General features: G+C 42.3%; 63 protein-coding genes and 3 riboswitches (2 of these 66 only partly in view). Of the genes, 22 read left to right on the forward strand and 41 right to left on the reverse strand.

Going from position 1 to position 57,319, the window contains the following annotated elements; genetic code table 11:
• From J7E32_RS17805 to J7E32_RS17840, 8 genes are all read right to left on the reverse strand, one after another.
• Positions 1-471, reverse strand: partial view of a methionine ABC transporter ATP-binding protein gene (locus J7E32_RS17805; protein WP_214910102.1) — the beginning only. 543 nt of this gene lie to the left of the window's left edge; 471 of the gene's 1,014 nt are visible here — the first part of the coding sequence; it begins with the start codon at positions 469-471; the stop codon falls past the left edge of the window.
• A 74-nt stretch (positions 472-545) separates the two neighbouring features.
• Positions 546-651: riboswitch (SAM riboswitch) on the reverse strand.
• Positions 652-835: 184 nt separating this feature from the next.
• The gene (locus J7E32_RS17810; protein WP_041964878.1) at positions 836-1,366 is read right to left on the reverse strand and encodes a chromate transporter; all 531 of its coding nucleotides are present in this window, start codon (positions 1,364-1,366) and stop codon (positions 836-838) included.
• A complete protein-coding gene (locus J7E32_RS17815) occupies positions 1,363-1,938 on the reverse strand; it encodes a chromate transporter (protein WP_214910104.1) in 576 nt (191 codons plus the stop codon). Before J7E32_RS17815 ends, J7E32_RS17810 begins: the two co-directional genes overlap by 4 nt.
• 168 nt (positions 1,939-2,106) lie before the next feature.
• Entirely contained in the window at positions 2,107-2,292 is a 186-nt protein-coding gene (locus tag J7E32_RS17820) for a hypothetical protein (protein ID WP_214910106.1), read from the reverse strand.
• A gap of 27 nt (positions 2,293-2,319) precedes the next feature.
• Entirely contained in the window at positions 2,320-3,975 is a 1,656-nt protein-coding gene (locus J7E32_RS17825) for a methyl-accepting chemotaxis protein (protein WP_214910108.1), read from the reverse strand.
• Positions 3,976-3,999: 24 nt separating this feature from the next.
• Positions 4,000-4,980: a BMP family lipoprotein gene (locus tag J7E32_RS17830; protein WP_214910110.1), complete on the reverse strand. Its 981-nt coding sequence runs from the start codon at positions 4,978-4,980 to the stop codon at positions 4,000-4,002.
• 153 nt (positions 4,981-5,133) lie between these two features.
• Positions 5,134-5,790, reverse strand: coding sequence for a potassium channel family protein (locus J7E32_RS17835; protein ID WP_214910111.1), 657 nt, complete (start codon positions 5,788-5,790; stop codon positions 5,134-5,136).
• A gap of 13 nt (positions 5,791-5,803) precedes the next feature.
• Positions 5,804-7,144 carry a TrkH family potassium uptake protein gene (locus J7E32_RS17840; protein ID WP_214910113.1) on the reverse strand — a complete coding sequence of 447 codons (1,341 nt, stop codon included), beginning with the start codon at positions 7,142-7,144 and terminating at the stop codon, positions 5,804-5,806.
• Positions 7,145-7,321: 177 nt separating this feature from the next.
• Positions 7,322-7,463: riboswitch (cyclic di-AMP (ydaO/yuaA leader) on the reverse strand.
• Positions 7,464-7,763: 300 nt separating this feature from the next.
• Between J7E32_RS17840 and J7E32_RS17845 the strand changes: the two genes are divergently transcribed.
• Positions 7,764-8,657 (forward strand): diacylglycerol/lipid kinase family protein, encoded by an 894-nt coding sequence (locus J7E32_RS17845; RefSeq protein ID WP_214910115.1) that lies wholly within the window; start codon positions 7,764-7,766, stop codon positions 8,655-8,657.
• Between the two features lie 33 nt (positions 8,658-8,690).
• Here the strand turns inward: J7E32_RS17845 and J7E32_RS17850 are convergent, their stop codons facing one another.
• The 7 genes from J7E32_RS17850 to J7E32_RS22990 all read right to left on the reverse strand — a co-directional run bounded on the left by J7E32_RS17850 (position 8,691) and on the right by J7E32_RS22990 (position 15,497).
• On the reverse strand, positions 8,691-10,526 hold the full coding sequence (locus tag J7E32_RS17850) for a M6 family metalloprotease domain-containing protein (RefSeq protein ID WP_353654067.1): 1,836 nt from the start codon (positions 10,524-10,526) through the stop codon (positions 8,691-8,693).
• 714 nt (positions 10,527-11,240) lie between these two features.
• Positions 11,241-12,017 carry a sulfite exporter TauE/SafE family protein gene (locus J7E32_RS17855; RefSeq protein WP_214910116.1) on the reverse strand — a complete coding sequence of 259 codons (777 nt, stop codon included), beginning with the start codon at positions 12,015-12,017 and terminating at the stop codon, positions 11,241-11,243.
• 297 nt (positions 12,018-12,314) lie between these two features.
• Complete coding sequence (locus J7E32_RS17860) at positions 12,315-12,542, reverse strand: sulfurtransferase TusA family protein (protein ID WP_023626705.1); 228 nt, start codon at positions 12,540-12,542, stop codon at positions 12,315-12,317.
• Positions 12,543-12,618: 76 nt separating this feature from the next.
• Complete coding sequence (locus J7E32_RS17865) at positions 12,619-13,740, reverse strand: MBL fold metallo-hydrolase (protein ID WP_214910118.1); 1,122 nt, start codon at positions 13,738-13,740, stop codon at positions 12,619-12,621.
• Positions 13,741-13,784: 44 nt separating this feature from the next.
• Positions 13,785-14,363, reverse strand: a complete 579-nt coding sequence (locus J7E32_RS17870; protein WP_214910120.1) for a sulfurtransferase TusA family protein — start codon at positions 14,361-14,363, stop codon at positions 13,785-13,787.
• 27 nt (positions 14,364-14,390) lie between these two features.
• Complete coding sequence (locus J7E32_RS17875; RefSeq protein ID WP_214910122.1) at positions 14,391-14,870, reverse strand: DsrE/DsrF/DrsH-like family protein; 480 nt, start codon at positions 14,868-14,870, stop codon at positions 14,391-14,393.
• Between the two features lie 492 nt (positions 14,871-15,362).
• The gene (locus tag J7E32_RS22990) at positions 15,363-15,497 is read right to left on the reverse strand and encodes a hypothetical protein (RefSeq protein ID WP_023626701.1); all 135 of its coding nucleotides are present in this window, start codon (positions 15,495-15,497) and stop codon (positions 15,363-15,365) included.
• Positions 15,498-15,641: 144 nt separating this feature from the next.
• Between J7E32_RS22990 and J7E32_RS22995 the strand changes: the two genes are divergently transcribed.
• The 6 genes from J7E32_RS22995 to J7E32_RS17900 all read left to right on the forward strand — a co-directional run bounded on the left by J7E32_RS22995 (position 15,642) and on the right by J7E32_RS17900 (position 20,639).
• Complete coding sequence (locus J7E32_RS22995; protein WP_269745711.1) at positions 15,642-15,764, forward strand: hypothetical protein; 123 nt, start codon at positions 15,642-15,644, stop codon at positions 15,762-15,764.
• A gap of 223 nt (positions 15,765-15,987) precedes the next feature.
• Positions 15,988-17,361: a cbb3-type cytochrome c oxidase subunit I gene (locus tag J7E32_RS17880; protein WP_214910129.1), complete on the forward strand. Its 1,374-nt coding sequence runs from the start codon at positions 15,988-15,990 to the stop codon at positions 17,359-17,361.
• A 15-nt stretch (positions 17,362-17,376) separates the two neighbouring features.
• Positions 17,377-17,916 (forward strand): cbb3-type cytochrome c oxidase subunit II, encoded by a 540-nt coding sequence (locus tag J7E32_RS17885; protein WP_214910131.1) that lies wholly within the window; start codon positions 17,377-17,379, stop codon positions 17,914-17,916.
• Between the two features lie 85 nt (positions 17,917-18,001).
• The gene (locus tag J7E32_RS17890; RefSeq protein WP_214910133.1) at positions 18,002-18,397 is read left to right on the forward strand and encodes a c-type cytochrome; all 396 of its coding nucleotides are present in this window, start codon (positions 18,002-18,004) and stop codon (positions 18,395-18,397) included.
• 15 nt (positions 18,398-18,412) lie between these two features.
• Positions 18,413-19,024 carry a 4Fe-4S binding protein gene (locus tag J7E32_RS17895; protein ID WP_214910135.1) on the forward strand — a complete coding sequence of 204 codons (612 nt, stop codon included), beginning with the start codon at positions 18,413-18,415 and terminating at the stop codon, positions 19,022-19,024.
• Positions 19,025-19,052: 28 nt separating this feature from the next.
• Entirely contained in the window at positions 19,053-20,639 is a 1,587-nt protein-coding gene (locus J7E32_RS17900) for a YVTN family beta-propeller repeat protein (protein WP_214910144.1), read from the forward strand.
• 68 nt (positions 20,640-20,707) lie between these two features.
• Here the strand turns inward: J7E32_RS17900 and J7E32_RS17905 are convergent, their stop codons facing one another.
• Positions 20,708-21,610 carry a LysR family transcriptional regulator gene (locus J7E32_RS17905; protein ID WP_214910146.1) on the reverse strand — a complete coding sequence of 301 codons (903 nt, stop codon included), beginning with the start codon at positions 21,608-21,610 and terminating at the stop codon, positions 20,708-20,710.
• A 42-nt stretch (positions 21,611-21,652) separates the two neighbouring features.
• Between J7E32_RS17905 and J7E32_RS17910 the strand changes: the two genes are divergently transcribed.
• From J7E32_RS17910 to J7E32_RS17940, 7 genes are all read left to right on the forward strand, one after another.
• Positions 21,653-21,838, forward strand: coding sequence for a hypothetical protein (locus J7E32_RS17910; RefSeq protein WP_214910148.1), 186 nt, complete (start codon positions 21,653-21,655; stop codon positions 21,836-21,838).
• Positions 21,839-22,114: 276 nt separating this feature from the next.
• Positions 22,115-22,828: a cytochrome c biogenesis CcdA family protein gene (locus J7E32_RS17915; RefSeq protein ID WP_214910150.1), complete on the forward strand. Its 714-nt coding sequence runs from the start codon at positions 22,115-22,117 to the stop codon at positions 22,826-22,828.
• Between the two features lie 53 nt (positions 22,829-22,881).
• Positions 22,882-23,577 carry a response regulator transcription factor gene (locus J7E32_RS17920; protein WP_353654068.1) on the forward strand — a complete coding sequence of 232 codons (696 nt, stop codon included), beginning with the start codon at positions 22,882-22,884 and terminating at the stop codon, positions 23,575-23,577.
• Between the two features lie 4 nt (positions 23,578-23,581).
• The gene (locus J7E32_RS17925; RefSeq protein WP_214910152.1) at positions 23,582-24,631 is read left to right on the forward strand and encodes a sensor histidine kinase; all 1,050 of its coding nucleotides are present in this window, start codon (positions 23,582-23,584) and stop codon (positions 24,629-24,631) included.
• 68 nt (positions 24,632-24,699) lie between these two features.
• Positions 24,700-25,113, forward strand: coding sequence for an OsmC family protein (locus J7E32_RS17930; protein WP_214910154.1), 414 nt, complete (start codon positions 24,700-24,702; stop codon positions 25,111-25,113).
• A complete protein-coding gene (locus J7E32_RS17935; protein WP_214910157.1) occupies positions 25,110-25,721 on the forward strand; it encodes a hypothetical protein in 612 nt (203 codons plus the stop codon). The genes J7E32_RS17930 and J7E32_RS17935 overlap by 4 nt, the downstream gene beginning before the upstream one ends.
• The gene (locus tag J7E32_RS17940) at positions 25,718-26,308 is read left to right on the forward strand and encodes a redoxin domain-containing protein (protein WP_214910163.1); all 591 of its coding nucleotides are present in this window, start codon (positions 25,718-25,720) and stop codon (positions 26,306-26,308) included. Before J7E32_RS17935 ends, J7E32_RS17940 begins: the two co-directional genes overlap by 4 nt.
• A gap of 661 nt (positions 26,309-26,969) precedes the next feature.
• Here the strand turns inward: J7E32_RS17940 and J7E32_RS17945 are convergent.
• The 7 genes from J7E32_RS17945 to J7E32_RS17975 form a co-directional block, all read right to left on the reverse strand.
• Positions 26,970-28,400: a bifunctional metallophosphatase/5'-nucleotidase gene (locus J7E32_RS17945; protein ID WP_214910165.1), complete on the reverse strand. Its 1,431-nt coding sequence runs from the start codon at positions 28,398-28,400 to the stop codon at positions 26,970-26,972.
• Positions 28,401-28,642: 242 nt separating this feature from the next.
• Positions 28,643-29,764, reverse strand: a complete 1,122-nt coding sequence (locus J7E32_RS17950; RefSeq protein WP_214910167.1) for an MBL fold metallo-hydrolase — start codon at positions 29,762-29,764, stop codon at positions 28,643-28,645.
• A gap of 26 nt (positions 29,765-29,790) precedes the next feature.
• A complete protein-coding gene (locus tag J7E32_RS17955; RefSeq protein WP_041964856.1) occupies positions 29,791-30,180 on the reverse strand; it encodes a DsrE/DsrF/DrsH-like family protein in 390 nt (129 codons plus the stop codon).
• Positions 30,181-30,194: 14 nt separating this feature from the next.
• On the reverse strand, positions 30,195-30,773 hold the full coding sequence (locus tag J7E32_RS17960) for a sulfurtransferase TusA family protein (RefSeq protein ID WP_214910169.1): 579 nt from the start codon (positions 30,771-30,773) through the stop codon (positions 30,195-30,197).
• A 160-nt stretch (positions 30,774-30,933) separates the two neighbouring features.
• Complete coding sequence (locus J7E32_RS17965; protein ID WP_214910171.1) at positions 30,934-31,296, reverse strand: hypothetical protein; 363 nt, start codon at positions 31,294-31,296, stop codon at positions 30,934-30,936.
• Positions 31,297-31,418: 122 nt separating this feature from the next.
• Positions 31,419-32,417 (reverse strand): F510_1955 family glycosylhydrolase, encoded by a 999-nt coding sequence (locus J7E32_RS17970; RefSeq protein ID WP_214910173.1) that lies wholly within the window; start codon positions 32,415-32,417, stop codon positions 31,419-31,421.
• 2 nt (positions 32,418-32,419) lie between these two features.
• Positions 32,420-32,986 (reverse strand): TVP38/TMEM64 family protein, encoded by a 567-nt coding sequence (locus J7E32_RS17975; RefSeq protein WP_214910182.1) that lies wholly within the window; start codon positions 32,984-32,986, stop codon positions 32,420-32,422.
• A 105-nt stretch (positions 32,987-33,091) separates the two neighbouring features.
• Between J7E32_RS17975 and J7E32_RS17980 the strand changes: the two genes are divergently transcribed.
• Positions 33,092-33,346, forward strand: coding sequence for a hypothetical protein (locus J7E32_RS17980; RefSeq protein WP_214910184.1), 255 nt, complete (start codon positions 33,092-33,094; stop codon positions 33,344-33,346).
• Between the two features lie 277 nt (positions 33,347-33,623).
• The gene (locus tag J7E32_RS17985; protein WP_214910186.1) at positions 33,624-33,869 is read left to right on the forward strand and encodes a hypothetical protein; all 246 of its coding nucleotides are present in this window, start codon (positions 33,624-33,626) and stop codon (positions 33,867-33,869) included.
• Between the two features lie 103 nt (positions 33,870-33,972).
• Here J7E32_RS17985 and J7E32_RS17990 read toward each other — a convergent pair whose 3' ends face one another.
• The 6 genes from J7E32_RS17990 to J7E32_RS18015 form a co-directional block, all read right to left on the reverse strand.
• Positions 33,973-34,860 (reverse strand): helix-turn-helix domain-containing protein, encoded by an 888-nt coding sequence (locus J7E32_RS17990; RefSeq protein ID WP_214910188.1) that lies wholly within the window; start codon positions 34,858-34,860, stop codon positions 33,973-33,975.
• Between the two features lie 261 nt (positions 34,861-35,121).
• Positions 35,122-36,378, reverse strand: coding sequence for a Ger(x)C family spore germination protein (locus J7E32_RS17995; protein WP_214910190.1), 1,257 nt, complete (start codon positions 36,376-36,378; stop codon positions 35,122-35,124).
• Entirely contained in the window at positions 36,362-37,462 is a 1,101-nt protein-coding gene (locus J7E32_RS18000) for a GerAB/ArcD/ProY family transporter (RefSeq protein ID WP_214910192.1), read from the reverse strand. Before J7E32_RS18000 ends, J7E32_RS17995 begins: the two co-directional genes overlap by 17 nt.
• 3 nt (positions 37,463-37,465) lie before the next feature.
• Positions 37,466-39,010: a spore germination protein gene (locus J7E32_RS18005; RefSeq protein ID WP_214910194.1), complete on the reverse strand. Its 1,545-nt coding sequence runs from the start codon at positions 39,008-39,010 to the stop codon at positions 37,466-37,468.
• A gap of 121 nt (positions 39,011-39,131) precedes the next feature.
• Positions 39,132-39,716 carry an undecaprenyl phosphate transporter UptA gene (gene uptA / locus J7E32_RS18010; RefSeq protein ID WP_214910196.1) on the reverse strand — a complete coding sequence of 195 codons (585 nt, stop codon included), beginning with the start codon at positions 39,714-39,716 and terminating at the stop codon, positions 39,132-39,134.
• Between the two features lie 239 nt (positions 39,717-39,955).
• Positions 39,956-40,159: a hypothetical protein gene (locus tag J7E32_RS18015; RefSeq protein ID WP_214910198.1), complete on the reverse strand. Its 204-nt coding sequence runs from the start codon at positions 40,157-40,159 to the stop codon at positions 39,956-39,958.
• A gap of 231 nt (positions 40,160-40,390) precedes the next feature.
• On the opposite strand from J7E32_RS18015, the gene J7E32_RS18020 reads away from it, so the two are divergent.
• Complete coding sequence (locus tag J7E32_RS18020) at positions 40,391-41,365, forward strand: potassium channel family protein (RefSeq protein ID WP_286183422.1); 975 nt, start codon at positions 40,391-40,393, stop codon at positions 41,363-41,365.
• Here J7E32_RS18020 and J7E32_RS18025 read toward each other — a convergent pair.
• From J7E32_RS18025 to J7E32_RS18045, 5 genes are all read right to left on the reverse strand, one after another.
• Entirely contained in the window at positions 41,362-41,766 is a 405-nt protein-coding gene (locus J7E32_RS18025; RefSeq protein ID WP_214910200.1) for a YugN-like family protein, read from the reverse strand. The two genes, J7E32_RS18020 and J7E32_RS18025, sit on opposite strands and share 4 nt — an antisense overlap.
• A 329-nt stretch (positions 41,767-42,095) precedes the next feature.
• A complete protein-coding gene (locus tag J7E32_RS18030; protein ID WP_214910202.1) occupies positions 42,096-43,445 on the reverse strand; it encodes a glucose-6-phosphate isomerase in 1,350 nt (449 codons plus the stop codon).
• Positions 43,446-43,697: 252 nt separating this feature from the next.
• A complete protein-coding gene (locus J7E32_RS18035; RefSeq protein ID WP_214910204.1) occupies positions 43,698-44,381 on the reverse strand; it encodes a class D sortase in 684 nt (227 codons plus the stop codon).
• 55 nt (positions 44,382-44,436) lie between these two features.
• Positions 44,437-45,870, reverse strand: coding sequence for an LPXTG cell wall anchor domain-containing protein (locus J7E32_RS18040; protein ID WP_214910212.1), 1,434 nt, complete (start codon positions 45,868-45,870; stop codon positions 44,437-44,439).
• 137 nt (positions 45,871-46,007) lie between these two features.
• Positions 46,008-46,098: riboswitch (cyclic di-GMP riboswitch) on the reverse strand.
• Positions 46,099-46,356: 258 nt separating this feature from the next.
• Positions 46,357-47,520, reverse strand: a complete 1,164-nt coding sequence (locus J7E32_RS18045) for an iron-containing alcohol dehydrogenase (RefSeq protein ID WP_214910214.1) — start codon at positions 47,518-47,520, stop codon at positions 46,357-46,359.
• Between the two features lie 200 nt (positions 47,521-47,720).
• On the opposite strand from J7E32_RS18045, the gene J7E32_RS18050 reads away from it, so the two are divergent.
• Positions 47,721-47,954, forward strand: a complete 234-nt coding sequence (locus J7E32_RS18050) for a DUF378 domain-containing protein (protein ID WP_023626663.1) — start codon at positions 47,721-47,723, stop codon at positions 47,952-47,954.
• Between the two features lie 47 nt (positions 47,955-48,001).
• Here J7E32_RS18050 and J7E32_RS18055 read toward each other — a convergent pair whose 3' ends face one another.
• From J7E32_RS18055 to J7E32_RS18080, 6 genes are all read right to left on the reverse strand, one after another.
• Positions 48,002-49,198: an ornithine--oxo-acid transaminase gene (locus J7E32_RS18055; RefSeq protein ID WP_214910216.1), complete on the reverse strand. Its 1,197-nt coding sequence runs from the start codon at positions 49,196-49,198 to the stop codon at positions 48,002-48,004.
• Between the two features lie 211 nt (positions 49,199-49,409).
• Positions 49,410-49,562: a hypothetical protein gene (locus J7E32_RS18060; protein ID WP_214910218.1), complete on the reverse strand. Its 153-nt coding sequence runs from the start codon at positions 49,560-49,562 to the stop codon at positions 49,410-49,412.
• Between the two features lie 2 nt (positions 49,563-49,564).
• A complete protein-coding gene (locus J7E32_RS18065) occupies positions 49,565-49,822 on the reverse strand; it encodes a hypothetical protein (protein WP_214910220.1) in 258 nt (85 codons plus the stop codon).
• A 354-nt stretch (positions 49,823-50,176) separates the two neighbouring features.
• A complete protein-coding gene (gene yugI / locus J7E32_RS18070) occupies positions 50,177-50,572 on the reverse strand; it encodes a S1 domain-containing post-transcriptional regulator GSP13 (protein ID WP_102264158.1) in 396 nt (131 codons plus the stop codon).
• 115 nt (positions 50,573-50,687) lie between these two features.
• Positions 50,688-52,388 carry a hypothetical protein gene (locus J7E32_RS18075; protein ID WP_214910222.1) on the reverse strand — a complete coding sequence of 567 codons (1,701 nt, stop codon included), beginning with the start codon at positions 52,386-52,388 and terminating at the stop codon, positions 50,688-50,690.
• A complete protein-coding gene (locus tag J7E32_RS18080) occupies positions 52,381-52,938 on the reverse strand; it encodes an RNA polymerase sigma factor (protein ID WP_214910224.1) in 558 nt (185 codons plus the stop codon). The genes J7E32_RS18075 and J7E32_RS18080 overlap by 8 nt, the downstream gene beginning before the upstream one ends.
• A 274-nt stretch (positions 52,939-53,212) precedes the next feature.
• On the opposite strand from J7E32_RS18080, the gene J7E32_RS18085 reads away from it, so the two are divergent.
• From J7E32_RS18085 to J7E32_RS18095, 3 genes are all read left to right on the forward strand, one after another.
• Positions 53,213-54,556 (forward strand): sodium-dependent transporter, encoded by a 1,344-nt coding sequence (locus J7E32_RS18085; protein WP_214910226.1) that lies wholly within the window; start codon positions 53,213-53,215, stop codon positions 54,554-54,556.
• A 93-nt stretch (positions 54,557-54,649) separates the two neighbouring features.
• Positions 54,650-54,895: a helix-turn-helix domain-containing protein gene (locus J7E32_RS18090; RefSeq protein ID WP_214910228.1), complete on the forward strand. Its 246-nt coding sequence runs from the start codon at positions 54,650-54,652 to the stop codon at positions 54,893-54,895.
• A 273-nt stretch (positions 54,896-55,168) separates the two neighbouring features.
• Positions 55,169-56,023, forward strand: coding sequence for an alpha/beta fold hydrolase (locus J7E32_RS18095; RefSeq protein WP_214910230.1), 855 nt, complete (start codon positions 55,169-55,171; stop codon positions 56,021-56,023).
• A 35-nt stretch (positions 56,024-56,058) separates the two neighbouring features.
• On the opposite strand, the gene J7E32_RS18100 is transcribed toward J7E32_RS18095, so the two are convergent.
• On the reverse strand, positions 56,059-56,319 hold the full coding sequence (locus J7E32_RS18100) for a DUF1871 family protein (protein ID WP_214910232.1): 261 nt from the start codon (positions 56,317-56,319) through the stop codon (positions 56,059-56,061).
• An 86-nt stretch (positions 56,320-56,405) separates the two neighbouring features.
• On the opposite strand from J7E32_RS18100, the gene J7E32_RS18105 reads away from it, so the two are divergent.
• Positions 56,406-57,319 carry the 5' portion of a MalY/PatB family protein gene (locus J7E32_RS18105; RefSeq protein WP_286183427.1) on the forward strand. 256 nt of this gene lie beyond the right edge of the window, so the window shows 914 of its 1,170 coding nt (coding positions 1-914); the start codon lies at positions 56,406-56,408; its stop codon lies beyond the right edge, outside the window.

Genomic DNA, 57,319 nt, shown 5'->3' on the forward strand with positions numbered 1-57,319 from the left:
ATTCGCGAGTGCCCTGGCGATGCCGACACGCTGTTTCTGTCCGCCCGACAATTGTGCCGGATAGACATCTTTTTTATCTGAAAGACCGACCATATCGAGAAGTTCCGTAACTCTAGCACTGATTTCCGCTTTTGGAAGGCCAGCACCTTTCAACGCAAAGGCAATGTTTTCACTCACCGTCTTTGCGCTGACAAGATGGAAATGCTGAAAAATCATCCCGATTTTCAGGCGCGCTTTCCTCAGTTCAGTCTTGCTCAAAGAAGTGAGCTCTACACCGTCAATATGTATCTCTCCTGATGTCGGCTTTTCAAGGAGGTTCAAGCAACGGATCAAAGAACTTTTCCCGGCACCGCTGTAGCCGACAATTCCGTATATCTCTCCCTTTTCTACTTTTAATGAAACATGGTCAACACCAGTAACTGACCCCTTTTTCGTTTCGTATATCTTGACCAGGTCTTTCACTTCAATCATTCTTCGCACCCCCGTTTTTTAAAAATAAAAAAGCCTCTTTCATTCATAGAAAGAGGCATCGTAAACATCTATACGACTTATCTTTCAGAATGAAATCATTCTGTAGGAAGTGGCACCTTTCCCAAAAAGGAGGTTGCCGGACGTCATTGGGCCTAATCCCTCAGTCTCTCTTGATAAGTTTCTTATTAAATTAATTTCGATAATTGAAATATTAAGACTATCTGATTTATTTGTCAATAAAGTTTTTTCGGAGATTCTAAAGTGATACCGCTTACACGATTGAGGGAGTAAGGAAATATTTTTTTAAAAAAAATCCCCAAGCTCAATTGATTTTTTTCAAAAAAAAAAAAGAAAAAACCCTTGTTTACGATAAAACAAGGGCACCGTAAACAAGGGAACCTGCGATGACATAGGCAGGGTGAACTTTTAATTTTTCCATCAGGATGAAGCTGATTCCGCCTATCAGAATCGTCTGCATCAGGCCGACTCCCTCATAGGAAGAGAAAAAGAAATCATAGGTCATGACTCCTAAAAGGACGGCAATGACAGGGCGGACGACGATTGTCAGCCTTTTGACACGCGGGGAATCTTTGAATTTCATCAACAGTCCAAGCAAGCTGATCATTAGGATTAAGGATGGTGCCACCGTGGCAAATACCCCAACGATCGCACCGAGAATACCGCCTTCTGCATATCCAATATAGCCTGCCATCTTGGTGGCAATCGGCCCCGGCAATGCGTTGCCCATCGCCAGCACTTCACTGAATTCATTGACTGTCATCCATTCATAACGGTCAACAACTTCATTTTCGATTAACGGAATGGAGGCAGGTCCACCGCCATATCCTAAAATTCCCGGAATGAAAAAGGCCAAAAATATATGGAAATAAATCATTGCTGCTCCCCTCCTCTTTGTTTATTTTCAGCAGGAGCAGGGTCTTTTTTCAGCAAGGCACCCAGCAGCAATACAAAAATTAAAATAGCGGGATGCAGATTCAAGAATTGAAGAAGTACCAGGCTGCCGATAAGCGCTACAGCTGTCCAGGCCCATCCAAGCTTTGACTTGCCTGACTTCTTGATGAAATCCCAGGTCAGGACAGCGAGCATGACTGCAACAACTGGAACAACAGCCTCAGCCATTCCGTTCACCCATGGCTCATCTTTATATGAGTTCAGCCCGGTCAGCAGCAGGATCATCAGGATGATCGCCGGAATCATCGTTGCTGCGAGGGCATTGAACATACCCAGGTATCCGCCTACACGATAGCCAATGTATCCAGCCATTTTTGTGGCAATAGGTCCTGGCAGCGCATTTCCCAAAGCAAGGACATCCCCGAACTCATCAGAATCCATCCATTTATATTTTTCTACCACTTCCTTATGTACAAGCGGAATCGAAGACGGGCCTCCCCCATAGCCAAGGATTCCGACGCGAAAAAACGCTAAGAATAAATCTCTTTGTTTCAATACTTCACCTTCTCTTCTGTTATTAGTGCCTAAAGCAGTCTCTTTCTATGAATCTTATTGCTTTTATTTTATTATAGACTCATATATTCGATACTGCATGTCAAATACAAGTTAATTTACCGTCGGGGGGCTTATTTTTGTAATTTTAATCTTGTAAATGGTTCATGTTCACCTGGCGATACACTTTATTGGCGAATTTTTAATTTTATCGACCACTTTTTGAATTATTTCGACCACAATCACAATTATTTCGACCACTTTTTCAATTATTTCGACCACATTCACGAATATTTCAATCAAGTCGCATTTCTGCAGCAATCCGTATAACAATTCTTCGTTTAAAAAAAGTACCACAACCCTAAGGCTATGATACTCATAAAATTATCTATTAAACTTAAAAATCGAAACTGAATCATTTAACTCACTCGTCAGCTTTCTCAAATCAGTAACCTTTTTCGATAGGTTACCGAATGCCGATAATTGTTCTGTGGTGGAGGCCGAAATTTCCTCACTGCCTGCTGCTGTTTCCTCGACGACTGCACTGATGGATTCGACATTATGGAGGACCTTGGCTCCCAGTTCTTTTGAAGCTTCCATCCCTTTGACAAGTTGAGTTACTTTTTCCGAAATGCCGGTTACCTTTGCTTCGATATTCCCAAATGCACTCATTGTTACATTCATCGACTTCATCTGTTCTTCGGCTATGATACCGCCTTTGTTCACTGCTTCTCCTATTTCATCGAGACCGCTTTTCAGCAAATTGACCATATCAAAGATTTGCGTAGTAGCAGTGTTTGATTCTTCGGCAAGCTTTCTGACCTCTGCGGCGACAACCGCGAAACCTTTTCCGGCTTCACCTGCCCTTGCTGCTTCGATGGCAGCGTTTAAAGCGAGCAAATTCGTTTGGGCTGCTATAGCTGAAACGGATGCTGCCATATCTTCAATTTTCGCTGCATAGCCAACGAAATGGTCAGTTGCTGTCTGGATGGACTGTGAAGCCAATTTGTTTTCCGAAATTAAGGCCTTTTGACCTTCGATTGCCTTTCTTCCTTCGCCAATTGCTTCCACTGCTTCCTTGCTGTAAGAAGACGATTCCTGGGTGTGGTCCAGGTTAAGCATAATTTCTTTATCCATATCATCGATTAACTCAACTGATTGCTGTAAATCCTCTGAAACGGTTTGTGCTCCTGCAGAAAGCTCATCTGTTGATACTGCTACTTGATTCGAGATTTCCGTAAGCGCGATATTTTCCTGCTCAATTTCCGCTGCGAAATCCTCCACTTCCCTGCTCGCCATATTCACCTTTTGCAGCAAGGATGTCAATTGTGCAGCCATCACATCAAACGACTCATTCAAGGTTCCCAGCTCGTCTTTGTGTTTATAAGGAACTTTTTCAATCATCAAGTTCCCTTTGGAGATTTCTTGTGCATTAATAGCAATCTGCTTCAATGGCTTGGTGATCGAGCTAGTCAGCCTGACCCCGATTCCCCCGGCAACGACAACGAGCAGGATGCTGCCTATGATCGCCGCAAATATTATGAATTGAATCTGATTTTTCAAGTCCTTCTGCAGAAAATCGTAATATTCATTGACCTGTATATTCAGCAGGTGAAGGTCATTCAGGACACCTTCACTGCGCAATGACTGACGCTTCACCTCTGCACTATTTTTCTGTTCAAGCGCTTTGTTAGCTTCACTTTCAAGGGCAGTGAACTTTTCAAGAGCCTTATCCAAAACTTTTTTGCTGTCTTCCTGCTGGATCAAGCCTTTTGCCTGTGCGAAAATTTGAGAGGTTTTCTCCATTTTCGTCAGAGCATCCTGCCGGTTTCCTTCGGTTGGGTTGAATGAAAAATTGCTAAGCGATTGCTTCGTCGCAGTTGTCTCAGACTGAAGGTTCTGCACTGTCAGCAATACCTGTACGTAATCTTGGTTCGATGCCTGGACCATTAGCATTCTGTAAATAATAAATGAGATCATCACAATCGATAATCCAATCGCGAGTAATAAGTTAAGCAGTAACTTCTTTTTTATAGTCATGTTGGCTCCCCCAGTTGCAACTTGTTAATCTAGCTGTATTGAAAGTTCGTTATTTGATAGTTTGGCTTCCAGGTCTTCTAGGCTTTTTTCCTGTTCCGAAGTCAGCTTGATCACCCTTATTGGCGCAAGTCCTACACCACTTTCGTTTATGCCAAGCTCAATCTGCTTTGCTTTTAGCTTATTTTCACCCTGGAACTCTTTGACTGTTTCATACAGCGCAACATCGACGTTTTTCAGCATCGAGGTAATGATCGCTTTTTCGGCAAAAAAGTATTGATCACTATCCACACCAATAGCAAACTTTTTCTTGGATTGTGCTTCCTTCAATACACCGACACCTGTAAAACCAGCTGCTGTATAAAGTACATCGGCACCATCATCAATCATTCCAGAAGCAATCTTTCCTCCAAGTTCTGCATTGCCAAAATCATTCGCGTATGCAACTTTAACCTCTGCTGCCGGATTCACAGCTTTTACTCCCTGTTCAAACCCAGCTTTAAACTTGTGAATCAGCGGCACATCGGCTCCGCCAACAAATCCAACAATATTAGACTTTGAAGCCATTCCTGCCACCGCACCCGCCAAGAAGCTTCCCTGTTCTTCTTTAAAAGTAATGGAAGTAATATTATCCAATTTTGATACTGAATCAACCAGGATAAATTGCTGTTCCGGATACTTTTTTGCCACCTTCTCAAGATCCTCAAGGACCATGAAACCCAAACCAATGACAAGGTCATTACCTTCTTCGACAAGCTCAGTGAACCCTTTTTCATAGCTGCCTACAGTCTGAAGCTCTCTGTAATCAAAAAGAATATCAAGCTCATCTCTCGCTTTTACCAGACCGGCAAAAGCCGCATCACTGAAAGATTGGTCCCCAAGTCCGACGTCAGACAACATAATACCGATTTTGACCCTTTCTTTCGCCTTCAGCTCCGAGTTTGCACACCCAGCAAGGGTTCCTATCAGTAAAAATAAGATTACAAGCATATTCATAATTCGTTTCATCTAGATGTCCTGCTCCCTTTTAAAAATTTATATGTATTTCATCGACCATAGCGAATTTTTGTTTACGAATATGCAGAAAGTCTATCTTTTGTTAATTTTCTAACTTCTGATATAGAAAAAGCAGACTGTGCAATACAGCCTGCTTCGATTTCATTATTTTATTTTCGTGAACCTGTTCAAATCCCCATTTTCGCCAAGGACAATCAGGATATCCTCTGCTCTCAGCGTCTTCTCTGGATCTGGAGAGATGTCGACCTTGTTGGCAGTTTTCACACCGATTACTGTGATATTGTATTTGGCACGCAGGTTGATTTCAATCAAGTTTTTGCCAGCCATGCTCATGGGAAGCTTGATTTCCTCGATACTGTAATCATCGGAAAGCTCGATAAAGTTCAGTACATTTGGTGATGCCATCAGCTGGTGGGCAACTCTCTCCCCCATATCCCTTTCCGGGAAAATGACTTTGTCAGCGCCAACCTTGAACAACACTTGTGCATGGTGCTTGTTAAGGGCCTTGGCAACGACATTTGAAACTCCCATTTCTTTCAGTATCAGAACGGTGAGTATACTTGCCTGGATGTCGTCTCCAATCGCCACAATGACAGTGTCAAAGTTCCTGATCCCTACTGCCTTCAATGTTTGCTCGTCCGTTGAGTCACCAATTACCGCATGGGTTACAAACTCCTTATAGTCCTCGATATGTTGTTCACTTTTATCAATCGCCAGCACTTCGACCCCTTCATTGTATAAAGTCGTCGCTACACTTGATCCGAAACGGCCCATGCCGATTACTGCATATTGTTTTGCCATAAAAAACATCCTCCTACCCAATCATCACTTTTCCAGCTGGATATCGATAATGATCCTCTTTTCTCTTTTTCGCTACTGCAAATGCCAGTGTCAGCGGACCAACCCTGCCCGCGAACATTGTAATGGTAATCAATATTTTTCCGTATGATGACAGCTCAGGGGTCAAGCCCATTGAAAGTCCTACAGTTGAAAAAGCTGATACTGCCTCAAAGAATATCATTAAAAAATCTTTTCCTTGTTCGGTGATGGTCAACACCATTGTAATCAATACTACTAAAAAAAGCGAAATCAATGTAACCGTCAGCGACTTGGAGATAATGCCGGGATCCATTCTTCTGCCAAAAAATGTGACATCCTCCCTGCCGCGAATTTGTGACTTGACTGTACCAATCAGGACTGCAAAGGTGGTTGTCTTGATTCCTCCTCCTGTAGAGCCTGGCGAAGCGCCAATGAACATCAGGAAGATGATCAAAAACAAAGTTGACTGCTGCAAGTCCCGAATATTTAACGTATTGGATCCTGCTGTCCTCGGTGTGACAGCCTGGTAAAGTGCCCCGAATATTTTACCAGTCATAGTCATCGGCTTCAAGGTGTTTGGATTGTTAAATTCCAGGATGAAAATCAGGAGGGCTCCTCCAAACACCAAAAAAGCTGATATTGTTAAAACAATTTTTGAATGCAGGGAAATTCTCCTTGTATTGCGATAGTCAAATAGCTCATTCATGACAATGAATCCAATTCCGCCTAAACTAATCAGCGACATCATGGTGATATTAACAATCGGGTCTTCAGCATATTCCGTAAGGCCTTTAAAACTGCCCATCAGGTCGAATCCCGCATTGTTAAAGTTAGAAACAGCATGAAAGAAGCCAAAATAAATCGCTTTACCTGCAGCCATTTCCTGTGAAAACCTCAGAGATAGAATGATTCCACCAGTGATTTCAACAACCGCTGTAAAAAGGAAGATTCGTTTGACCAGCCTGACAATCCCTTCTACAGTCGAGTTATTCAATGATTCCTGGATAATCAGTCTTTCCTTAAATGAAATTCTTTTGCCCAAAATAAATGCAAGCAATGTGGCGAAACTCATGAAACCAAGCCCACCAACCTGAATCATCGACAGAATGACCATTTCCCCAAACCGTGTAAAGGTATCGCCTGTGTCTACAACCACAAGACCTGTCACACAGGTGGCCGAAGTTGCCGTAAACAATGCATCCAAAAATGAAAGTCCTTTAGCATCAACTGTAGAAACTGGCAGTGACAGCAACACTGTCCCTAAAAGAATAATTGCTCCAAACCCATAGACAAGAACTTTCGGTGGGTCGAGACTTAAAAATATTTTCCTGCGCATGATCCTTCCTTCTTTCCTTAGTATGAGGAATTATGCGTCTAATATTTCTTTGCAGGGACCTATGGTTACTGAATTTTAAATAGTCGACATATCTAAAATACAGCAAAACAAAAAAGCCCCCAGAGGCTAAAAGATAACAGCCTTGTGGACTTTTGAATTCTCGTCACACAAGCTTCATCTTCCTCTTCTGCAACGCTTACGGAGTTAGCTGTCGGATTAGGGCTCAGAATAGCCCCGCCTATTATTAGGCCTCACCCCAAGTGGATTGCATCCACGAAGTTGGTTCCCCCGCTCCTATCGGATTCAGCGATTTAGAAATATGAAACTCATTTAATTTTTGTTCGGAAATCTGAAACTGTTGTAATCATACTCCTCCCACATTCTACTTGTAAACATGAAAAGGAAGTCAAAAATGACTCTTTTTATTCAATTTCATTCAATATTAATACCAAATCTCAGTCTTTCTTACTGAATCGCTTTTTTTCTTCGTTTTTTACTTTTTAAAAATCGGGCGATTCCTACTCCAAATGACGCGGTTTATAGTGATTCATTTAAAGGTAAATAATAGGGTTGATAAAATAGTTATTTTTGTGAATAGATTTTTTGGGAGGTATCGTGGATGAAAGCCATGATTATATTGAATCCATCGTCAGGAAAAGAAAAAGCGACTGACTACGCTGAAAAAATAGAGGAAACCTTACGGGAGAAATACGATGAAATAGATATTCGAAGAACCGAGAAAGAAGGCGATGCTGCAACATTTGCTACCGAAGCCTGCATTGCATTATATGATGCGGTCATTGCCATGGGCGGTGACGGGACAATTAACGAGGCCATAAATGGAATGGCTGAACAAGCTCATAGGCCTGCTCTCGGTATCATCCCGCTCGGAACGGTCAATGATTTTGCCAGGGCACTCAATATTCCCCTGGATCCCTATGAAGCTATTTCGATTCTGGATCAGCACTACCTCCAGCCAGTTGATATAGGTAAAATAAATAAGCATTATTTTGCCAATGTTATAGCAGCAGGAGCGATTGCAGAAGCTTCTTACAGCGTGAGCCCTGAACTAAAAACAAGACTTGGTTCACTGGCCTATTTTATGGAGGGAGCAAAATCGTTCCTAAATGGAGAGGCAATTGATATAAGTGTTGAGCACGATATCGGTAAATGGGAAGGGCAAACTTTCCTGCTGATTGCTGCTCTTACGAATTCTGTTGGCGGGTTCGAGGCCCTTGCTCCGGAAGCAAGCGTAAATGACGGTAAATTTCATGCTTTCATTATTAAAAAGATGTCTATCCCGAAAATTGCATCACTTATCCCCTCGCTTATGAAGGGTGAATTGGAGGAAAGTGAAGAAGTGGAATATATTCGGACCTCCTTCCTTAAAGTAACTTCTGACAAAAAGCATGTGGTCAATATCGACGGGGAAGAAGGCGAGCCATTACCATTCGATGCAAAAGTCCTGCCAAGCCACCTAGACGTATTTGTTCCGAAAAGAGAAAAAAACTGAGCTGGAATTGAATCCTGCTCAGTTTTTTCGTATTTACTTCACACTAGAATTAAAGTTATAGAAGAATTTAGCTGTGATTGAGCCATCTTCATTTTCCTGGATATCCGTAACATGAATCCCAGAGTCAGCAGGCGTAGCACCGTAGCCCTTCCAGAAGTAGTAAGAACCTGTGTGTACATTTCCGCTTACTGGAGTCAGCTTGTCTCCTGTCTTGAAGAAGTCAGCAGCATCACCGCGGTTAAGGTTTCTTTCCAGGTCATACTTGCCGTCTGCCTGAAGGACAGATAGACCATAATGTGTTACTACTTCGCCATTGCTTGCAGTCTGTGACTGGTTGAACTGGAATCGCTTGTTCATCCAGTTTTCAACGTTGTTCGGACGGAAGCCAGCAGTTTGGTAAAGGTTGATGACATTTTCATCGACATGCCATGCAACTAAACCATGAGCGTCTTCACCTTGACGGACCATTCCTTTATTAAAACCATCTTGCTGCATGTTTTCGAATAGGAAGTATTCAGTTCCGTTAGATCCCGGAACTTCCATTTTAACGATGCCGTTATCAGCATCTGCTTTGCTTGCAGCTGGTAACGTGATAGTTTGTACTCCACTTTCTGGTGTTACTTCAATTGGCTCTGCCCATCCCAAGAAAACCTTAGAGAACGGATCGAAGTGTGTTGGAGAGTTTCCTGAATATGCCGCTGTATTAGGATAGCGCATCCAAGAACCGCCAGCCATCATGGAGTAGTTACCGACACCTTCTGATGAGTAAAGAGTGTCATAGAAATCTGGAAGACCTAGAGCATGTCCAAACTCGTGTGCGTAAACACCTGTTTGAGCAGGGAAAGGACCTGTTTTTAACTCTTCTTTATACGAGTTAGTTGCTGTATCAAAACCAGATACGTTACCACCGATACCAGGCTGGATGTTGTAGTTGTTTACAACTACTTCATCATAAGTCATGTCTTCTGCAACTGTTTTGTTAATCCATTCACCCTGGGACATACCTGCATGAGCATCAGCTGGTTTGCCAGTTTCATAGTATTTTCCGTAGTAAAGCGCGCTTAGCAAGCTCCACTTGTGTGACCAGAACTGAGCTGGGTCACGGCTGAATTCAGCGCCTGTTCCTTCATGGATAACGAAGATATTTGGAACTTCACCGTCTACAGCGTATTCAGAAAAATCAACTTCCGCATCCGCTGCTTTTAACAGGTCACGAATGAACTCGCCTGTATGAGCATCTCCATTTACGTTTCCAAGCTTATATACTCCACCTTCAGCATGCGTGCCTTCCTGGTCAAGATAGTATGAAGCACCTTTAGGCATCTCTACCCAAGCAAAGTCGGTATTTTCTTTACGGACGAGGTTGACTTTTCCATAACTTGATTCCTTGTATGCATTTTGCATGGTACGATTCTTCGGTACATCTGGACCATCAAATTGATCGAATTGCTCCAGCTCATAAGGGTTGTACTCTTTTCCGAAAATCAGATCCTCATAATACTTGGCAGGTACTTGTCCTGGCATGTCACCAACCGGCTCATCACCATCAGGGTATTTAGCCAACAATACGAGCACTGGAACATCGCCTGTTGCTTCATTGTAAGCAACATGGTTATCTCCCGGCTGCTGGAATTTCGCACCTGTATTTGCTAGCTTTTCAGCTGGATCGACCTTTGAAAGATCAATCCCTAATTCCTTTGCTCTATCAACTAGCTCTGGAGCCGCACCTACATGGTGAGCAAGGCTTAGTTCATATTTACTTTGTGGTTTGACAGCAGAATCAGTTGAGCTGACTCCCGCAAATACCGCGCTCCCTGCTAAAGCAAGAGACAGCGCTGAAGTTGAAAGGACTTTTAACACTTTATCCACTCCCTATTAGAATATTTCTATTTCCTAAATAATATAAAATATTCAGTATATTCTAAATAGGGATAAAGTATTGTTTGATAGTATTTATAGTGAGTCGAAAGGCTTAACTTTTAATAATCGTTATAAAATTTAACTATATTGCCATAATAATCCATATAGTAAATTTTATTAACAAACTTGATAGGAAGTTGTTCTGACGACCTTTGTTGTCCGACTCTTAACCTGAGTTAAAGTTGCATCAAGTTAAGACAACTTTTCTTGTTTTTCTTTAAAAGCTGTCTCAAGCTGGATCAACTTCTGACAGCTTTTCATGCTTTTCCTTGAAAGCTGTCTTAAGTTCGAGCATCTTCTGACAGCTTTTCATGTTTTTTCTTAAAACCTGTCTTAATAACAATGCTTTCATGACAGCTTTTACCCTATTCGCTTGAAACCTGTCAAGATTACGAGGTTTTCTTGACAGCTTTTACCCTCTCCACCTGAAACCTGTCACAATAACCGCGTTTTCTTGACAGCTTTTACCCCATTCGCTTGAAACCTGTCACAATAACCAGGTTTTCTTGACAGCTTTGACCCTCTCCACCTGAAACCTGTCACAATAACCAGGTTTTCTTGACAGCTTTTACCCTCTCCACCTGAAACCTGTCACAATAACCGAGGTTTCTTCCACCAAAAAAAGCCCCGCCGAAGCGAAGCTTTTGTCCAAACAAATTGCTATTACAGAATATCCATCCAAATCTTAATCGCAGTTCCCAAAATCAATACTGCAAGGATGTATTGAAGAATCTTCGTGTTTACTTTCTTACCTGCGTTTGCACCGAGTGGAGATGCGATTAGACTCGCTACGACCATGATCAATGCTGGTAAGAATTCTACCTGGCCGGTGGCAAGCTTACCTACTGTGGATCCAATTGATGAAATGAAAGTAATGGCAAGTGAAGTTGCGATTGTCATTCGAGTAGGAATCTTCAGCACGACTAGCATGATCGGCACCAGCAAGAATGCACCAGCAGCACCTACGATACCTGCTCCAATCCCTACGATGAAGGCAAAAAATGCTGCCAGCCATTTATTGAAGGTTACCTGGTCTAGCGGGATATCATCTACTCCCTTTTTCGGAACAAACATCATAACAGCTGCAATCAAGGCGAGGATACCGTACACCAGGTTGATTCCGCCTTCAGACATGATGCGGGAACCATAGCTTCCGATCAAGGAACCAACCAGGATAGCGGAACCCATATAAATGATCAAGGTCTTGTTAAGATATCCGCCCTTACGATAAGCCCAGACACCGCCGATAGTGGCGAAGAATACCTGAACCGCACTGATCCCTGAAACCTCATGGGCACTGAATGCGGCAATGCCGAACAATGGCGGTATATATAATAACATAGGGTATTTAATGATTGAGCCGCCAATGCCAACCATCCCGGAAATATAAGAACCGATAAAACCAATTAGAAAGATGACAATAAGAAACGTAAAATCCATCGGGCTTCCTCCTTTTTTTACAAAGCTGTTTTCGTAAAGATTGTTGTTAAAATCCTAAAGCCGATTTTAACGTAATAAAAAGCCATTTTGCTGGTCGGTACTAAGTTTGCATGCTCTTTTCTCATAAAAAGAGTCAACTTTACGAAAAAAATAGATTTTGAGATCCTATTTTGTATTCATTAGCAACAAAGTTTGAGAAAAGAGCCCTTACAAAGCTACTTTCTTAGAAATGCTGTAACGCCTATTCCATTTCAAAAAACGCAAAAGAAAAAGGAGACGAGCTCCCCTTTCGTTCAATTACGCCTTCTTCATCCAGAACTTGAACACACCGTTTTCTTCTTCATGCTTCAGAAGTTCGTTCCCAGTGGATTGTGCCCAAGCTGCTAGATCTTTTACAGCGCCTTTATCAGTTGTGTGGATTTCTAGTACTTCTCCAGATTGAAGGTCAGTGATTGCCTTCTTTGTTTTTACGATTGGCATTGGACATGCTAGTCCTTTTGCGTCTAATACTTTTGCTACGTTCATGTTAAAATCCTCCTTGGTTGTTTAAAAAGTTGTATGATCCGAACCTGGTCAGGGAGCAAAGCCCCCCTTATCAGATTTATCTTACCGCACAGCGGTTTGGTCCGATTTCCATTTCTCTTTGCTTTTCGTCGTCTGGGCTGATTTTACCCATGTTTGTTTCACGAATCTCCTGGTATGCATTAGGCTGCGGTGGCAGGTTCTCTGTTACAAGTCTGCGGAACTCAGCTTCGTCTTCGATGTTCAATCCATGGTTTTTCGCGAATAGTGTACCTAATTTTTCAGATACGCTGCCATCTTCGTTCAGCTCATCAATGATCATGAAGTGTGCAGGCAGAACGACAAGCTCATCAGAAAGCTGCTTGTAGCGAGTGTATAGTGAGTTTCTTAGATCTGCTACCCAGTCTTCTGCTTTACCAGCAAGGTCAGGACGTCCAATTGAGTCAATGAATAGTATATCCCCAGAAAGAAGATATTTTTCATCTACTACAAATGAAGTGGAACCGATTGTGTGTCCTGGTGTGTAAAGCGCGTTGATGTCGATGTTTGTTTCACCGATTTTTACAAGGTTGCCATCTTCAAGAGGCTGGTAGTTGAATGTAACTTCATCAGCGTCTTTTGGAGGCAGCCAGTACGATGCACCAGTTGCTTCAGCAATTTTTCTGCCGCCAGAAATATGGTCTGCGTGCAGGTGAGTATCGAATACATGCTTGATTTCAACGCCAAGCTCTTTAGCAAAATCAAGATATACATCCGTCATTCTTGTTGCGTCGATCAATGCAGCTTCACCGTTAGATACAACCGCGTAAGACAGGCAGCCTTTGCCGATGCGGACGAACTGGTACATTGCTCCGCCATCTTTAAGATCGCCAACCTTGACTGGCTCGAGGTGTTCGCTCCATGCTTTCATTCCGCCTTGAAGATAAGATACTTCACGGCCTGCTTCTTCAAGCATTTCAGCAACCATTACTGATGAACCTTCTTTTGCACATACAACAAGAACTTCTTTATCAGTTGGTACTTTATCAAGGATTTCTTCTACTCCATCAAGAAGATCGAAGTAAGGAATGTTAAGGTATTCGAAGTTTTCGCCTTCGATTTTCCAGTCGTTGAAGTCGCTCTCGTTACGGACATCAAGGATGAAAAATGGTTCTTTATTGAATACTTTTTTAGTCACTTCTTTAGACGGCATTGCTTTCATAATCTATTGTACCTCCCTGGGTATAATTTTTTCTAAAAAAATAATTACTGTACTTTCGTTTCAGTTGGGCCATTCCATTCAGACATGCCTGGAACCACATTCCAAACGTTTTCGAAGCCTTTGCCTGCAAGTGCCTGGGAAGCCATATCGCTTCTGTTGCCTGTACGGCAAACAACCAGGATTGTTTTGGCCTTATCAAGTTCTGCCACACGATTTTCCAGATCTCCGAAAGGAATTGAAATCGCATTTGGAATATGTCCGAAAGCATATTCAGCTGGTTCCCTTACATCAAGGACAACAACATCCTCGTTTGCTTCAAGCTTTTTGAAAACATCGTCGTTTGAAACAATGTTCGGATATTTTGTTTCTTCTTGTTCTTCACCTGAACCGCCTTTGCGGATATAGTGTTTAAGAACATCGCCTTCTTCAATCGTTCCAAGGTATTGGTTGCCAGAGCTTTTAGACCAAGCCTGGATATCTGCTCTAGAACCTTTATCCGTTGCGAGCACCTCTAAAACCTCGCCAGGATTTAAATTGTTAATTGCTTTTTTAGTTCTGACAATCGGCATTGGGCAAGCAAGCCCTTTTGCGTCGACTGTTGCATTTGTCTTAACAGTTTCCATTTGTCGACCTCCAATTAATAGTATCTTTTAGATAAACAGGTTGACGTTTCCGTTCTCTGCATCAGCAAGGTAAGCTGCTACACCGGCAAATTCAACGCCATCCATGATTTCTTCATGAGTAAGACCAAATAAGTCTACTGTCATCTGGCAGGCAACAAGCTTAACATCCTGTTCTTTTGCCATGTCAATCAAGTCTGGAAGCGGCATTGCATTGTGCTTCTTCATTACATCCTTGATCATCTTAGGCCCGAAGCCTGCATAGTTCATTTTTGATAATCCTAATTTGTTCGCGCCTCTTGGCATCATCTTGGCAAACATCTTTTCAATGAAGCCTTTGTCAGCCTGGATCGGCTCATCTTTTCTAAGTGCGTTCAATCCCCAAAATGTGTGGAAAATTGTCACTTCATGATCATAGGCAGCAGCACCATTTGCAATGATATAAGCAGCCATGACTTTATCATAATCCCCACTGAATAAAATGATCGTGGTTTTTTTCTGTTCTCCCATTATCTTCTTCCCCCTCTTTAATTACGGTAACGGGTATTTACGAGTGCAAAAAAAATATTATATCTTTTCTAACGTGATTACGTTGTTAAATACCTTACAGGGTATATATTACGAGAGATTATTGTCTTTGTCAACCGTAATTATGAATTTTTCATGACTTTTTTAGTGACGAGGTATTTTTACCATAGAAAAGTGATTTTCGCGGATATTATCATCATATGTGCTATTAGGGAAATGTTGATTCTAATTTGACGTCGAAGTTAAAAGCAATATATTGAAAAAGAAAAAAGAGGAGTACTGCAACAGGTGATATTATTAATAGAAGAAAAACGTTTTCCAGGATAAATAAGGTGAGAAGAGATAGTGGCCAAATAAGAGATAAAGCAGTGAATTTATTAGAAGAAGTAATAGTGGAATAATAAAAAGAAATAAAAGCCTGGATTCATATATCTTTATAATTAGCAGATTGTAAAGATTGTGAGCCAGGCTTGATCAGTCTTCATCAAGCATCCTATATTTTACACTTTCATCGTAAAGCCCATTTTTCTTGCTCCAAGCCCAAATGATCCCTGCTGAGGCAGTGAATGCGATCATGACCAATAGTAAGATCCAAGCTCCTGGTGCCATTTTTACACCTCCTGTCGTTATAAATCCTATACTATCGAATTACTCTAACAGAAATCTCCTAAACCGTCCAGAGTATATTTTAGGGGTTGTAAAAAAAAGGCTTTGGGATTACAATGTGGTCAAAATTATTTGGGAGGTAAACAAATGGAACATGAATCCCTGGGTTTTTATTTCGATTTTCTTTATTATATCGGAGTCCCTATCCTGATTATCTTCGTCCTTGATACACTGCGCAAAAAGAATAATAAAAAAGAAGAACAAAATTAAATAATTCCTGACAGAGCGAAATCATTTCGCTCTGTTTTTTTTTTGCCATAAATGTAAATAAACGAAGTTTTTTTCCATTTAGTCAGCTAGTATAAAACAATTGGATAACACTATAGAAAACTTGAATAACTTTATTTCTTTATGGGTTGTATCATGAAACATAGCAGATTGTGAAGAAATTGTGAAATTTATGTGTTTATTTTATGAACAAGGGTGTGTCAAAATGTTTACAGACGAAAAATGGAGTTCTTCAAAGAACTGGTTCATCGCTGCTGTCTTTTGGATTATCATCGGCATGAGCATGGGACTTCTTACTGCAACAAAACAAATTTGGCCAGAATTGTTGAACAATCGCTGGACAACTTATGGGCATGTTCGCTCGGCACACGTGATGCTCGTCATCTACGCGTGGTTATCAATGGCTTATGTAGGATCAATGTTCTACATGATTCCAAAGCTTGCTAAAACGAAGGTTTATAGCGAAAAGCTTGGGAATTTCGCTCTAGTATTTTATAACATTGTCATTTTGGAAGGATTCTTCGCATTACTATTTGGCCAGACCGAGGTTATTGAGTATGGCGAATTCCCATTATGGGTTGACGTCCAGCTCCTTGTCGCAATCGGGCTTGTTGCTTATAACCTTTTCAAGACGGTTGGGCAAAGAACCGAGAAAATGCTTTATGTCAGCCTTTGGTACTTCCTCGGCTCATTGCTGTGGCTGCCATTGACATGGATTGTCGGTAACTTCCCGGCACAATGGATTCCAAGTGGAGTGCAGCAAGGTTTGATGGGCTGGTTCCTTGGACATAACGCGATCGGCCTTTGGATGACTACAGTCGGTGTTGGACAGATTTACTACCTGCTTCCTAAACTGACAGGACGTCCTCTATACAGCCACCAGCTTTCCATGATTGGATTCTGGGCAATTGCTACATTCTATGTTTGGAATGGTCCTCACCATTTGATGAATGGACCAATTCCTAGCTGGATTTCAAAAGCAGGCGTCATTCCTTCCATCGTTCTATTGATCCCGGTTTGGGCCGTATTGGCTAACTTCTGGGGTACGATGAAAGGTTCTTGGTCACAGACAAGGACGAGCGTACCGCTTCGCTTCACAATGGCTGGTACAATTTTCTACCTTTTCGCATGTCTTCAGGGGCCACTGCAGGCTCTTCCTTCAGTAAGTTCAGTTATTAAGTTCACTCACTGGACTGTCGGGCATGCACATATGGGACCATTCGGTGCGTTCTCTTTCACATCGTTCGCAGCAATCTACTACATCCTGCCTAAAATCGTTGGTCGCGAAATGTTCAGCAAGAGAGCAATGGAAGCACACTTCTGGTTCTCTACAGTCGGTTTCCTAGTATTTGCATTCTCATTGTGGATCGCAGGTGTTGTCCAGGGATTCGCATGGATCGAGGGTGTTCCATTCCTGCAGACTGTATTGATGATGGAACCTTACGTACAAGGCCGCGCAATCGGTGGAACAATGATGTATGTAGCTCAATTCTTCCTTGCATGGAATATGTATAAAACTATTAAACTTGCAAAACTTGAGAAAAAACAGCAAGCACAGCAGCAAGCTGCTTCTGCTTAATGAGGAGGGAAAACGTTGGAACGTAAACCATCAGCTGTATTAATCGTTGCTTTAATTCTATGGACTTTCGGTGTAGCCGGAACGGTCATCCTTCCCCTCTTCGATCAGGAAATCAACTCTGCGACTGCGAGCGGTGAGCTTCGCAATTACCCAGAGGATTCCGCTGAAGCAAGAGGAAGAGAAATATATGTACAAAATGGCTGCCAGACTTGCCACACACAATTTGTAAGAGCCTTGCCTGCTGATACGAACCAAAACCTTGGACCCGTATCTAAAGGCGGCGACTATAAATATGATTTACCACATCTATTGGGATCCAACCGTACAGGCCCGGATTTAATGTGGGTCGGCTTGAAATATAACGAAGACTGGCAGCGCCAGCACTTGATTGATCCTCAATCTACAAGCCCTGGAACAATCATGCCTTCTTTCGATTATCTATCCAACCAGGAGCTTGATGATCTTGTCGCATACTTGATGAGTCTCAAGCCAACAGAAGAACGATTGGAAGAATATAAGAAAGAATTGAACGACGCAAAATCAAACTCTAACTAAGCCTCATTTTCATAATCATTACCTTAAACTCCGCGGTTTAAGGTAATGAGTTTCTAAAACAGCATTTTAAAGGCAGGTGTAAAAAATGAAAAAAGAATATCAGCAACATGATAGCAAAGAGGCGGATATTGTCTCTGATATTAAAATTGAGCACAATAAAGTGCCTAAGCTCCTGGTAGCTGTATTTTATATTGTGGCTATCTGGGCGATTGGATATGCGATTTTCATGCCTGGAAAGCTTGCAGTCGAACCTGCTGCTTCTCCACAGGATAATAAAGGAGAGCTGATTTTTGAGGGTACTTGCCTGAGCTGCCATGCTACAGGTGCAGCACCGGACTTAAGCGGCGTAACCGACAGGATGACCGAAGAGGATATCAAGAACGTCATCAAGAAAGGCCGTAACACGATGCCTGCAATCGGACACCTTTATACTGAAAAAGAAATCGACAAAGTTTATGAATACTTAAAGGACTACAGATAAGAAAGGAGGATTCTCGTGGGTAAAACTATAACTAGATGGGCATTTTTCATCATTATTTTCACACTGCCATTCTGGAACGGTTTCCGGATGGACATCGACAACGAAAAACTATTCTTGTTCGGCTTCCAATTATCCTATGAAGCTGGCTATCTATTTTTCGTTTTCTTATTCTTGTTCCTGATGGCTTTCCTGGCCCTGTCAATGATTGTGTACAGGGCGTTTTGCCAGTATGCATGCCCGCATAATACCTTCAGCATGCTTTTGAACAAAATCGAAGCAAAATTAGGTGATAAAGGGAAAGCCGTAACATTCCTGCTGGCTTTGGTTGTCAGCTTCTTCATGGCTTACGCGACAGTGAGCTATTTCTACGACCCAATGACAATCTGGGAATCGCTCGTTAATTTTAAAATGAACAAATATTTCTTCCTTGTCACTTCAACTGCTGTGTTATTTACAGCTTTATCGTACAAGGCAAGGAACTCATTCTGTAAGGTTTGCCCATACGGACTTGCCCAGGGCATTTCCCGTGTGGATGACAAAACTCAGTGGCTTACACATCCAGGTGTATGGATTACTTGGGGCACAACGACTGCCCTAGTACTAGTCCTGCTTATTGGATGGTTCTAAAGAAAACCGAAGCGAGGTGAGAACTCCCATGAAAAAAATCTTGAAACTGTCAGCATTTGCACTCCTATCAATATCTCTTACTGCCTGCTCTGAAGCAGCAGTAAAAGAGACATCACTTGATAATAAAAACGAGAAAGAACTTCCACCAATCCATGAGGACTATTCTTCAAACTGGTGGAAAGACCAGCCGAACGGCAACGCAGATACCAATACAGATTGGAACGGCGAAGGCTGGATCCTGTCGGCAAACGAAGTTAGTAACGGTATTGCCATCGCTGATATCAAAACAGGCAATCCCGTAAAGTACATTCAAAGCTCAGGTACACCCCACCATGTACACCTGAACAAAGACCAGACATGGGCTTTTGCGACACAGCGTTATGGAACAAGCGTGCTGGCTATCAATATGGAAACTCTCGAATCACATGACATCGATTTCCCGGGGTTTGATACCCCTCCTGCGCCACAGCACATGACGTTTTCAAGGGATGGCAAATATGCATTTACCTCACTTAACGGCGTTGGAGCGGTTGGAATGATTGATGCTGAAAAAGCCGAACTTGTAAAAGTCTTTAAAGATGTTGGTAAAAAGCCAAGGGATTTGAATGTCACTCCTGACGGCAAAAAGCTTTTTGTCAGCCTGCAGGCAGAATCCTTCATTACAGTCATCGATATTGAATCTGGTGAGATGAGATACCTGGAAAGAACAGAGACTGACTACGGAAAAGGAACAGGTTCCGGTCTGGATATGTCAAACGATGGCAAACTTGTAGCAGTATCCAATACCGCCGACAATGAAGTGGCTATCTATGATGCCGAGTCTGAGGAGCTTCTTAAGAAAATCGGAGATATCCCTAAGCCCGTCAACGTAAGCTTCATGGGCGATACTTATGACTTGGTTACAGGGAATCGTAATGATGGATCCATTTCCATCATTGATGCAAAAAAATTAAAGTTCATCAAAACGGTTAAGACTGGTGCCGGAACGAACATCCCTTATCTTGGACCCGACGGTTACTGGTATACTTCCCAGAATGGTGCAGGCTTCTTGACTGTCCTCGATCCTGAAGACAACTATAAGATCGTAAGAAAAATCTGGGGCGTTCAGAATATCCACTGGCTCGCGTGGAGCCCAGATGGCAGTATGATGTTCGGTTCAAACTGGGGAGATAAGACCCTAACAAAAATCGATCTTACTAAGAAAAAGGATTTCAGACAGACAATTCCTGTAGGTTTGAATCCAAATGGAATCGCCATTAAAACAAATGTGCCTAAAGACCAAATTTTAGCTTACCAAAAAGGCAATGAGGAAGAAGCAAACAGAATCAAAAAAGCATCTACTCTTGTGTTCCCAGAGGCAAAGGATGTTAATGAGGAAGCTTTCCTTGGTACTTGCCTTCAGTGTCATGATATCGGCCGTATCATGAAGAATTCAAGTAAGGGCGCAGAGCAATGGACATCTGTTGTTGACCGTATGGCAGGCAATGGTGCGAAAATGACCGATGAACAAAGACAGCAAATCATCGATTATCTTGCTACTGACGAACACAAGGCCCTTAAAATCCAAACAGAGCTTGAGCTAGAACTAGACGAACAAAATAAGGATAAAGAATAAGAACAAAAAGCTGAGCGCTTCGTTCAACCGCGCTGAGCAGGAAAAATGAAGAAAAACCCTAATGCTTCTTAACAGGAAGCATTAGGGTTTCCATCTAAATCTCTTATGAAGTTCCACAATCTTTCATGCAGATTGGACTTGAACTGTTTATCTTTTCTTAACAGGAAGAATGGGCGGAAACGGTCTCTGTCTTTGAAAGAACTGACAACAAGCTGCCTTGAGTGAATTTCTGGACAGATTGCCAGCTTGGAGAAGACTGCGACGCCAAGTCCATTTTTTACACCTTCTTTGATGAGTGTGTTGCTATTATACACAAGGACGGATTCTGGTTTGATATTCAAGCCATTCCATAAATCCAGCGTAGCCTGCCTCATCGCACAGCCCGGCTCTCTGATCAGCCAGGTCATTTCCTCGAGAGCTGAAGGGTCCTGGTTTGCCGGATCTGCCCTGAGCTGTGGAGATACACCAAGAACAAGCAAGTCATCATAGAATTCATGTGAAATAAAGTCATATCGGCCGGCTTGTCCTTCGACAAGGGCAAGGTCAATATCAGAAGCATAAAGTAAATCCGTAATATGAACAGATGTGCCGATGGTGATCTGAATTTGATTGCTTGTTATATCAGGATTCAACTTGATGAAATCCTGGACCATCTTTGAGATCAGGCATTCACCGATTGTATTGCTGCATCCGATCTTTATTGATTGGCTTGAGTCTCCTTCTGACAGGAGATTCTCCAGTTTCTCATTCAATGCGATCAACTGCTGGCCATGTTCATACAATGTTTTTCCTGCATCTGATAATTTGATTTTGCGATTGGCCCTGATAAACAGTTGTTTATTATAATAAGCTTCTAGCTGACTGATTTGATGGCTGACGGCTGGTTGTGAAAGATTCAGCATCTTCCCTGCCTGGGAGAAGCTCTCATATTTAGCAGCCGCTATGAATGTCTTTAAATGCTCCAGATTCATATGATCGCACCCCTTTATACTATTAGAATTGGAGGGAATAAAATGAAAAAAATAGATATCGTCATTACCGTTATTGTATTATCTGTTTTTATTTTCGGTTTGATGTACTTTACCAAGGATGATTCCGTCACATACCGCGACGTGAAATTCGAAATTGCCTCATTGGCCATTTTATCCACTGTTTCCCTGTTCACTTATTTCGGTATCAAAAGAAATTTAAATCATTAATTGGCATTATACCATATAGGGTTTAAAATGTGAGGGACAATTAAGTTGTAAAACCTAGGAGACTATCCTGGGTTTTATTTTTTTCCTGAAAACAGTATACTAGCAATCAAATGTAATTATCTTGAGCAGTGAAGTGATAGTATAAATTTGAAAGTTTCCTACAGTAATTATACAATATAATTAATAATACCGTCATAGGTATAATTTTGACATTCTTAATTAACCCTTAACAAATACAGCACAATATAGATGAAAGAAAAGGAGTGACTATTTACAATGACAGAAATTGGATTATTCTTTGCTTTTACTGCTGGAATCTTATCATTTTTTTCACCTTGTGTGTTCCCCCTTCTCCCTGCTTACATAACACATTTGACTGGCGGGAAGATTGAGGGATCTAAAGTAGCTGTAGATCGTGCAACACTTTTTACCCGTTCATTTGGATTCATTATCGGTTTTAGCTTGATTTTTATCGTCATGGGTGCCTCTGCTTCGTTCCTTGGGCAGGTTTTCGCAAACTACCGGACAATTTTGATGCAAATTGCTGGATTGCTGATCATCATTTTTGGCCTGCAGATGGCCGGTTTGCTGAACATTAAATTTCTGATGATGGAAAAGAAGGTCCATTCCGATACAAAATCGAAAGGTGCATTCAGTTCTGTGTTCCTTGGAATGGCGTTCGCGAGCGGATGGTCACCTTGTGTCGGACTTGCACTATCCTCCATCCTGCTTTTGGCGAGTTCATCCGATACTTTATACCAGGGAATGTACCTGCTGACTTCCTATTCTCTTGGGATGGCAGTTCCTTTCCTTATCATTTCTTTTGTCATTTCTTATTCATTAAAGGCAATCAAGAAGATCAACAAATATCTTTCTAAGCTTGCACTCGTGAATGGTATGATTATGGTAGGAATGGGCTTCCTTGTCCTTTCAGGGCAGATGCAGAAAATCAGTGCATGGCTTTCTGCTTACAGCTTATTCGGAGTTTAAAGCGAGCTGTACAGCTTACAATTGATGCCAGGCTGTAAGGAGTGACCTAACAAGTGAAGAAAGAATTGATTGGCAAAAGTGTACTCGTCGTTGAGGATGACCCCAAAATCCGCACACTTGTTAAGATTTATTTGACGAATGAAGGCTATGAGGTGCTGGAGGCTGACAACGGCATTATCGCTCAGGAAATGATAGAAAAATATGATCCGTGCATCCTTATTCTTGATCTGATGCTCCCCGGCAAAAGCGGTGAGGAGATCTGCAGCTGGGTTCGCAATGACCTTAAAAGCATGATGCCTGTCATCATGCTGACTGCAAAGGCTTCTGAGAAAAGCAGGATCGATGGCTTCAAGCTTGGAGCCGATGATTATGTTGTAAAACCTTTCAGCCCTGCTGAGCTGATGGTCAGGATTGAAGCGGTGTTAAGAAGGACGGCAAGCAGGTGCGGAAAATTGACTTTTACAGGTCTTACAATCAAGCCTGCAAAAGGGGAGGCAATGGCTGATGGCAAGCCCCTCGATTTGACCAATTTTGAATTCAGGCTTCTTCATATGTTCATGCAGCATCCAGGACAAATCCTTTCGAGGACACAAATACTCGACACGATCTATGAAAACAACGAAAAAGCCGTCACTGAGCGGACCATTGACGTCCATATCAAGAATCTCCGGGAAAAAATTAAAGAAAAAACGCCCAAAGATTATATCCAAACAGTAAGAGGAATGGGGTATAAATTTGCGGCGAATTAAAAACATGGCGGACTTATTACTATCTAAACTTGTGGCAGTCAACAGCGTCGTCATCCTGCTTGTCATCATGCTTGCAGGTATATCCGTGAAAGATTATGCCTGCTTCCTTGTCAATAACCAACAGGTGACCGGTACGCAGCTGGTTGACACATTGAATTCATTCCTTATCAAAGTGAGCATCATTGCATTTATCATTGCCGGGCTTTTGCATTATTTTTCAGTAAAGCGGATCGTGAAGCCGGTGAAGACAATGGCGTTTGCCGCCAACCAAATCAAAGAAGGCAAAATCCCTACGAAAATAGATGTCTCTGCAAGCGGTGAATTGGGCGAACTTGTAACGAATTTTAACGCAATGTCTGAAACTCTTTCTGCCGTGCAGACAAGACGGGAAGAAATGTTACGAGACATCGCCCATGAGTTGAGGACTCCGTTAACCAATATCAACGGCTATCTTGAAGCGCTTCATAACGGTGTATTGCCGGGCGACCGGGCGCTGTTCGGCTCTCTCTTGGAAGAATCCAAGAGGATTGTGAGGATTGTTGACCTGATATCTGAGCTTGACGCGTGGAATAAAGAGGTTTACTTTCTTGAGAAACAGTTTGAAGTAACTGATATGAAAGAAGTTATGGCAGAATCACTGGCAGCCTTCCAGCTGAAGTTATCGAACAAATTCGAAACAGTCAATCAGCATATAGAACATTCCCCCATTCTTGGTCATGAAGACGGCTTAAAGCAAGTGCTATCCAATCTGCTGCAGAATATCATAGATTATGATACTGGCGGGAAGCTTTCAATCGCTGCACAGCCTGATGGCAAGGTGTACAAAATTACTTTTTCCCACCAAGGTAAATTCATTGATCCGGAGATGAAAGAACTCATTTTCGAACGATTTTACAGGCTCGAAGAATCACGCAGCACAAAAGCAGATGGTGCAGGACTCGGACTGGCCATTGCCAAAAGTATCATTGATGCCCATCAAGGGAAAATTGGCGTTGATACAGATGGGCATCATCACACATTTTGGATAACGATTCCAATCCATTTAGATTCTTAATCATTCCTTAACAATACGATTACATACTGGACTGTAAATGATGTTTTCGTACAAAAGGAGCGATAGTGATGGAATTTACCTACTATAACGGAAAATTGATTGGCCAGCTTGAATATGGATTCCTGCCAATATCTCCGAATACGGAGATGGGCTACAGACCTATGGAGCTGTTCGTATCCTCTTTAACTGGATGCAGCACCTCGGTGCTCGCAAATATTCTCACCAAAAAGAGAATAAACTATAAAAGAATCGACGTACAAGTGTCAGCAAAGCGGAATCCGGAAGAAGCAAACCGGATTGAACAGCTGATTTTCAATGTAAGTGTTCAGACTGATACTATTGATAAGGATGACCAAGCTGAAAAGCTTGCTGGACTTGTCCTGAAAAATTGCGGCATGATCCAATCTGTAATTGGAAGTATCGACATCGGTTATCAGATTGAGTTCACGCCAGACCAGCCAAAAAAAGGTGATGTTGCTTGAACTATATAACTTTTGGCAGATTCACGCTGCCAGCAGATTTGCTAGCGGCATTTGCTGCCATTTTTATCGGAGCCCTGATATATCGTGCAAGGGAGAAAAAGAGTATCGACGATTGGTATTGGAATAGCTTCTTCCTTTACATTGCGGTTTATAAGCTCAGCTATGTACTCTTCAATTTTAAGCTGTTCATTGATACTCCCTTCTCCCTTGTCTACTTTAATGGCGGTACAGAGGGCCAGATTCTTGCATATATCGGGATCGCACTCTATTTATATTGGCTGACAAGGAAAAAGGGCAGCTCCAACAAACCAGAGGAGTATCTCCCTGTGTACTTTATATTCTTTTTACTGTATTGGACAGGGTTATTCGCATTCTCAGAGGATTATCTCGCAACTGCTATACAGGCCGTCCTTTTAGTAGGCTTCCTAATATTTTTCTTCAAAAGTATCAGGCTTACTGCCGAGTATGCCATCTTGTTCCTGATGCTTGAAGCGCTAATCCTAAGCCTTTTTTCTGATATACTATCAGCGGAAAACCTTTTGATCTTCGCACTCGGAACTTATTTAATCATTTTTCAACGTTTTAAAAAGGAGGAAATTCAGCATTGAATAAAAATCTTTTATCATTTGCGATTTTAGCATTGGCTGTTGTCATTCTTGTCGTGAACATCTGGAAACCAGGATCAACAGAAAGCGAGAAGAATACCACAACAGCTCCAGCAGGCGAATCTGCAGAAACAACAGAAGACATTCCCGGCGCGAAGCTTTCTTCGTTGCGTGAAGGCGCTGAGGCACCAGATTTTGAATTGAACACCCTTGATGGAAATGCAATCAAGCTATCTGATTACCGCGGCAAAAAAGTGATCCTCAATTTCTGGGCTACATGGTGCCCTCCATGCAAGGCCGAAATGCCGCATATGCAAAATTTCTACGAAGAATATAATGAACAAGGCGTAGAGATCCTTGCAGTCAACCTGACAAATATGGATAAAGGTGAGGACGAAGTCAAAAAATTCGTCGAGGAATATGGTTTGACCTTTACGATTCCCATGGATGAAGAGGGATTCGCCGGAACGACCTACCAGGCATTCACCATCCCAACCAGCTATATCCTTGATGAAAACGGCGTAATTACCAAGAAAATCGTTGGCCCTATGGATGAGAAAATGATGAAGGACCTTACTGGGGTTAAATAAAAAAGTCGCGGCTTTGGTCGCGACTTTTTTGTGTTTAATGGACATTTTGGCACTTCTCCGACTTCGAAAAAGTCCATTAAACCTTACTTCTTGGACATTTTCGCGCTCCTCTGCCTTCGAAATGTCCATTAAACCTTACTTCTTAGACATTTTGACTCTGCTCCGCCTTCGTAATGTCCATTAAACTTTACTTCTTGGACATTTTGCCGCTCCTCCGTCTTCGAAATGTCCATTAAACCTTACTTCTTAGACATTTTGCCGCTCCTCCGACTTCGAAATGTCCATTAAACCTTACTTCTTGGACATTTTGGCGCTCCTCAGCCTTTGAAATGTCCATTAAACCTTCTTTCTTGGACATTTTGGCGCTGCTCAGCCTTCGAAATGTCCATTAAACCTTACTTCTTGGACATTTTGCCGCTCCTCCGCCTTTGAAACGTCCATTAAACCTTCTTTCTTGGACATTTTAGCGTTCCTCAGACTTCGAAATGTCCATTAAACCTTCTTTCTTGGACATTTTGGCGCTGCTCAGCCTTCGAAATGTCCATTAAACCTTACTCTTGGACATTTTGCCGCTCCTCCGCCTTTGAAACGTCCATTAAACCTTCTTTCTTGGACATTTTAGCGTTCCTCAGACTTCGAAATGTCCATTAAACCATGGATTCTAGGTGCTCAGAATCCTTGGTTCTACATGAGCTTTGAATGTTCCCTTCTCTTTCAAAAATTGCTTAATGACATCCACAGCATGGACACCATGATAGGTTTTATCTGCTTCAGCGCCCTTGAACAGCTGCTTCCCTGCCCCCGCGATCTTGTATTTCTTTTTCAAATCGATCTCCTGTCCACCTATGAGGAGCTTTTGAATCCTGTTCCCTTCCGGATTGTATGGTTTGAGGGACATGAATAATCCAGAGGATCTCAGTATATATCCGCCTTTTTGCTTGAACGGGTCTCTTGAGAACACCATCTCCAAATTTTTCTCCAGGGCATTCATCAGCCGTTCTCCCGTCATTTCAAGCGTGAACATTTCCGGATTCGTCGGGATGATGGTATGAAGGTCATATTCGGATATATCTCCGCCAGGAACCGGCGTACCGTACCTCCACCCGTGTGAAAAAGCCAAGTCGCTATCATAGACATGAAGATAGGCATCTGTGATCAATTGGTCCATCGGGGCTTCATTCAAGGTCATTCTGTGTAAAATCGAATCTGTCTTTCCGACAATATTGCCCCGTTCCTTACTGTAAGGTTCTAATATATCAGAAATGATTCCCGCCATTTCTTCATCCTCAGGGAAGCTTTCATCAATCGCCACTAGTTCGTATCGATAGTCCTCCATCCTTCCGCCTTCAAGGGTAATATCCAGTTTTCCAAGGAATGAGGCACTTGAACCAGCTTGGACGACGAGAGTATCATTGACGGTGATCGGCTCTTCTACCCTGTCATGGCTGTGTCCCGACAAGACGATATCAATACCATCTACAAGGGTTGCCAGCTCGACATCCAGCGGGAGTCCCATATGGCTTAATAACACAACAAGATCCACCTGGCCCTTTAACTCTTCCACACAATCACGCGTCTCTTCCACGCCCCTTGAGAACTCAAGCCCTTTTGAGAAGCTTTCAGGCATGGTCTCATCGACGTATGGATAGGTCAGTCCAATGACACCCACCTTGACACCCTCCATCTCCTTAATGATATATGGCTTCATAAACGATTCATTTGTTTCTTGATCCTTTATATTGCAAGCGACCGAGGGAAAAGGCAATGCTTTTAACAGAGAAGACAGCTGCTCTTTTCCGTAAGCGAAATCCCAGTTTCCAGGGACCCATCCATCCAGACCCATTTTTTCCAATGCTGGTAAAATCGCTTCCCCTTTCGTCGCCACTAAAGGAAGTGTCCCATGAAACAGGTCTCCTCCATCCAGGAATAGAACATTTTCTGCTTGTGATTTAAGATCTTTGATATATTTCGCAATTCTCGGAAAGCCTCCTGTATTACGCAGTTCAGGTTTGTTGTCTTTCCAAAAAAGTTCAGGATGGAGTTCCAGGCTCCCATGTGTATCATTTAGCTGTACAATCGTCAAATTTTTCATAGTATCCTCTCCTTCACTCTTTTAAAGCTTTTTTCATAAGCGTCCTGATTTGCATGAAGCTTATGGAAAAAGCCTTTTTACCTTATATACAAAAGGAGCACCTTACATAAGGTACCCCCTTCTTTGATTGGCCAGCTCCAGCGCCTAGCCCCTCGATCGTTTCGGTCCGCCAGCCACAGGACGTGGCGTTCTTTGGCGGGCAACGATTGTCGGGTCTGGCAAAGGCGCTTGCGCTTTTCTTTTTATCTAACTGCACAACGGTTTGGCCCGATTTCCATTTCTCGCTGCTCTTCGATATCCGGGTTGATTTTACCCATATTCATCTGCCTGATTTCCTGGTAGGAATTAGGCTGAGGCGGAAGGTTCTCGGTTACGGTCTTCCTGAACGTTTCTTCACTGTCGATTTGCAAGCCGTGGTTTTCGGCATACAGGACACCAAGTTTTTCAGAAACGCTGCCGTCATCATTCATTTCATTGATTCCCATATAGTGGGCTGGCAGGACAAGGAGTTCATCCGCAAGTTCTTTATATCGTTTGTATAAAGTGTTCCTCAAGTCTCCTACCCAGTCCTGAGCCAGTCCAGCCAGGTCCGGGCGTCCGATCGAGTCGATGAACAGAATGTCACCTGTCAATAAGTATTGATCATCAATGATGAAAGAAGTACTTCCGATTGTATGACCAGGAGAGTACAAAGCCTGTACGACAGTGTTTCCAACCTTGATTTCATCGCCATCTTGAAGAGGCTCATATTGGAATGTTACTTCTTCAGCATCTTTAGGCGGGAGATAATATTTAGCTCCCACTTTATCAGCAAGCTTTTTGCCGCCTGAAATATGGTCAGCATGAAGGTGTGTATCGAGCAGGGCAACTAACTTGTAGTCCTTGCCTGACATGAACTCTTCATAATGTTCAATCATCCGGTTTGTATCGATAATTGCCGCCTCGCCATTTGATTCAACGAGGTAGGAAAGGCATCCTTTGCCGATACGGACAAACTGGTAAAGGGAACCGCCGTCCTTAAAGTCACCGATTTTCACAGGCTCTAAATGTTCACTCCAGGCTTTCATGCCGCCTTCAATAGAGTAGGCATTAGTATAGCCAGCCTCTTCGATTTGTTCGGCAACAAATTCGGACGACCCACCTTTTGCACATACAACGTAAATATCCTGGTCTTTAGGCAATACATCCTTTATTGGATCAATACCTTCAAGCAGGTCAAAATACGGCGTATTATGGACTTTTACATTGCGGCCTTCGATTTTCCAATCATCGAAGTCATCTGTATTTCTTGCATCAAGGATAAACAGGTCTTCATGGTTAATGACTTTTCGAGCTAATTCTTTTGCTGTAATTGTCTGGACCATTTCATTCCTCCTGTTTCACTTTGATTTTAGAATGTCAATGTAATGTCTGCATCGCTTGCGAAGTGAAGGAATGAAGCAGCTCCGCCAACGTCAATGCCATCTACGAACTGGTCTTTTTCAAGCGACATAACGTCCATTGTCATCTGGCAGGCGATCATTTTGACGCCCATTTCTGCTGCCATTTCAACAAGCTGCTCTACTGGAGGAACGTTTTCTCTTGCGAAGCCTTCCTGGAAGTGTTCAGTTCCTGCAGGCATAGGAAGTTGCTTATGCGCTTCCTTATGGATCAGGTTCAAACCTTCAAACGTGAAGAAGATTCCTACTTCTGCGTCTGTTGCTGCCGCGGCAGTCGCGATATTGAATACTTTGTATGCATCGAACATTCCGCCGTTAGAGGCGATGATAGCTACTTTCATTTTTTGGTTCCTCCTTATTTTCCCACTGAAGTTTCGGTAGGGCCTGTCCAGTCCTTCATTCCCGAAACGACATTAATTGTTTTTTTGAATCCTTTTTCAGACAGCTTCTTCGCTGCCATATCACTTCTTGACCCAGAACGACAGATGATATAAACATCTTCTTCAGGATCCAGTTCACTAAACCGCTGCTCTAATTCCCCAAGCGGAATCGATTTTGCATTAGGGATATGGCCAAAAGCGTATTCAGCTGATTCCCTGACATCAAGAATCGATATTTTCTCATTCCCCTCAAGTTTTGCCAGCACCTCTTCAAGAGTGGCCGTATGTGGATGAGGTGATTCATTGTTGAGCTCTTCTTCACTAGCTTTTCGAAGATAGTGTTTAAGCACATCTCCTTCAGTTATTGTACCGAGGTATTGATTGCCTGTACTTTCAGCCCATGCTTTAAGATCTGTCGTTGATCCTTTGTCTGTAGCCTGCACTTCGATGACCTGGCCTGGCTCCAGCTCATTCATGGTTTTCTTAGTTTTGACAATCGGCATCGGGCACGCAAGTCCTTTTGCATCCAGTACTTTATCCGCAGAAATTGACATAGTAATCCCCCTTCCTACGCATTAGTATTTATGAATTCGCGGAATCCATACTGTAAAAATACTCCCTAGTTTATATACCCTCTACGGTAAAAACTATGCGTATATTGTAAAAAAGATAAAAAAAAACAGCAACCATTTTGCCTTGGCTGCTGTTTCATCCTTATTCTTTGCCATAATAGGTATTTGGATAAGGAGGATTGGCGTACCCGTTCCTGCTCATCCATGGAATGTAACTCACTGGGTTCACACTGATTGCATACTTGAACATATTGTTCATCATACTGTCCATCCCCATAAAGGACATATTCATTACCATATACATTGCCTTGATCGTATTGAACTGTGAAAGCTCAACTACATATACGATTCTGTCTGCCATAACTCCAATCTGTCCTTCTGTCCATAAAATCCTGTCAGCCATGAATCCAATTTGGTTTTCTGTATACAAAACTCCTTCTAAAGCCTGTGTAAAAGTATCAGCACCCATTTGTCCCACATATACAATAGCTCTGCTTGTTGCCATTGCATTCACCTCCCATTAGTCAAGATATGTACCCCTGGGAGGATGGTGTCTGGCTATTTAAATGTGAGCGTTATGGATGTACCTACATGAACGAGAGCACACATTCCTAAGCTCTTCTTGATTTATTCAATTCTTCCGTTTACTAAAAGCTGGTTCCATGTCTTGCCGCCATCCCTGGATTCGTATAGATCGTTCAAGATGGTGATGAAGGCAATCCGGTCTTCCTGCTCTGGGTCAGCCGCTATATAAGTAATCGGATTGTCATACTTCAGATTAGGGATAGTCATTTCCTCCCCTGCATTTCCCTTCTCTATTGGAAGTTTGATTAGCTTAATCTCTTCATTCACTACTGGTGTGATATACAAGGACCCCTTTGAATAGGCTGCGGCCGTAACCATTTGATAATCTCCAGCTCTTTCCATGGTCTTACCATAATCGTTCGAAACAAAAACCCCTTCTCTCGTAGACATTGCTATAGTTCCGCCATTTTCAGGATGAACCGCTATCATCCCAAGGGAATTTGCAGCCAGTCCATTAAGTTCAACAAGTTCCCATGCTCCTCCTCTATCTTTTGAGACATATACGCCTCGTTCCAGCTCAGAGTTGGGCTCCTCGTTAATCAAGTATAAAACGTTATCCTGAAAGCTTGCCGACAAGAAGTGAAAATCGGTCTCTCCGTAAAAAGCTATTTTATCAAGTGTCTTGCCCTTGTCCGTACTTTTCACAAGACCAAGCGGGTTTTTAAGCTCCGATCCTTCTGCTGGATGGCCGCTTGCAAAAAAGCCGTCTTCAACAGCCTGAAATCCCATGTAGTCATGGTTTCCGTCCGTCGTTTCCAGCCATTCACCATTTTTGAATATCTTCAAACCATGGTGGGAGGCGACATATAACCCCTCATCATTTCCCGGGTAACCAATTCCATGTACATGTTCAATTTTTTGCGGCTCTGCTTTTATGATAAAGTCTGTCTCTGATTCCGCCTGAGGTATTTTTTGCTCCTCGGTTTTCTCATTACTTACATCAGAAGCAGGCTTTTGCTGTTCCTGGCCTTCTTGAACTGAACATCCAGTAACCACGATTGCTACAAGGATAGGAACCAACACTAATCTTAATTTAAACATTTTTACTTCCCCCGTTTTTTTATCTTGGTTGTCCAATAATAGTAGCAAATCCCAGCTACCACCGCAAAAATTGCTGCAGCAAGCTGGTAGTGTGTTTCCCAGCCTAGTACAGTATGGACTGAATATGCCTCAATCAATAGAGCCGGTATTTTGCCAATAGTACTTGAAATCGCAAAGGCCCATGTCCCCATTCTGCTGTATGAAGCAGCCAGGGTGACGAGTCCGGACGGTGCAAACGGGAAAAGCCTTAGTAAAATGACAAGCACGAATGCCTCTATACCTATTGTTTGCTTAAGCCTGTCCAGAATCCTTACTGTTCTTGACGGACCGCTATTGCCACTGAGCTTTTTAAGCCCTTTCCGATACAGAATAAAACTTATGACCGCTCCTAACGCTTCGCCGATAATGGAAAGTGCTAGTCCCCAGGAAAATCCGAAGTAAACGATGTTCGCTGCTGTCACAAAAGCACTAGGAATAATACCGGCTATGGCGACCACTATGCTGACTGCAAGGCTGATGATAATGGCAAACCAAACCGGCTGGCCAGATAAGGTTTCTAATAATGACATATGCCAGCCTCCAGTTAATTTTCATATCTTTGTCACTGCTTCTGCTTAGTTTTTGCAAACTGTCCCGCTAAGATTTATGTATACCCGAAAGGAGCTGACCAAGACATGAAAAAACTTACGTTAAGCTTATTAGGAGCAACGTTGATAATTGGAGCAAGCACTGCTGCCTTTGCAGAGGAAGGGAAAGAAGGAAAAGGTACTTTTAATTTTGGCCAAATGAAGCCGTTGATTGAAAAAATGCACCCAAACTTTTCTGATGAAGAAGTCAAGCAAATGTATAATGACTGCCATGGTACAAACGGTGCCATGCCGAGCAAGAACTTTAATATGATGGATAGCAGTCATATGAATAACCTTTAATGACAGCTCTTGCAATTCAATCATATGATTTTAACTTGAAAGGTTCTGGGGAAAAACCATAGCCTTTTTCTTCGAATCTTAACTGATAATTTTACCTAAATTCTAAGGGTATAAATATTATACACTTCCAATTTTTTTAGATAATCTTCATTCTTCTCTAGACTTGCACCATTTAAAGCTACAAACCAATAATCAGAGCAATAAAAACAACCTGACCGTTGGGTGCAGGCTGCTGCGGAATCAAACTATTAAACTAATACATCACCATAGCTATGTTGTGAAGGTAAATCTGTTAGGACCTCGTCTTGTGAGTGCTGCGATGGCAAGTCAACTACTTTTGTTCCATCCTCTGAATGCTGCGATGGAAGGTCCGCTAACTGGGTCCCGCCGAGTGAATGTTGGGACGGCAGATCTGCTATCTGTGTATCACCCTGCGAATGCTGCGATGGCAAGTCCGTTACCTGAGTCCCGTCTTGCGAATGCTGCGATGGCAAGTCTGCGAGATTTTGGGAAGATGCTGTAAAACTAAATGCGCTTGCAAAAGCAATCGCTAAAGCAGTTAGTAATATGGCTCTTTTCATATTCTGCCCTCCAATACGTAATTAACTTCCATGTTTTTATTCAACTTAACAATATTTTAATAATTTTTCCATTTCAGTAGTTACTAAACTAGCAAACTTCTCATTTTTTTGCAGCTTAAAAATCATTACCGCTTTTTCCAAATATTCTTTACCTTTTTCTAATTTACCCAATTTTATAAAATTCATTCCTGTTTGGTAATGAAGTTCGCCAAATAAATACATATTTTCTTCATATATACAGTTATCGATCCCTTTACTGCAATAAATAAGCGATTCTTCATATCTCTCTAGCTTTGATAATGCCTGTGCCAGTCCATATAGAATCCTGAGCCAGATGCCTGAGTCTTGTACCTGAGGGAGGCTCGCAAGATTATTTAAGGCACTGAGGAAAACTTCCACGGCCTTGTCCAGGTTTCCACTATCTTTCTCAACAATAGCGATACTGGTCAGAATCTCGATCTCACGTTCTGTCAGATCTGTATCCGCCTTACTGGTCATAGACAAAGCTTTAAATAGCAAATCGACGGACTTCTCCTTATCTTCCTCAAGGTAGTATGTACTGATTCCCTCATGCCACAGCAGAAATTGGCTGTAGGAAGTATGCTTGAACAGAGGATTATCCTGCTCTTTTTGAATGATTTCATTGATCGCAGCATAATCCCGTTCACGCTTGTATTTCTTAATTAATTCCGTAACGGCGATTGCATAATTATAGGTATCAGTAGATGCAAAGTCAAAGAAGTGATTAAGCTCAACATCCAACTTCAATGCCATTTTATATAATTGGTCGATCGTTGGATATTTCTCTTCTTTCTCAAATTGAATTATTTCCGCTTCTGAACAAATTCCTTCGGCCAACTCTGCCGGATTCAGTTCTTTAAAAGTTCTTGTAGACTGAAGAATTTTCCCGAAGTTATATCCAACCAGGCTCATCCCTACACCCCATTTAAACGTAATTATGTATATATTATCATAGTGTTTGTAAAATTAAAAAATTTACAGAAGAGAAAGAGACCAGAATGACAATTGAGCCATCATTCATTGATAAGAAATGTAGTGCAATGCGATACACGCTAATGCTAAAAAAATGACTACAATAGATCCTATTTTATTTTTTTGCCGCCAGAGCGTTATTCCAAATAATAAATAATACATAATGATTAAAGCAATGGCAATCCACATAATTATGATCATCTAATCCCTCACTTCTTCAAGTTTAGGCAGTTTCGACTGGCGTCCAAATTCACCAAATCGAATGGAGACATTTACCTTCACTTTTGCATCAGGATATGTCTTCATCCAGTCAAATTCCCGGAATTCACTTAGAGTTGCAAACTCTTTTCTCATAGGGATTGATAAATCAAATGTATCTCCTCTTAACTCTTGCTGGGTATACGAAATAAATTCCGTGAAATTTTTTTCTATCGCAGCTGTAAGAGACTTTCTTAACTCTTTAACCTTTTCTCGGTTCTTTGCGTAATTGATCATGCTTGGGTCGCTGTATACTTCTATAAATAACGGAACTTCTATTTCAATGGTCGGCCTGCCCTTCGCAGGTATTAGCTTATATTTATTTTCTCTTCTTTGAGCTATCCTTATAGACAGCTTATATCTTTCATCAAACGGATCTTTAAGGGCAGTCAGGATATCCTCAGTTGTCCATGTATTGTCCAACAGACTCGAAATCCTTGTCTCTTCTCCTGTTATTCTGCCAATCATTTGTCCTTCCTTGAATACTGCGGAACCTAAAAACTGGGCATTGTTCGTCGTACCCTCCACTTGAATTTCCCCGGCCAGCAAGTCATCATCTGACGTTTTAGGTTCATCTTTCCCTAATTTTTCTGTCGTTGCGTAAATTGCCAGATATAAATCTGCATCACTTTCAGTGACGCGGAAAAACCCATTAAGGTCAGCTTGGGGAATCATGCCTGTTTCCTGACCCCTTTCGATCATTAGTTCCAAAAATTTATGGGGTCTTGTTTCAATTTTCGGCTTATTATTTTTTATGAAATCAGCGGCATTTTCCCGCGAGACAATGAGTTGTGCACTTCGCTTAATCTCCCGGTCCTTGGTTGAACTGTATATGATCCTGATAAAATCAGGATCCCTGGCTAATTCTTCTGAAACGATAAGAACCCGCAGAAGATCATAGGATATTTCCTTCGCCACTATAGTATTAGCTGTATTACGCGATGAAATGAAATCATCCGCGACCAAAGTCACGATTTCCTGCGAAGGCTCATTCGCTCCTCCTGCAGTCTGCTGTGAGCCCACTTCCGGGTTAGCAATCAGATATGTAACTCTAACCTTCCCCTCTACATTATGTTTATCAAGTCCTATCCCAATGACATATGCTTTCTCGTCCAGTTCCTTTTGGTCCCAGCACCCTGACAGGCTCAATGTAACTGCTGCCAGGAAGAACACTTTAATCATCTTAGAGTGAAGTTTCATTCTTAAAATCCCCCCGAATTTTTGCCACGAACCACATAAATGGCGGAAGAATCATGAAGGCAGGACTCAATAATACAAGTATTTTTTCCCTTACATTATAGAGAGTGATGGATGGAGCGTCAGGTGATAACCCGATTAGCAAAATGATTGTCGCAATCAAAGGAATGAGATATTCAAACTCCTTGATCTTCAGAATCCCTCCCAGCAATGTTGCGATTAGATATAGATAAAACGAAAAACGGATGAATGTTGCGACCAGCCAAAAAGGGAAAAATAACGTTTCTACATTTGCTAAAAAGCCTATTTGAATAAATCGGATAGTTTCATGAAATGGATAGTTCAGCATTTCAGCAGTTGTGTAGTCAAATAAAACAACAAACGCCACGAGTGCCAGGCTCAGTTCCACTGTAATAAATCCCAGCCCTATGAACGTTCCTTTTTTCATATCCTTATATGAAGAGATGAGCGGCATGATCAGTGCAAGGAAGAAAAAATCGACAAATATTGAAACATTTTTTACAGACGCTTTTGCCACTTCAATTGGCCCTTCACCCCAGAGCGGGAAAAGATAGCCAATTGTTCCTTTCTTAAAAGTAAAAATCAGGGCAATGAACAAAGTGATCTTAATATATGGCAGCAAAAGCCAGGACACGGTCCCGATCTGTTCTATCCCCCTCTTTGCTCCGTATGTGCAAATAACCATCAATAGGATGTAAAGGATGGTTGTTGGCGTCTTCGTGAAATACATCGAGCCAATAATGTCCACGTAGGTACCTGAGTCAGCAATGACTGCCGTTGTTCCACCGATTAACAGGCAAATAGATAAGAGAGTTCCAAAAAACCTGCCAAAAAGATGCAGCAGTATTTCATGCAGGTTTTTTCCTTTATGCGCTGAATACACTTTTATTAACAATATGATAGGAAGTAATGACAGCATACCAATTAGCAGTGCTGCCATCCAGCCGGCATTTTTTGCATGTTCATAAATGATCGCAGGTGTGTCGTCACTTAATTTGGCCCCAACGGTCAACGAGATAAGCGCGAAATATTCTTTTATGCCAATTTTCCCCTTATCCTGTTTCATCGCCTATTCTCCAGTAGTCTTTTTTTGTAGATCCTTCGTTTTTAAAAAGCCTGGCCTTAACGTTTCATTTTTTGTTAACCTGCGGAAAATCGTATCCTTCGAGGACTTGTAATTTGGTGACATAGGCGCTAAATACGGTACGCCAAATGACTTAATCGAAACCATGTAGAATAAGCCTCCAACAAACATTGCAGTCATACCGTAAATTCCCATTAGCGCTGCACCCAGGATAAATAGAAAACGAGTCAGCCTTACCGCGAAATTCAAACTTAGATCACTGACTGCAAACGAACTTAGTCCTCCGAGTGCGACAACAATAATAACAATCGGACTGATAATATTTGCTTCTACGGCTGCCTGTCCAAGGATTAAGGCTCCAACAATCCCGATGGTCGGTCCTATCGGACTGGGAACACGTAACCCGGCTTCCCTGATCAGCTCGAATGCCAGCTCCATGATCAATATTTCAATCACCGCGGGAAAAGGAACTTTTTCGCGAGATGCAGCAATTGCCAGCAGCAAGTCGGGCGGAATCATTTCAGCATGATAAGTGGTGATAGCCACGTAAATTGCTGATGTAAAAATGGTGATGAAAAGGGCAGTCATTCTTAACGCTCTCGTAAAGTTCCCATAAAAAAACCTAAGATAGTGATCCTCAGGACTATGAAAAAAAGCCCAAAATGTCGCAGGGAGAACGAGACTATCTGGTGAATTATCCATTAACAAGACAATATAGCCATCTTCTAAAAAAGAGGCTGCCCTGTCAGGCCTCTCTGTCGAAAGAATGCTGGGAAATAATGAATAATTCCGTTCTTCAATGTATTCCTCCAGCAGTGAAAGATTCTGGATCGAATTCACATCAAGACTGCCCAGCCTTTCTTTGATATTGTCAATCAATTTTTCATTAGCGAGCCCGCGAATGTATAGGACAAAAACATCATTATGGGAACGTTGCGAGACTTCCACTGCTTCAACAATAAGGTTTTCGTTCCTGATTTTTTTTCTGAGCAATGAAATGTTGGCTACAGCCTTTTCATTGAACGCTTCCTTGGGTCCCTTGATGAGAATCTCACTTTCAGGCTTTTCAATTGCCCTGCTTTGAAAATCAGGACAATCCATAATGTATGCCTTAGGTTCTCCATCCAGTATGAGGAGCGCATTTCCTTTGTTAATATCCTTGACTGCATCCTTGTATAAGGTGATTTCATGTACCATTTGGATAGCAACTATATCCTTCACCTTTTTATCAGAAGCTGTATTTTCCGTTAATGGCTTCAGGATATTTTCTTCTATACTTTTAACATCCGTGATGGTGCTAATAAACAATAAAGCTGCCTGCTTCTTTAACCCTTCAAGGTACAATTCTCGCAATTTAATATCTTTATTATCAGGAATGCTGTAAAGCTGCTTTAATATTGATAGATTTTCCTGGAGATTCCTGCTGAATCCCTTTTCCTTAAGGGATGTCTGCTCTCCCTCCAGCTTATCCACTGAGAGAGAGGCTTGTTTTTGCTGTTTCTTGAATAACGTAAGCATTTCCTTTAACATCACGAATCTTCTCCCTGCAAGCGTGGATACTATTTCCTTATCTTAACTTTTACTAACCTGCTATGTTTTATGAGTTTTAAGCATGAAAAAAACTCAGGAAAGTTCCTGAGTTCGTTATTCCTTATATTCGTTTACGTGCCGCAAGTAAATAAACAGCTCCTGCACCCAATGCAATGATACTTACAGGTATTATGAAAGGTTGGGCCACTTCCTTGATGCCTGACCAATTTTCGCCGAGGACAATGCCAAGATAGAGGAAAAAAATTGTCCACGGAACCATTGCCGCTATTGTATACAGTGTAAATTTGAGCGCTGACATTCGGGCAATTCCCGCAGGAATAGATATGGCATGCCTGACTACCGGGATGAACCTTGCAGAAAAAATCACTCCAGGTCCATATTGCTTGAACCATCTTTCAGAAACATCCAGATGGTGCTGGTTAATCAGGAGGTACTTCCCATATTTCTCCAGCATCGGGCGGCCGCCAAAATAACCAAGCCAGTACAGGAACAGCTGCGCGATCGTCCCGCCGATGGTTCCGGCAACCACGGCCCCTGCAAAACCAATGCTTCCTTCAGAAATCATATATCCCCCATACCCAAGGACGATTTCACTCGGGATGACCTCAAGCATCAATCCGAGGGCTATCCCTATGTACCCAAGACTCGACAGCCAGTCCAAAACAGTCATAATAAATTCTTGCATATATACCACTCCAATTCCTGGCACTCTTTAAAATATATTTATGAATGTCCAAGTTTATCTCTCTTTTAGTAAGAAAAGTGTAAGCGCCTTGGTCAGACCCGACAAACGCTGGAGTGCCGACCGAAGCGACTCGATGGGCTAGACGCTGGAGCTAGACAATTCTCGAAGTGAAAATTTATACTTATTTATCTTACAAGAAAAAGAACCTGCCGTTAGACAGGTTCTTTTAAAAGGAAGCGTCAGCCACGCCAGCCTCCTCTGAATAATACCCTCAGTCCAATAAATATGATAACAACTGCGAAGAGCACGATGACAATAACGCCGATAATTGCAAAGAGACCTCCCGAAAGGGTCAGGAGCATCGGTCCGAATTTCATTAATACCCAGCCTGCAAGCATGCAAGCAACGAAAAGAAGCACATTGGATCCCCAGTTGAACGACATATAATAATCCCTCCTTTACTTCCCAAGATATGTGTATACCGCAATTTGGGTACGGGCTAGTGAACTATTATTGAATTTTTTGTGTAAAAAAGAATCTGCTCGACGAAAATAGAATTACATAAATTTGGTTAATTCTGTTTTTAAAGGCAAAAACAAGGGAAAAGTAATTATTGTTTTCATACATAAAGCAAGAAAAAAGAGAGGGGGACTATGATGACTAGTCATCTATATATGCGTTTTGTAAAACTTCCGATTTTGTTGAGGATCCTGATGATTGCCGCTATGATGATTACTCTGTTTGGCGTCATCATTCATTATGTTGAGCCAAAAAGCTTTCCAACAATTTTTGATGGGGTCTGGTGGGCGATCATTACTGCATCAACAGTAGGGTTCGGAGATTATTATCCCGTATCTACATGGGGACGAATAACGGCAATACTTCTCCTGCTGATTGGCACAGGATTTTTATCGTCCTATTTTATCCACCTTTCAGCAGCAACTGTTACCAAACAAAATGCATATGCAGAGGGGAAAGTAGGTTTTAAAGGCAAAGATCAGATTATCATTATCGGGTGGAATGAAAGGTCTCGTTCGGTTCTCAGGTCTCTCATAGAATCTGATGAAAAAATCATATTAGTGGATGATTCCTTGGGGTCTAATCCTATTAAGGATGACAATGTTCACTTCATCAGGGGGAGGGCGAACAAGGATGAAACTTTACTGGATGCCGGCATCTCAACAGCCAGAAAAGTAATTATTACATCCGACCAGAACCTTGATGAGCTTCAAGCCGATATGAATACGATTCTCACGCTTCTCGCGATCAAAGGCTTAAACCCGGACATCCGGTGCATCGCAGAAATCCAAACCACCGAACAGATCAATAATGCGAGAAGAGCCGGAGCAGATGAACTAATACCTGCTAATGCTTTGACTAGCGCCGTACTATTAAACAGCATCGCTTCTGCGGAAGTTGTGAACCCTTTGCTGGATTTACTAGGGGAATTAAACGGGAAGCGCTTGTCTTATATTGAACCGGAAGCTTCTCTTATTGATAAAAACTTTCAGGAAGCAAGCAGCTTTCTGCTGAAAGAGCGCAATATTATATTGATTGGAAGCAAAAGAGGGGATGACATTATCGTCAACCCCAAAAACAATATTAAAATTAAATACGATGATCAGCTGCTTGCGATTTCCAATGATTAATGAAGCAAAGCAGATTCTACTTCTCGGACAAGCGACTTTCCGACTTCGATGTATTTTTCCGGAAAGCTCGCATCCTTGTCCACAGGCTCCTGAAATTGATTGAATGAAGCGCTGGCATTCCCAATCTCCGCATGGTCATCGATGCCTCGCTGATATTTATGCGAGAGAAGGAATGGGCGCTCTAAACTAACTGTGCAGCCTTTGGAATCGAGTTGGCCGTCAATCGCCTTAAATGGCAGACGCAAAAATTGATAACCCACTTCATCATCAATTTTATAATCAAAAGCACCATGATCATAATCCCAGTTACCCCCGATGGAATATCCCAAAGGTTTAAGCAGCTGCTCCAGTTTAAATAAATCGAAATGTTTGCCCTCAAGCTCAGATTGTATCTCAATCAATGGTCGTTCCGCCTTTCCATTCATTTTCGCTTAGTTTTAACCAAAAGAGGTATTTTAATGAGTGGTGTACGATCCGATTAGCTTGGAAACCTTCTTTAAACCGGTGTTCGTTGCTGTTGTATTACGTTTATTGGCGAAAATCAATTTTTATTAGCGGTTTTCACAATTTTATTGGCGATTATTTATTTTTATTGGCGATTTTCACAACTTTATTGGCGATTTTCAAAATTTATTGGCGAACTGGAAATTTCGTGCGATTTTTTCCAATTTTAAAAGAAGCAATTCATACAAAAGGAGCACCCGCTAATATAGGGTGCTCCTTTTCACCATTATTTAAGTCGTTTTTCCAATTCTGCTTTCTTTTCTTCGAAGCCTGGTTTTCCAAGCAATGCGAACATGTTCACTTTGTAAGCTTCTACGCCTGGCTGGTCGAATGGATTCACGCCGAGCAGGTAGCCGCTCATTGCGCAGGCTTTTTCAAAGAAGTATACAAGGTAACCGAATGTATACTCATCAAGCTGAGGGATTGTCAAAACAAGGTTCGGTACGTCGCCATCAGTATGGGCAAGCATTGTTCCTTCGAACGCTTTGTTGTTGACGAAGTCAACCGTCTTGCCAGCTAGATAGTTCAAGCCGTCAAGGTCGCTTGCAGCTTCTTCAATTGTCATTTCATGGCGAGGTTTCTCGACTTTGATGATTGTTTCGAACAAGTCACGGCGGCCTTCCTGCACATATTGACCAAGTGAGTGTAGGTCAGTCGAGAAGTTCGCTGAAGAAGGATAGATTCCCTTCTGGTCTTTTCCTTCGCTTTCGCCGAATAGCTGCTTCCACCACTCAGAGAAGTACTGAAGAGATGGCTCATAGTTGATCAGCATTTCAATTGTTTTACCTTTGTTGTAAAGCGCGTTACGGACTGCAGCGTACTGGTAAGCAGGATTTTCTTCAAGCTCTGAATTTCCGAAATCCTCTCTTGCCTGTGCTGCACCCTTCATCATCGCTTCGATATCTGAACCGCTGACAGCGATTGGCAGCAAGCCTACAGCCGTCAATACAGAATAACGTCCACCTATATCATCAGCAATCACGAATGATTCATAGCCTTCTTCGTCAGCAAGTGTTTTCAATGCACCGCGAGCTTTATCCGTTGTTGCATAAATGCGTTTGCGGGCTTCTTCCACTCCATACTTCTCTTCAAGAAGCTTGCGGAAAATACGGAATGCGATTGCAGGCTCCGTCGTTGTTCCAGACTTAGAGATGACATTGATCGAGAAATCTTTTCCATCCAAAAGATCCATCACATCTGTCATATAAGATGAGCTGATGTTGTTGCCGATAAAGATAATTTGCGGTGTCTTGCGCTTTTCTTTTGGAAGAGCGTTATAGAAGCTGTGCTGTAAAAATTCAAGCGCAGCACGTGCACCAAGATAAGAGCCGCCAATCCCGACAACAAGCAGGACATCAGAATCACTCTTAATCTTTTCCGCAGATTTCTGGATGCGTGCAAATTCTTCTTTATCATAGTCTACAGGCAGATCGATCCAGCCTAAAAAGTCGCTGCCTGCACCAGTCTTTTCATGTAATGAATGATGTGCTACTTTTACAAAATCCCTTAAGTATGTAACTTCGTGTTCACCAAAAAAGCTTAACGCCTTTGAGTAATCAAAACGAACATGTGTCATGTCTGATCCTCCATTATTTTATATTCTCTATCACTTTAACCAAATGAAAGTCAATAATCAAGAAACACCCCCAAATGTAAGCGTGCCCAATTGTGAAATTTTAAGTAAACTTATTAAAAAGTTTAGTTCATCACGATTGGGCACTTTTATTGTTCTTCTTTCCAATGTATAAGAGACCGATTGCGTGCCTAAAAAATTAGTTGCTCTTTTACCCCTTACCCTCACTTCTAGGGCAAAAACACGAGAGTACCCTTAAGGTTTCAGTTTTGCTTTGACAATCAGCCTGTGTGTTGCTGTATCAATTGGGGTGCAAGTTATAAGGGTGAGCACCTTTTCATCCTTACTCCCTCTAAGGACAGAAGTTTCGCGCGGTTCCACAACTAACGTTTCGTATACTTCATATTGATAGGTGTTGTTTTTATCCCTTACCGTGACGGTATCCCCTTTGCTTATTTCATCGAGCCGGTTGAACATACTTCCATAGGCCCGGTTCCGGTGGGCGGCAATGGCATTGTTCCCTGGCATTCCCGGAGCCGGTGTTCCTTCAAGCAGACCAGCTCCTTTATCCAAATTCGCATCAGATGCACCATTTAATATAGGCAGCTTCACGCCAATCTTGTCTATTTCAATGACACCGACCATGCCGGCGGACCGTTTCTGTTTTGTCTCCTTTTGATTTTCGGCCGGTAGCTTTTCAGCCTCTTGTTTTTCAGCTGGCGGAACTTCATCCACACTGCTCTCTGCCTGTGTTTCAATACTGAATACATCCTCAAGCTTCCTTAGACTCTCTGCAGCCACCATATTCTTCTGACTGCTGTCCTCCCATGTTTCAATCATTTTCTCCTGATTGTAGGAAGTGTAATAATCTTTTGCAGCTGGATAAAAGAAGATCGACAGACCAGCAAGAATCATTAATAACGACAATACTTTTCTCATAACTTCACCTCGTATAAAAATAAAAGAGGGGAATCGCTTCCCCTCCACCTCAAGTTTAGTTCCTCAATGGATTCCTGAATCTTAGCATGACTCCTCCTGCGGCAATCAAGAAGCCAAGTACATAGAACATTGTCCTGCTGCTTTCACCGGTTTGAGGAAGTACCTCGCCGTTATATACCTGTTTAGTTGTTGTCCCATCAGAAGTATTCCCGGATCCTGAATTATTTCCTGGTGCTGGCGTTTCAGTATCCTCGTCTGATTCCGCCTCTTCTGATTCCGTCTCTTCTGCTTCTTCCTCTACCATTTCACCTTCCATATCCCAGTTTAATTGTAGTGTCAGCACACTTTCGACAATATCCAGGGACTCAATTTGCGAAAGCAGAATCAATTTTGTTTCACCGTTGCTGGTTATCTCAAGTCCACGAATCAATTCCAGTTCAATTTCTTCAGTCAGCGTGAGGCTGAATAGTTCATTGATTCTTTCAAGGCCTATTCTCTTGCCGCCCATCATGACCAATGTTACTTTTTCAATTGGACGTGGAGTCTCATCTATCACGATTCTAATCATTGATAGTATGTTCATAGTTTCATCAGTATCCTCTGAATCACCTGGTTCAGATGGTTCAGATGGTTCTTCTACAGGAAGTTCACAAATATCCAGCCAATAATTAACCGAGCCTTCTGCTTCCACTCCTACTCTTACTTCACTGACTGGGATGACAAGCTCTTCACCTGTTGTAAAAATCAGTTTGAAAGCTGAAACATCATCTTTTATGAATTCACCGTCATCAAAAGATTTATATAAAGGGGATGAACCCGGATTCGTCATTTCCTCCCACTGACCATCAATCTGAACAAAGGCGGTTTCAACAGGATTGACACATTTGTCGATGTGCAGGTGGATCTGCGTGCTTTTATTTTCATTGCCTGGTTCGGTTCCATTATCAGCCGGCGTTGACTCATTTCTGCTTTCTTCAGCAGCATTATTTCCGTCTCCATCTTTATCTTCTTCTGGTGCATTATCTCCTTGTGAAGCATTATCTTCTTCTGGTGCATTATCTCCTTCTGATGCATTATCTTCGTCCGGTTTTTCATTTTCTTCTGCATTAGTTTCTTCTTGAGTATTATTTTTCCCTGAAGCATTATTTCCGTTTTCACCATTGCCTTCCTGATTATCACTGTTCTCAGCTGCTCCAGGTTGATTTGTTGTTTCTTGTTCAGAGTTACTATCCTCTTTCTCAGCTGCTGAAGCTTCCTCAGTATTTGTTTCATTTTCCGTAGTTGCCGCTTTTACATCACCATTAGACTTTTCTGTTTGATCCGCAGTCTTTGAACCTACTTTGATGTTTTTTTGTTTAACAGTATTTTCTTGCTGAGAGTTTGTTTTTTGCTTGCTATTTTCCGCAGCAAACGCACCTGTAACAGGGAAAGTAATCATAAACAATAACATGAATGCAACTACGATGGATAAGCGCTTTTTAATTTTCAAAATTTCTACCCCTTTTCGAATAAAATTGTGCACCACTAATAAACTGAATATTCAGTTATTTTAAAAGAGTACTCGCCTCCTTTTCCTTGTATTCATCCTTTTACTAGACAAAACAACAGCCAGGTTATCTCTAATTTCATGGCAGCCAGGACAATCTTAGCCGTAAAATGCAGCCTTAGACCCCTCGCTTTGCGTCCCTGTTTTTCAACAGGTTTGCCCTGAGCATGATTGGTGTTAATATGGATTCTTATGTAAATAATTCCTACTGCTCCATTGTCTTACATTTAGAGACTTACCACAGTTACCCAGCTGCTTAAACATTTAGTCCCAGAAAAAATATTGGTAAATTTTTCATCGAATGCTTTATTTTCCCGGAAAGGAGGGTGGATTCAGTGCTTAGGGTTCTATTTTTAAAGGAAATACATGAGATTTTTTACCTATAAAAAGACAAAGGACCCAGGGAATATTCCAAGGGTCCTTAAAGGTTTATAACGACATACGATAGATGTTCAATACGTCATCTTTATTTAATTTTGCAAAGTTGCCAAACTCGCCATTGACCATTGCTTTGTCAGCCATCACTTCCAGCTTGCTGTCATCAATGTCATAATCAGCAAGTCTTGATGGTGCACCAATGCTGTTCCAGAATTCACGCAGCTTTTCAATTCCTTCCAAACCTGCTTCTTCGTCTGTCTTGCCTTCTGGATTTACTCCGAAAACTCTGACAGCCATTCTCTTGAAGCGCTCTGGTTTCACGTTAAGGTTATGCTTCATCCAGTTCGGGAACAGGATGGCTAGCCCGCCTCCGTGAGGGATATCATACACTGCTGATACGGCGTGCTCGATATTATGAGTAGCCCAATCGCCGCGGTAACCCATGTTTAGGATTCCATTCAATGCCATCGTTCCTGAGTAAAGAATCGTTGCACGATACTCGTAGTTCTCCAGGTCCTCAAGCAGTTTTGGTGCTGTTTCCATCACTGTCAAAAGCAAGGATTCGGCCATGCGATCCTGGAATTCAGTGTTCTCAGTCAGGTGGAAATAGTGCTCGAATACATGTGACATCATGTCAACAATGCCGTAAATTGTTTGGTCCTTAGGCACTGTAAATGTGTTTACAGGATCCAAGATAGAGAATTTAGGGAAAGACACCGGGCTGCCCCAGCCGTACTTTTCATTCGTTTCCCAGTTTGTGATGACAGAACCGGCATTCATCTCAGAGCCTGTAGCGGCCAATGTCAATACTGTCCCGAATGGAAGTGCTTCTGATGCAAAAGCTTTCTTTGTAACAAGATCCCATGCATCGCCATCGTATTTTGCTCCAGCTGCGATAGCTTTCGTGCAGTCGATAACACTGCCGCCGCCCACTGCAAGCAGGAATTCAATACCTTCTTCTTTGCATATTTTTACACCTTTATGGACAGTTGACAGCCGAGGATTTGGTTCAACACCTGACAGTTCGGATACCTCCGCGCCAATTTCATTTAGAGTGTTCATGACTGAATCATAAAGTCCGTTTCGCTTAATGCTGCCACCACCGTAGACGAGCAGAACCTTCTTGCCATACTGAGGGACCTCATTCTTCAGTTCCTCAAGCTGACCTTTTCCAAAAATAAGTTTAGTTGGATTATAAAATGTAAAGTTATCCATTCTTATCACCTTCCTCAAGGCTAATTATGTTCTTTTTTTAAAAGCAATGCAAAAAAAATACACTTCTTAATGTTCTCCAATGTGCTCTAAAATGTTTCATCTTTTTACTTGGATAAAGATTTAATATGTTCAGGATGAATAATTCATCAACTGCTGAATCACTCTATAAAAGAACAAATTTATTGAAGGAGGAAACACCCATGAGCGGTATTCAACGTGCAGCACTTGTTCTTACCATTATCGGGGCCATCAACTGGGGGTTAGTAGGATTCTTCCAATTCGATCTTGTTGCAGCAATTTTCGGCGGACAGGATTCAGCATTGGCTCGAATCATCTATGGCCTGGTTGGACTTGCTGGTTTAATAAACATCGGTCTTCTTTTCGCTCCAAGCGAAAGAGAGGAAAGAGCAGCAGAACCAAGGGCTACTCGATAACTGAATTTCACAAGAAAACCCGCCAAGGAAGGCGGGTTTTCTTGTGTTTATGATAATACTTTCTTAATTCGTTCGATTGCCCAATCTAATTCCTCTTGGCTGATGACAAGAGGCGGTGCGAAGCGGATGACGGTATCATGCGTCTCTTTGCAAAGCAGTCCCTCTTCTTTAAGGTCCTCACAATACTTACGTGCAGGTTCCGTTAATTCAACGCCAATGAACAAACCGCGGCCGCGGATATCCTTGATGATGGAATTATCGATTTCACGCAGCTTGCTGATAAAGTATTCACCAAGTTCAAGGGAGCGTTCTGCAAGCTTCTCGTCAATCAATACATCCAGGGATGCGATTGAAACAGCACAGGCCATCGGATTTCCGCCGAAAGTAGAGCCGTGAGAACCAGGATTGAATACACCCAGTACATCATTGTCAGCTACAACACAGGAAATCGGGAATACTCCGCCGCCAAGTGCCTTTCCAAGGATGTACATATCAGGCTGTATGTCCTCCCATTCACACGCGAACATTTTACCAGACCGTGCTAATCCTGCCTGGATTTCATCGGCAATAAACAGGACATTGTTTTCTTTACATACATCGAACGCCGCTTTCATGAATCCTTCTGGTGGAATGACGATTCCAGCCTCACCCTGAATCGGTTCAATCAGGAAGGCTGCAGTGTTAGGAGTGATCGCTTCCTTCAGCGCATCAAGGTCACCGTAAGGGATCAGTTTAATTCCCGGAAGCATCGGGCCGAAGCCGCGTTTATATTCTTCTTCAGAAGATAATGAAACAGCTGTCATTGTCCGGCCATGGAAGTTGCCTATACAAGCGATGATTTCAGCCTGGCTGTCCGCAACACCTTTAACATCGTATGCCCAGCGGCGAGCTGCTTTAATAGCCGTTTCAACCGCTTCCGCTCCAGTGTTCATCGGCAAAGCCATTTCTTTATTCGTCATCTTGCAAATCTTTTCATACCATGGTCCCAGCTGATCATTGTGGAATGCTCTTGAAGTAAGAGTCACACGGTCAGCCTGGTCCTTAAGCGCCTGAATGATCTTAGGATGGCGATGCCCCTGGTTAACAGCTGAATACGCACTAAGCATGTCCATGTATCTGTTGCCTTCTGGATCTTCTACCCAAACTCCCTCTGCCTTCGAAATTACGATTGGCAGGGGATGATAGTTATTCGCACCGTACTTTTGAGTCTGCTCGATTAGCGAGCTAGTTTTTGTTGTTGTCATGAACTTTCCTCCGTTCCAATGAAAAAATTGGTTAGACAATCATATTGTAACCTGTAAGCTCTTTCATTTTAACCCCCTAAAACAGATTGGTGGTAGGTTTTCCGTAGTTTTCCTTTAGAACTTGTCTGCAGCAGCTATATCGATTGACAGCTTTTCTTGGTTTCAACGGAAGTTGTCGGTAGTTGACTTAAGTTCGGACTGCTTTTCATGATTACCCTAGAAACCTGTCTGAAGTTGGTCCATGTTCGGACAGCTTTTCATGATTTCCTCTGAAACCCGTCTGAAGTTGCCCCGGTTCTGACAGCTTTTCATTGATTTCTTCCAAACCTGTCTGAAGGTGGCCCTTGTTCGGACTGCTTTTCATGATTACCTCTCAAACCTGTCTGAAGTTGGTCCATGTTCGGACAGCTTGTCATGATTCCCTATGAAACCTGTCTGAAGTTGCTCCGGGTTCGGACAGCTTTTCGTTGATTTCTTCCAAACCTGTCTGAAGGTAGCCCATGCTCGGACAGCTTTTGATGATTCCCCCTCAAACCTGTCTGAAGTTGGTCCATGTTCGGACAGCTTTTCATGATTTCCCTTCAAACCTGTCCGAAGTTGCCTCTTGTTCGGACTGCTTTTCATGATTTCCCCTGAAACCTGTCTGAAGTTGGTCCATGTTCGGACAGCTTTTCATGATTTCCCCTGAAACCTGTCTGAAGTTGGCCCATGTTCAGACAGCTTTTCATGATTCCCCCTCAAACCTGTCTGAAGTTGCCCCGAGTTCGGACAGCTTTTGATGATTCCCCCCCAAACCTGTCTGAAGTTGCCCCATGTTCAGACAGCTTTTCATGATTTCCCTTCAAAGCTGTCCGAAGTTGGCTCTTGTTCGGACAGCTTTTTATGATTTCTCTTCAAACCTGTCTGAAGTTGGCTTACGTCTGTATTTCCAAGCACTAAAAAAAACCGGACAAAAATGTCCGGTTTCTCCAGTAAAACTTATTTCTTAGCCATATCTGACTGGTTGATCCACTCTTGAAGCTTATCCTTCAAAGTGTTGAATCCTTGTGCTGAGTCATCCTGGTGCTGAACTACAGCAGCTGGACGCTTTGCACTGCGTGGCTTCTTCGCACGTTGTGGTTGTTCTGGTGCTTCTTCAGTAGCACGGATAGATAAACCGATTTTTCCAGCAGCTTCATCAATTGACAAAACTTTCACTTTCACTTCATCGCCAACTGTAAGGTGCTCGTTAACATCCTTAACATAACCGTGTGTGATTTCTGAAATGTGCACTAGACCTTGTGTATTTTCATCTAACGCTACGAAAGCGCCATATGGCTGGATTCCTGTAACTTTTCCTGTTAAAACGCTGCCTACTTGAATATTTTCTGACATGGAAACACTCCTAAAAATTGTTTTATTTTATCCCATTAATACGCAATTAAAAATTATATCATATTCTATAGCATTTATCAAAAGGAATAAGTTAATTCAATTTAGGCGTTTCCAGCTATTGGAACGGAAGATACCTTACTTTCCAGAAACCATCTTCCTGGACCATCTGGAAAACTGGTCCATCTGGACGATCTGCAAAATGCAGCTGGACACCGACTACTTCCTCTGAATCATCCTCTGCATGGTAGAGTGCGGCATATTCATACCCTTTCAGGACATCCCTGAGATCCAAACTGGCCATTTCTTGTTCTTGTATATATTGTTCCTCTGATGGCTTCCCGTCATTCTTGCTGTAAAGAGCGTATTTGGTTTCATAATCCCCAGCCTGGTCTGCATGGAAGTACAACTGCATGATTTCAAACGGTCCGTAATTCTTCAGAATATTGAAGTCCTTCTTGGCTGCGAATTCCTTATAACTCGATAGCAACGAAGCTGGGATGGGGAGAACAGCCTTGTTAATCATATCCTCTGCCTTCGAATTATTTGCGGAATTTATATATCTTGGATATACAAGATTCTCGTGCCTTTTCATTTCATTAGCTGGCTTAAGGAACTTATCGCTTTTCATCTGTTCGTACATAACTTTTACTGCTGCAGCTGTGTCGGTCTCCGGATAAGTTTCGAAGAGATATAAATAGGCGTCTTTCACTTCTTCTTTTAAAAGATTGTCTTCACCATAAATCGGATTTACGGTTGAGCCAAGCGTAAACAAGGCATAGAGGGACTGCACATCAGTACGCAGAATATCGTTGATTTTTAAATCCTCAACAGTTCCAATTGCAGTTTCAAGTTTCACTAATACATCTGCGTAGTTTTTGTAAGAAATTACTTTCCCCATATTGTTTTGAATCCGGTTGCTCCTTAATTCAAGGTAGGTTATATAGTCTTCATTTACTTTGCCGCGAAGACGGTCTGCAATCCCCATAAAATTCACATATGGCAATAGTTTGCCATCTTCTTCACGAAACGCATAGCCGTTTTCAACCGCAACGGCAGCCATCTTCTTCAAATCATTATCTGAAAGTCCATTTCCGCCGGCATTCATCTTTTCAACGACTGTCTCTAAACCTTCTTTGCTGATTGCCTCTTTTATATTCCACTCGTAAAAGACCATGCCATATTGATATACGCCTGTGTATGAATCCAGCTGCGTAAGCAGGGTAAATTCGTCACCTGCAAAGTCGGCTTCTTCATGGCCTTCTTTCTGGATTTTATTGATAATCTCGGAAGGAAGAGTAAAAGCCTGGTCGATTTGGCTTCTAAAATTTTTCCTCATCTCTGCCAAATCCTGCTTATCATGTTCTTCCATATAGGTTAGAAATTCATTTTTTGTATTTTGGATATCCTCGCCAATGGATGGATATAAATATTTCTCAAATCCAGCCCCCAATCCAAGTTCGGCTTTTGTTTCAGCAACTCTTTCTTTATAGTATTTCTCCAAATCCTCAAACACATCTTTAACATCGGCTTCCTGCAAATCCCCTGAACTATTTTCAACAGTGGATGCCTGCTGCTGTTCTGTTTTCTCGCCGGAAGGGTCATGGCCATCGATATATTGCATCATCAGGACACCGGCAATCATCCCCACTCCAATAAAGCTCGCCGCATAAGGTAAGTGAATCCATTTATTCCTTCTTTTCTTCTGTTGATCTCTTTTAATCGCCGCAAGGATCGCTGAACGATTCTCATCTTCCGGCATCTCGTCGTATGCACTTTTCAGGCTCTCCAGTCGCTTTTCCAATAACTGATCATCCATGGTTTGCACCCTCCTTCTTTTCGGCTAGAGTGAGCAGTTTCTTCAAGTGTTCCTTTCCTCGTGACATCCTTGTCTTTACATTTGCCAGTGATGCCCCGGTGATCTCCGCGATTTCATCATAGCTTTTATCGTGAAAGTAAAAGAGCAGGATCGGTACGCGATATTTTTCATCAAGTTTCTGGATGCATTCATGCAGTGTCCTATCTTCTTCAAACTGAAGGATGCTTTCTTCTGCTGTTTTCCCGTTGTATGTCCGTTCCTTGCCGATCTTCAGCACTTTCTTGAACTGCCTTTGTTTACTGCGCGCAAAATTCCTCGTCACATTCAAGGTGATTTTGTAAAGCCAGGTCGTGAATTTGGCATGTGAAAATTGGTCGAGGAAGCGGTAGACCCTGACGAACACTTCCTGGGTGATATCATCTATGTCGTCATATTTGTTCCCAAGCTGGAAGGCAAAGCGCCTGACTGTTGGAGTATGGATATCGATCAATTCCGCAAAAGCTTGCATATTGCCATTCCGGGACCGGAAAACTAATTCATCATCATTCATTTTGGATCCCCCAAACTGATACCTTATATTTTATTCTTTTTTTAACGGAGACGATTGCTGCGGCCGCGTGCAATTCCGTCTCTTCAAGCGTAAATTCTTTATCTATAAAACGCCGCATTTTGTTATTTGTTTCAAAAAAATAACAAATCACTCAATAATTGTTTAAAGCCTGAAAACACTATGCTTTTGTATGAAAAAATAGTAACATGAAAAGGTATTTTTTTATTTTGTCAGAAAATATAAATATTCAGATTTTTCCTAAAGGAGTTTTCTTATGAACAAGCACGAACAATGGACTTCAAAGCTCGGGTTCATCCTAGCTGCGGCTGGATCTGCCATTGGGCTCGGGGCAATTTGGAAATTCCCCTATATGGCTGGTACAAATGGAGGCGGCATTTTTCTTATCTTTTTCTTGCTGATGACCATTTTTATAGGAGCACCTATATTGCTGGCTGAATTCATCATTGGCCGCAACACCCAAAAGGACGCTGTAATGTCTTATAAGCATCTGGCTCCGAAAAGCGCGTGGCCTTTGCTTGGATATGGCGGTGTGATTGCCTCATTCCTGATTTTGTCTTTTTACAGTGCTGTTGGCGGCTGGATAATTTCCTACCTTGCGCGAAGTTTCACCGGATCTCTTTCAGGATTGACCCAGGCGGAGTACGGTGCAGCGTTTGAAAGCATCATATCCAATCCTATTGAGGCCGTTGCAGCTCAGCTTATATTCCTGATTCTGACCATTTGGGTCGTACAGGGCGGTATCCAGCAGGGCATTGAAAAAGCGAGCAAATACATGATGCCTGCTCTGTTCATCCTATTTATCATCCTGGTTATCAGGTCTTTGACACTGGATGGAGCGTTGGCCGGGGTCGAATTTTTCCTGAAGCCTGACTGGTCAGCAGTTACAGGTCAAACCATTTTGATGGCGCTGGGGCAGTCATTTTTTGCACTAAGTGTCGGACTGTCAGTAATGGTGACTTATGCTTCTTATTTGTCCAAGGGAGAGAGCCTGGCAAAATCCGCGTTTTCAGTAGTCGGGCTGAATATTCTTATCTCGCTGCTCGCCGGCCTTGTCATTTTCCCTGCTGTATTCGCGCTTGGTTTTGAGCCGGAAGCAGGACCTGGACTTGTTTTCGTTGTACTGCCAGCAGTCTTTAATGAATTGGCATTTGGCGGGTTATTCCTGACGATTTTCTTGATTTTGCTGTTATTTGCGACACTGACATCCGCGTTTTCAATTCTTGAGATCATCGTTGCAGTTCTATCTAAAGGAGACAAAAATAAGCGAAAAAAGTTTTCATGGATTGCAGGTTTGTTTGTTTTTGCCGCTGGAATTCCGAATGCCCTCTCCTTCGGTGTTTTATCAGAGGTGAAGTTCTTCGGTAAAACTTTCTTTGATCTCGCTGACTTCCTGACGAGCAATATCGCCCTGCCTCTTGGCGCCTTTTTCATCGCCATATTTGTTGGCTATGTGCTTCCCCGAAAAATGGTCAGACGTGAAATGGAGGAAGGCACTGGCAGTAATACGTTGTTATTCAACATTTGGTACTTTTCCATCCGCTACATCGTACCCATAGGTATTGGCATTGTGTTTTTACAATCGATCGGTATAATCTAAAGTTAAGAAAACGTTCACATTATTGTCGGTATTTTCAAAAATTTAATGATAAACTTATAGTAAGAGATATTTTATTTTTGGAGGTGATGAGCGATGACTGCAATTGGAAAGAATATCAAAATGTGCCGTGAACGAGTCGGAATTTCCCAGGAGGAGCTCGCTTTAAAAATCAGGGTAGGTACGCGGACAATCCAAAGATACGAAAGCGGCGAGCATACACCTAAATTGCAGACGATTTTAAAAATCTCAACAGCCCTCGATGTCCCTGCGTCAGAGTTAATGGGCGAGATTTATTACACTGCACCGCCAGAACTCGACCAGAGACCAAGCAGCTTATAACCTGAAAAATCATCATATATCTTAGCAGGCAGGCTCTCTGCCTGTTTTATTTTTCATTTAAAATTTTGAAAATTAATGTATACTATTCTGCCAATCTGGCTATCCTATTCCCATAAGGCTTTCTAGTATTCCCCCCCTTTTTTAATGGACACCAGTATTGGTGTCCATATTTTTTTGTGTTTCCGGTCATTTTTTTGTGTGAAGTTGGAATTTGCGGGGAAAATAAGTGGCATACCTTGCCTAATTTGCTAATCATGTCAGGAGTGAAAGCCGATGGAATTCGCCAGGAATAAAACCGTAAGAGGAATCGATCTTTACTATGAGCACTACCAGAACCCGGAGTCGAAGGAAACACTGGTTTTGCTTCATGGATTTCTTTCCTCAACTTTCAGCTTCAGGCATTTGGTCCCCCTGCTAAAAGAGGATTATAACGTCATTTCCGTCGACCTTCCCCCTTTTGGGAAAAGCGGGAAGATTTCCAGCTTTAAATATTCCTATGAAAATCTCGCCGCAACGGTTGTTGAATTGATGAAATCCCTTGGCATCCGCGAATTTAATGTCGTTGGCCATTCGATGGGCGGGCAAATTGCCATGAACATTCTGCTGCATCACCCGGAATATGCGAAAAAGGGAATTCTGCTTTGCAGTTCGGGGTATTTGAAAAAGGCAAAGCTGCCGCTCGTACTTTCCAGCTACATCCCGTATTTCCATCTCTATGTGAAGTTCCACCTGGCGCGCTCAGGAGTAAAGCAGAACTTGCAGAACGTCGTCTATGACCATTCAATGATCAATGATGAAATGCTGTATGGCTATCTCTCCCCATTTTTAGAGGATGATATTTTCAAAGCCTTGACGATGATGATCCGCCACCGAGAGGGTGATCTGTCAGCTGAGGAACTGCGAAAAATAGAAGCACCATGCCTGCTGATCTGGGGTGAACAAGATAAAGTTGTCCCCGTCCGAATCGGGAGAAAGTTGAATAAGGATTTGAAGAATTCCGAGCTGGTCATTTTAAAGGAAACAGGCCACCTTGTTCCCGAGGAACGCCCTGAAGATGTCCATCAGCTGATCAACAGATTCATGGCAGCAGAGGAAACAGCAGAAGCAACAGCAAACGGCAGCCTTTGATGGCTGCCGTTTCTGCTAGTGCGTTATGTGCAGGTTTATAAGGAACATACGTCTTCGTTCTTGATGGCCAGCAAGGTGTTCGCTATTAAGAGACACTCTTGGTATGGCAAAACTTGTTCAAACGAAAATTCAAATACTGACTGAATCCTTTGGGCAATTTTATCGGCTTCGTCATGATCATGGACAGCCTGGAGAATATCAGCAATTTCCGGGTCGAATTCTCCTTCGCCAACTTTGAAAGGGTCCCATTTATTTAAGACATCGATCAATTTATAACTGAGTTCTTTAGATTCCAAATTCAATCACCTGATTATTTTTTAAAAATATCTTATCATATTGTTAGTGAGAGTTAAATTTTTCAGGAAAAGGGCGGTGCGTACATATGGAAAGAATAGATTTTGACAAAGTAGTGGACCGGAACAATTCGCATTCAGTGAAGTGGGATGCGATCGATAAGGTTTTTGGCAAAGACGACGTCCTGCCAATGTGGGTCGCGGATATGGACTTCCACCCTCCACAGGCAGTTACAGATGCGCTGAAGGACCGGATCGAACACGGGATTTTCGGCTATACGTTTGTCCCAATGTCAGTGACTGAAGCCATCCAGGACTGGATGAAAAATCGCCATGACTGCGAGTTCAAGAAATCATCCATCGTTTTTAGCGAAGGGGTCGTCCCTTCGATCAGCACGGCGATTCGGGCATATACGGAAAAAGGCGATAAGGTGCTCGTTCATTCTCCTGTGTACACACCTTTTTTCAACATGGTCAAAAATAATGAGCGAACACTTGTCACGTCCAACCTGATATATGAAAATGGGCGATTCGAGCTCGACTTCACCGACTTTGAAGATAAGCTGAGAGATGGAGCCAAGATGTTCATCCTTTGTAACCCGCATAATCCGGGCGGCCGGGTATGGACGAGAGACGAACTGGAAAAAATCGGCGACCTGTGCGTGAAGCATAACTGTCTGATCGTTTCAGATGAAATCCACTCCGATTTAGTGTTTAAACCTAATGTCCATATTCCAATCGCATCAATCAAGGAAGAATTCAGGGAAATCACAACAACATTCGTTGCGCCAAGCAAAACATTCAACCTTGCCGGGCTGCAGGCATCTGCCGCATTGATTCCCAACAAAGAGTTAAAGGACAAATTCAAGAAAATCCAGGAGCAGCAAGGCTTCTTCACATTGAATGCCTTTGCGGTCGCCGGAATGGAGGCAGCCTATCGCGGCGGCGAGGAGTGGCTTGACCAGCTATTAGCTTATCTGGATGAGAATATGAAAATAGCTAC

The sequence above is a fragment of the Bacillus sp. ISL-55 genome, from assembly GCF_018613155.1.
Lineage (GTDB): Bacteria > Bacillota > Bacilli > Bacillales > Cytobacillaceae > Mesobacillus.

Coding starts and splice junctions, on each gene's coding strand:
- J7E32_RS17995 (WP_214910190.1), bottom strand. CDS start 36,378: ATGAAACTTCACTCTAAGATGATTAAAGTGTTCTTCCTGGCAGCAGTT.
- J7E32_RS18050 (WP_023626663.1), top strand. CDS start 47,721: ATGAGCGGTATTCAACGTGCAGCACTTGTTCTTACCATTATCGGGGCC.
- J7E32_RS17860 (WP_023626705.1), bottom strand. CDS start 12,542: ATGAACGTAGCAAAAGTATTAGACGCAAAAGGACTAGCATGTCCAATG.
- J7E32_RS22990 (WP_023626701.1), bottom strand. CDS start 15,497: ATGGCACCAGGAGCTTGGATCTTACTATTGGTCATGATCGCATTCACT.
- J7E32_RS17845 (WP_214910115.1), top strand. CDS start 7,764: ATGAAAGCCATGATTATATTGAATCCATCGTCAGGAAAAGAAAAAGCG.
- J7E32_RS17835 (WP_214910111.1), bottom strand. CDS start 5,790: ATGGCAAAACAATATGCAGTAATCGGCATGGGCCGTTTCGGATCAAGT.
- J7E32_RS17855 (WP_214910116.1), bottom strand. CDS start 12,017: ATGGATTTTACGTTTCTTATTGTCATCTTTCTAATTGGTTTTATCGGT.
- J7E32_RS18055 (WP_214910216.1), bottom strand. CDS start 49,198: ATGACAACAACAAAAACTAGCTCGCTAATCGAGCAGACTCAAAAGTAC.
- J7E32_RS17900 (WP_214910144.1), top strand. CDS start 19,053: ATGAAAAAAATCTTGAAACTGTCAGCATTTGCACTCCTATCAATATCT.
- J7E32_RS17890 (WP_214910133.1), top strand. CDS start 18,002: ATGAAAAAAGAATATCAGCAACATGATAGCAAAGAGGCGGATATTGTC.
- J7E32_RS17980 (WP_214910184.1), top strand. CDS start 33,092: ATGAAAAAACTTACGTTAAGCTTATTAGGAGCAACGTTGATAATTGGA.
- J7E32_RS17840 (WP_214910113.1), bottom strand. CDS start 7,144: ATGCGCAGGAAAATATTTTTAAGTCTCGACCCACCGAAAGTTCTTGTC.
- J7E32_RS17945 (WP_214910165.1), bottom strand. CDS start 28,400: ATGAAAAATTTGACGATTGTACAGCTAAATGATACACATGGGAGCCTG.
- J7E32_RS17910 (WP_214910148.1), top strand. CDS start 21,653: ATGAAAAAAATAGATATCGTCATTACCGTTATTGTATTATCTGTTTTT.
- J7E32_RS18035 (WP_214910204.1), bottom strand. CDS start 44,381: ATGAGAAAAGTATTGTCGTTATTAATGATTCTTGCTGGTCTGTCGATC.
- J7E32_RS18000 (WP_214910192.1), bottom strand. CDS start 37,462: ATGAAACAGGATAAGGGGAAAATTGGCATAAAAGAATATTTCGCGCTT.
- J7E32_RS17880 (WP_214910129.1), top strand. CDS start 15,988: ATGTTTACAGACGAAAAATGGAGTTCTTCAAAGAACTGGTTCATCGCT.
- J7E32_RS18085 (WP_214910226.1), top strand. CDS start 53,213: ATGAACAAGCACGAACAATGGACTTCAAAGCTCGGGTTCATCCTAGCT.
- J7E32_RS17970 (WP_214910173.1), bottom strand. CDS start 32,417: ATGTTTAAATTAAGATTAGTGTTGGTTCCTATCCTTGTAGCAATCGTG.
- J7E32_RS18090 (WP_214910228.1), top strand. CDS start 54,650: ATGACTGCAATTGGAAAGAATATCAAAATGTGCCGTGAACGAGTCGGA.
- J7E32_RS17810 (WP_041964878.1), bottom strand. CDS start 1,366: ATGATTTATTTCCATATATTTTTGGCCTTTTTCATTCCGGGAATTTTA.
- J7E32_RS18065 (WP_214910220.1), bottom strand. CDS start 49,822: ATGAAAAGCAGTCCGAACAAGAGGCAACTTCGGACAGGTTTGAAGGGA.
- J7E32_RS17990 (WP_214910188.1), bottom strand. CDS start 34,860: ATGAGCCTGGTTGGATATAACTTCGGGAAAATTCTTCAGTCTACAAGA.
- J7E32_RS22995 (WP_269745711.1), top strand. CDS start 15,642: ATGGAACATGAATCCCTGGGTTTTTATTTCGATTTTCTTTATTATATC.
- J7E32_RS18015 (WP_214910198.1), bottom strand. CDS start 40,159: ATGTCGTTCAACTGGGGATCCAATGTGCTTCTTTTCGTTGCTTGCATG.
- J7E32_RS18080 (WP_214910224.1), bottom strand. CDS start 52,938: ATGAATGATGATGAATTAGTTTTCCGGTCCCGGAATGGCAATATGCAA.
- J7E32_RS17825 (WP_214910108.1), bottom strand. CDS start 3,975: ATGACTATAAAAAAGAAGTTACTGCTTAACTTATTACTCGCGATTGGA.
- uptA (WP_214910196.1), bottom strand. CDS start 39,716: ATGCAAGAATTTATTATGACTGTTTTGGACTGGCTGTCGAGTCTTGGG.
- J7E32_RS17865 (WP_214910118.1), bottom strand. CDS start 13,740: ATGAAAGCAATGCCGTCTAAAGAAGTGACTAAAAAAGTATTCAATAAA.
- J7E32_RS17955 (WP_041964856.1), bottom strand. CDS start 30,180: ATGAAAGTAGCTATCATCGCCTCTAACGGCGGAATGTTCGATGCATAC.
- J7E32_RS17965 (WP_214910171.1), bottom strand. CDS start 31,296: ATGGCAACAAGCAGAGCTATTGTATATGTGGGACAAATGGGTGCTGAT.
- J7E32_RS17925 (WP_214910152.1), top strand. CDS start 23,582: ATGGCGGACTTATTACTATCTAAACTTGTGGCAGTCAACAGCGTCGTC.
- yugI (WP_102264158.1), bottom strand. CDS start 50,572: ATGTCAGAAAATATTCAAGTAGGCAGCGTTTTAACAGGAAAAGTTACA.
- J7E32_RS17870 (WP_214910120.1), bottom strand. CDS start 14,363: ATGGAAACTGTTAAGACAAATGCAACAGTCGACGCAAAAGGGCTTGCT.
- J7E32_RS17930 (WP_214910154.1), top strand. CDS start 24,700: ATGGAATTTACCTACTATAACGGAAAATTGATTGGCCAGCTTGAATAT.
- J7E32_RS18095 (WP_214910230.1), top strand. CDS start 55,169: ATGGAATTCGCCAGGAATAAAACCGTAAGAGGAATCGATCTTTACTAT.
- J7E32_RS18075 (WP_214910222.1), bottom strand. CDS start 52,388: ATGGATGATCAGTTATTGGAAAAGCGACTGGAGAGCCTGAAAAGTGCA.
- J7E32_RS18045 (WP_214910214.1), bottom strand. CDS start 47,520: ATGGATAACTTTACATTTTATAATCCAACTAAACTTATTTTTGGAAAA.
- J7E32_RS17975 (WP_214910182.1), bottom strand. CDS start 32,986: ATGTCATTATTAGAAACCTTATCTGGCCAGCCGGTTTGGTTTGCCATT.
- J7E32_RS18020 (WP_286183422.1), top strand. CDS start 40,391: ATGCGTTTTGTAAAACTTCCGATTTTGTTGAGGATCCTGATGATTGCC.
- J7E32_RS17950 (WP_214910167.1), bottom strand. CDS start 29,764: ATGGTCCAGACAATTACAGCAAAAGAATTAGCTCGAAAAGTCATTAAC.
- J7E32_RS17905 (WP_214910146.1), bottom strand. CDS start 21,610: ATGAATCTGGAGCATTTAAAGACATTCATAGCGGCTGCTAAATATGAG.
- J7E32_RS17830 (WP_214910110.1), bottom strand. CDS start 4,980: ATGAAACGAATTATGAATATGCTTGTAATCTTATTTTTACTGATAGGA.
- J7E32_RS17960 (WP_214910169.1), bottom strand. CDS start 30,773: ATGTCAATTTCTGCGGATAAAGTACTGGATGCAAAAGGACTTGCGTGC.
- J7E32_RS18030 (WP_214910202.1), bottom strand. CDS start 43,445: ATGACACATGTTCGTTTTGATTACTCAAAGGCGTTAAGCTTTTTTGGT.
- J7E32_RS17875 (WP_214910122.1), bottom strand. CDS start 14,870: ATGGGAGAACAGAAAAAAACCACGATCATTTTATTCAGTGGGGATTAT.
- J7E32_RS17915 (WP_214910150.1), top strand. CDS start 22,115: ATGACAGAAATTGGATTATTCTTTGCTTTTACTGCTGGAATCTTATCA.
- J7E32_RS18005 (WP_214910194.1), bottom strand. CDS start 39,010: ATGTTAAAGGAAATGCTTACGTTATTCAAGAAACAGCAAAAACAAGCC.
- J7E32_RS18060 (WP_214910218.1), bottom strand. CDS start 49,562: ATGAAAAGCAGTCCGAACAAGGGCCACCTTCAGACAGGTTTGGAAGAA.